Source organism: Streptococcus sp. 27098_8_99, assembly GCF_041431935.1.
Classification (GTDB): domain Bacteria; phylum Bacillota; class Bacilli; order Lactobacillales; family Streptococcaceae; genus Streptococcus; species Streptococcus parasanguinis_D.
On sequence record NZ_JAPVYQ010000011.1, the window covers coordinates 1 to 57,671 of the forward strand.

Below are 57,671 nucleotides of genomic sequence, written 5' to 3' on the forward strand. Positions count from 1 at the left end.
TCCGTTATAGTGCCCTGCACATTGGTTCGTCTTGTTCAGTTTTCAAAGGTCTTTGTCGCTCTCTCGCGACAACTATATTAGTATATCATGACCTACCCTTACTGTCAACACTTTTTTAAAATTTTTTTTATTTTTTTAAAAGTTTTTTCTTAAAGTAAGAAAATAGAGAGGGAAAACCTCTCTATTTATATTCTTGTCTGTATTTGTTTTCCTCAGCTTTATTAGCCCAAACATAATGACCTGGTTTAATTTCAACCATTTGTGGTTTATCTTCAGAGTAATCATGTTGTTCTGGATCGTAGATTTTAAGAACTTTTTTACGTTCTAGAATTGGATCTGGAATTGGGACTGCTGAAAGAAGTGATTGCGTGTATGGATGAATTGGGTGGTTAAATAGCTCTTCAGTTTCTGCTACTTCTACAATAACCCCTTTATAGATAACTGCTATACGGTCAGAAATGAAGCGCACAACTGACAAGTCATGGGCGATAAAGAGGTAGGTCAAACCTAATTCTCTTTGGAATTTTTTCAAAAGGTTCAAGACCTGCGCACGTACTGAAACGTCCAGAGCTGAGATTGGTTCATCCGCAATGACAAATTCTGGTTCCATAACAAGTGCACGGGCAATACCGATCCGTTGACGTTGTCCACCTGAGAATTCGTGAGGGTAACGTGTCAAATGTTCTGCAAGAAGCCCAACTTCATGCATAATATTTTTCACTTTTTCCTGACGTTCTTCTTCACTGTTAAACAAATGGTGATTGATCAAACCTTCAGAGATAATATAATCAACTGTTGCACGTTCATTCAAACTTGCTGCTGGGTCTTGGAAGATCATTTGAATTTTTCGGATCAACTCTGATTTTTCACTGTGAGAGTTTCTTCCGTTGATCTTGCGACCGTCATAAATAATTTCTCCAGCACTTGTATCATTCAAACCGATGATAGCACGTCCAATTGTCGTCTTCCCACTTCCTGATTCACCAACAAGAGAGAAAGTTTCTCCCTTATTAATGAAGAAGTTGGCGTTCTTTACAGCAACAAATTTTTTACTTCCTTCACCGAAGGAAATTTCTAAATCTTTAATTTCAACTAATTTTTCAGTCATTTCCTTCCTCCTATTCTGTTATGTGAGTAAAGCCCATTTTTGAGCCAATCTTTTCGTGAAGGTTTTCGATTACTTCTGGTTTATGAACTGTCGGTGCATCTGGATGGAGCAACCATGTCTTAGCCCAGTGAGTATCGGTTACTTTGAAAGCAGGTGCCTCTTCTTCAAAATCAATCTGCATCGCATAGTCTGAACGAAGTGCGAAAGCATCTCCTTTAATCGGAGCATACAATGAAGGCGGAGTTCCTGGAATAGAGTAAAGATCACCATCTGAGGTTGACAATTGAGGCAAGCTTGAAAGCAAGCTCCATGTGTATGGATGTTTTGGATCGTAGAAAATTTCTTCTACTTTACCAAACTCAACAATTTCTCCAGCATACATAACGGCTACTTTATCTGCAATACTTGCAACCACACCTAAATCGTGGGTGATAAAGATAACTGTAAATTGGTATTCTTTTTGAAGGGATTTCAACAAATCAATGATTTGCGCTTGAATGGTTACGTCAAGGGCTGTTGTTGGTTCGTCACAGATTAAGATATCTGGACGGCAGGCCAAGGCGATGGCAATAACGATCCGTTGACGCATCCCACCTGAATATTGGAATGGATACTCATCAAAACGACGTTCAGCATCTGGAATTCCAACTTTCTCCATATAGTCCAAAGCCATTTCTTTGGCTTCTTTAGCTGTTTTCCCTTGGTGTTTGATAATGACTTCTGTAATTTGTGAACCAATTGTGTTGATTGGGTCCAAACTTGTCATTGGGTCTTGGAAAATTGTAGCGATCTTAGATCCACGAATATTTTCCCAATCTTTATTCGATTTCAAATCTGTCAATTCTTGACCACGGTATTTAATCGAACCTTGGGCAATACGGCCATTATCTTCTAACATTCCGGTGAACGTTTTTGTCAAAACTGATTTCCCTGAACCTGACTCACCAACTAAGGCAAGAACTTCACCTTCTTCTAGCTCAAGCGATACGCCACGAATAGCTGTCAATACGCGATCGCGCACGTCAAATTCCACTACGATATCTTGAGCAGATAAAATAATATTGTTATTTGATGTCATATCTACTCCTCCTATCTATGTGTACGTGGGTCGCTGGCATCGGCCAAGTTTTGTCCGACGATAAAGAATGACAAGGATACTAAAATCAAAACAGTAAGCGGAATCCAGAATAGGTAGGCATTTGTAGTTACGTTTTGAGAATAGTCAGAAATCAAACGTCCCAAACTTGGAACTGTGATTGGAAGACCAAGTCCGAAGAAGGAAAGGAAAGCTTCATAAGAAATAAAGCTTGGAAGTAACTGTGATGTTTGTGTCACGATAACAGATACCAATTGAGGCAAAATATTTTTCGTAACAATTTTCAAAGTTGGTGTTCCTAATGTTCGGCTGGCAAGGTTGTACTCCAAATCACGGTAACGCATGATTTGGACACGAATGGTATAGGCAATTCCGATCCATCCAGTTAAGGACATGGCAAGAATCAAGTTCCAGAAACCAGATCCCATTGAGTAAGTCAAGACGATAACGATCAACATAAACGGAATGTTTGAAATAACGTTATAAACTTCCATCATGATACGGTCGATGGATTTTGAGATCCCCCAAATTCCACCAACGATAACTCCGACAACCACGTTAATAACAGTGGCGATGAAGGAAATGATAATTGAATTCCGAGCACCAAACCAAACTCCATCAAAGAGGGATTTACCGTTATTATCTGTACCAAAGAAAGCTTTGGCACTTGGTGGATTCAAACGTGCTGAAAAGTCATTTACCTTACTTACGTCGTTGTAATCAAAATTTGAAAACATCGGGTAGACAAAACTCATCAAGAGAATCCCAATCAAAATAGCAAGCATAATGATAGTGGTTCTTTTTTTCAAGAATTGTCTGAATACAGATTTCCAGTATGAATACGCTGGAGCATCGATTACTTCAGAGGCAAAGTCATCGCGTTTTACAAACTGAAATTTATTTTTATCGATTGTAGCCATTATTTGCCTCCTTTCGTATTCGTTAATTTAATCCGTGGATCAAGCACTGTCATCAAGATATCACCTAACATGGCAGCAAAGATACCAAGTGATGTGAAGATGAAGACAAGTCCGATGACCATGGTGTTGTTTGATGCTTTAATAGAGTCAATCAACATTTTACCCATACCTGGGAAAGCGAAGACTGTTTCAGTCAACGTCGCACCTGAGATAACTCCAATGATAGCCCCTGGAATTCCAGAAACTAGTGGAACCATCGCATTTTTGAAGATGTGTTTTCTTGAGATCTCACGTTCTGACAATCCTTTTGAACGAGCAAAACGGACGAAATCCTGAGAGTGAATATCGATCATATAACGACGAATCCAAACGGCGATAAATGGCGCACTCAATAAACCAAGAATCAGAGACGGCAATACATATGAACGCCAGTCCTGTGCTCCAAGTACTGGGAATGAGTCTGGAAATCCAAAGAATGAACCTGCTAGACGCACGATATAGACAAGGGCAATGGTTGGGAGAGACATCATAAATGTCAAGGCCGCAGTAGAGATGCTATCAAACCATGAGTCCTTGAAAAGAGCCATATAAGATCCTAGTGGGATCGCAATCAAGTAGGCAATCGCAATACCAATCAAACCAATGATTGAAGAAGATGCAATCATGGATGGATTCTCATAGTTGCTCAACGTTGCTGTATAGGCATCCCCTTTACCAAATCGACTGATATCTTGTGAGTCTGCCTTACTTGGTGATTTGTAGGTACGTGAGTAGATATCGATGGAAGATGTCTTTTTACCTGTTGGGAAGTTCACTTCACTCTTCTTAGTCGTTCCTTGTCCTTGGGTAATAACTTGAAGAACAGGGGTATTTGAATAAGTTGGATATGAATTTCCAAGGTTTAAGGTCACAAAGTTTTGGTGTACATATGGGAACTGACCATTAAAGTACAAGAGGTATTTGTGTTTCGTACCAGAACCCACTACAGACCATCCAATAGATGGATCATTTTCAATACGGATATAGCGTTTAAGATTTGGATTCGAGGCATCTTTCACCCAACCTGGATGATCAAATTGAATCAAATTCGCATAGAAGCTAATAACACGTTCAAATACCGGAATTTCACGCACCGCATAGAAAGACTTACTTTCTGGGAAACGTTTCAACTGCCAACCATGACCTAATTTTTCAATATATTTTTTGTAGATCTTTTCATTGGCATTTGTCGCATCAACCGTTACGGAAGAATCTTCTTTACTTGCTTTTTGTTGCAAGCTCTTTGAATCCATGTATTCCAAATAACCCATGCGATCATAGACTGTATTTTCGTAGTTGATCTTCGAATCTTTTGTCTTCGCTACTTTATTGTAGTTGGGGTCATTCTTAAAGATGAGATTTCTCGGTGTTAGCGTATAGATAATCATGTAGGTTAATGTCGTGACGAGAAAGATCGACACTAACGAACGCAAAATACGCATAAAAACATATTTTTTCATATTTCATTCCTTTAATGTCCAAAAGAACTTTCTCCCCTAGAAGAGAAAGTTCTAATGAAAAGCAATAATTTAATTATTTAACGTGTTTTTCAAGATCTTGTTGAGCTTTTTTGTTTGACTCAACTTTTTCTTTTTGCCATTTCTTAAGAGCTTCATCGTATTGTTTCTTAGTAACAGGTTCATCTTGAACTTCTACATATTTGAAGTATGCTGATCCTTTGTTACCAGCTTGAGCTGAAGCACCAGAGAATGGTACCACTTTAGAGATAACAGTTGCTGCTCCTGATGATGACATTGTAGGTACTACAATTGCGCTATCTGTCAACCAAGCTTGAGCTGCTGCATATTTTTCATAACGTTTCACAACATCTTGTGTTTCGTTGTTTGCATCGTCAAGAAGTTTTGCAAACTCATCCAAACCTACAGCTTTAGCTGATGGGTTATCTACACCACCTGCAAAACCAAGGTAAACTTTTGTTTGGTCTTCAGAAGATGGTTGAAGCGTATCAAGGTAAGTTGATGGATCTTGATAGTCTGGGTTCCAACCGACCATACCTTGAAGATCCCAATCTGCATCTGCAGCTGATGGAACATTCAATGTGATGTTCAACACTTCGTCTTGGTCCATCATTTGAAGGTCAACAACTACGTTGTCTTTACCAAGAGTTTCTTCTACCGTTTGTTTCAATGATTGCATACGTGTAACTATACTTGTTGCATTTTGAATAACAGGAACGTCAATATGAATTGGGAATTGAACGCCGTCTTTTTGAAGTTCAGCTTTGGCTTTTTCAAGTTGTGCTTTCGCTTTATCTTTGTTGTAAAGACCATCTTGACCATCTTCAAGGTTGATACCCTTCCATTGGTCTCCATAAGTAGTCAACTTATCTGCAACTACATTTCCGAAGTCTTTTCCGTCTACTTGTACGAATGCAGGTGCAACATATGTATTACGGATAGCTGGTTTAGCAAATTCTTTACCATTGACTTGTGCTGAGTAGTTTTCACGGTTCAAGGCAAAAGTGATGGCTTGACGGAAATCTTTGTTCAAGATTGCTTTCTTAGTAGAAGATTTTTCAGCATCTGATTTCTTTGCAGTGTGTTTGTAAGATTGACGATCGATGTTGAAACCAAGGATTGCTACACCTGAACCAGCTGGTGTGTTATAGATGTTGTCCTTGTATTTTTTCTCTACTGTTGCAAAGTTTGAGCTTGATGGGAAAAGACGAGCAGCTGTATAAGCTCCATCAGAGAAACCACGTGCCAATGAATCTTGGTCTGATCCATCGTAATAAGTAAGTTTTACTTCCTTGACGTGAACGTTTTTCTTATCCCAGTAGTTGTCATTCTTTTCAAATACAACAGATGATTTTGATGTAATAGATTTAAGAAGGAAAGGTCCGTTTGCAAGTACTGATTTCACATCGTTTGGTTGACCAAAATCATCTCCCTTACTCTTCAAGAAATCTGTGCTAATTGGGAACAAGATTCCGTTTGTTGTTTTAGAGTTCCAGAAGGTTTCAGGTTTGTTCAATGTATATTGAAGTGTGTAATCATCAACCGCTTTGACACCAACTTGGCTGAAGTCTGTAGTTTTTCCTTGCACATAATCATCCAAGCCTTTGATTGAGCCTTGAACTAGTGGAAGTTCTTCTGATTTTTTATCAGCAGCGTGTTTCAAACCAGTCACGAAGTCTTTGGCAGTCACTTCACCGCGTTCTTCACCATCTGCATCGTACCATTTAACACCCTTACGAATCTTGTAGGTATAAGTCAAACCGTCTTTTGAAACAGACCAATCTTCCGCAAGTGATGGCACAAGATTTCCATACTTGTCATTTTCCATCAAACCGTCTACGATGTTTGTAGTGAGATCTTGAGTGGCAGATTTAGAAGACACAGTATAGTCCAAAGTTGTTGGGTCAGTAGTGTAGACATAACCATAGTTTTTGTCTTCGCCTGAGCTTGCTTTGCTAGTATTTGAACTAGAACATGCAGCTAACAATCCAGCTGCAAGGAGTGTTACTCCGGCAACTGCGAATACTTTACCTTTTTTCATAGGAATTCTCCAATAGTTTTTTTAGATTTGTTTAAGATTATATCACAAGTAGAAAAAAAAGTAAACTAAATTTTCTGAATATTTGCTTCAATCCCATCCAAAAACCTTGCTATGATTGACTTTTTAGCCTAATTGATGATTTTACGATTTTCCATTAATCATTTGTATGATACAATAGAGAGGACTAAGCAACGAGGAAACAACTGTGAAAAAATTCTTTCTTTCTTTTTTAACCTTCATGCTGCTGTTATGCAGTTTACCTTATCAAGTCGTTCTGGCAGATGAGCTAGAACTTCCTGCTCAAAGTGCTATTGCTGTTGAAGCTGATACAGGTAAAATTTTATATGAAAAGGATTCAGAGAAAAAACGAGATGTGGGGGGACTATCTACACTCTTGACCACTTATCTGATTTTCGAAGCTATTCATGAAAAAAAACTTTCTCTAAAAGATCCTATCAAATTGTCTGAGAAAGCTCTGGCCTTAAATGATATCGAAGGTGCTGGTACTCTTCCTATGGAAGCGAACCAATATACGGTTGAACAGTTATTGACTGCTCTTTTAGTTGGAAATTCTAGTACTGCTGCCTTGGCCTTAGCTGAGAAAGTGGGGGGCTCTGAGAAAAGCTTCGTTGAAAAAATGAAGCAGAAACTTGCTGAATGGGGCATTCAATCTCCTCATTTAATTAATGCTACCGGATTAAATACTCAAACCATCAGCGGAGATCCTGACGGGAAAGGAGACGAAAATCAATTGAGTGCTTATGATATTGCTGTCATTGCCAAGCACTTACTCCAGGATTTTCCTGAAGTGACCAAATATACTTCAAAAACCACTGCTCTTTTTTCAAACACGAAGATTGAAAACCCCAACCTGATGCTAGAAGGCATGCCGAATTACCGGTCGGGAGTCGACGGCCTTCGGGTCAGCAACTCTACCAAAGGTGGTATCACATTTGCTGCATCAACGACGCAAAATGGCATCCACATGATCACGGTTGTCCTAGGAGTGGAGGCAGTTGACGGTGATCCATATGCACGCTTTGTGGCTACTTCTTCTCTGATGAACTACGTGGTACGGACCTTTGTTTCTTCCATTGTCGTCAAAGAAGGAGATCCCTACGGAAAAAGTAAGGCAACTGTCATGGACGGGAAGTCCGAGACTGTTTTAGCTGTTGCAAAAAAAGACTTCTATATCGTTGAAAAGCAAGGCAGTCAAGCGGAACCAAAAATTCAATTCAAGAGTAACCAAGAATCATTCCGAGCACCTGTCAAATCAGGCACAAATCTTGGAAAATTACACTACACTGATCCAGATAAAATCGGACGTGGCTACTTAGAAGATCAAGAGCCAACGGTCGATATGGTATCGGGAAGAACCATTGAGAAAAGCTTTTTCTTAAAGGTTTGGTGGAATGAATTTGTTCGTTATGTCAACGAAAAGCTATAAGCAAAAAAATCACAATGGAGTCAAATCCATTGTGATTTTATTTTGCTATTAAAACGAATTATCCTACAGATCCTTCCATTTCGTAGCTAATGAGTCGGTTTAACTCAACGGCATATTCCATTGGAAGTTCTTTTGTAAAGGGTTCTACAAATCCCATGACAATCATTTCTGTCGCTTCTGATTCAGACAGACCACGACTCATCAAATAATAAAGTTGCTCTTCTGAGATTTTTGAAACCTTAGCTTCGTGCTCCAAAGCAACTTGTGAGTTGTGGATTTCATTAAATGGAATGGTATCTGATGCAGATAAATCATCCATGATAATAGTGTCACACTCAATGTGAGAAACTGATTTCTTAGAGTTCTTGTTGAAGGTCACTTGTCCACGGTAGTCTACCTTTCCGCCACCCTTCGCGATGGATTTAGATACGATAGACGAGCTAGTGTGAGGGGCATTGTGGATCATCTTGGCACCTGTATCTTGGTGTTGGCCTGCATTCGCAAAGGCAATGGACAACATGGTCCCACGCGCTCCTTCTCCATCCAGATAAACAGATGGGTACTTCATGGTTGTCTTGGCTCCTAAGTTCCCGTCGATCCACTCAACTGTGGCATCTTTTTGAGCTTTGGCCCGCTTGGTGACCAAGTTGTAGACATTGTCAGACCAGTTTTGGATGGTCGTGTAACGCATATAAGCTCCATCCAAGGCAAAGATCTCAACAATTGCAGCATGCAAGCTATTGCTTGAATAGGTCGGTGCTGTACAGCCTTCTACGTAGTGAACGCTTGCTCCCTCATCCACGATAATCAAGGTACGCTCAAACTGACCTGTATTTTCATTGTTGATACGGAAGTAAGTTTGAAGGGGAACATCTACTTTTACGCCTTTTGGTACATAAATGAAGGTTCCACCAGACCAGACTGCTGAGTTGAGGGCAGCCAATTTGTTATCCGTTGGTGGTACTAACTTCGCAAAATACTGTTTGAAAAGGTCTGGGTATTCTTTTAGGGCAGAATCCGTATCGGTAAAGATAATCCCCAACTTTTCAAACTCTTCTTTCATATTGTGGTAAACCACTTCTGATTCATACTGAGCAGAAGCCCCCGCTAAGTAAGCACGTTCCGCTTCAGGAATCCCGATACGCTCAAAGGTTTCCTTGATTTTCTCTGGAACTTCGTCCCATGAACGGGCAGGTTTATCCGAAGGTTTTTGATAATAGATCAAATCATCAAAGTCAATTTCTGATAGATCGGCTCCCCAGGTTTGCATGGGCATCTTTTTGAAGGTTTCAAAAGATTTCAAACGGAATTCGAGCATCCATTCTGGTTCATTTTTTGCTGCAGACAATTCACGAATAACCGCTTCATTCAATCCCTTCCCGGTAGAGAGAATGGGTTGAACGTCATCGTGAAATCCAAATTTATATTCACCGAGATCAATTGGTTTCGGTTCGACTCTTTCTTCAGCCATAATTTCCTTTCTTTCTCTGTTTCTTCTTTTAATTATTTGCTACGTTCGATCGCTTTTTTGAGAGCATTCCAGGAGAGGGTCGCACATTTAATCCGCTGTGGGAATTTTGAGACTCCAGATAAGAAGGCTGCATCTCCCAACTCCTCTTGCCGAGGATCTGATTGGCCTTGGACCATTTCTGAAAAGACCTGTGCCAATTCTTCAACTTCCTCTTTTGTTTTTCCCATTACAGCATCCGTCATCATACTAGCTGAAGCGGTTGAGATCGTACAGCCTGAATTCACAAAGGCAATATCTTCCACCCTGTCATTCTCATCAAATTTCACACTTAACTGGATCACATCTCCACAAGTTGGATTGTTGAGTTGGATCTGATCAACATCTTCAATCTGTCCTTGGTGGTGGGGGTGTTTTGAATGGTCAGCTACGACCGCCATGTACAGCGAATCTAATTTAGAAAGTGCCATTGAAAAACTCCTTTGCTTTGATCAATGCCTCAATTAATTTATCACAGTCCGCTTTGGTGTTGTAGATATAAAAACTTGCTCTCGTTGTCGCTGGGACTTGTAGGTATTGAAGGAGCGGTTGTGCACAGTGGTGACCTGCACGAACAGCAATCCCTTCATAATCTAATGCTGTTGCTAAGTCATGCGGATGGAGATCTCCTAGATTGAAGGAAATGACGCCAGAACGTTGGGCTAAGTCTTGGGAACCATAGATGGTCAAGCCTTCGATAGCCTGTAATTTTGGAAACACATAGGCAATCAATTCTTGCTCATGCGCTTCTACCTGGTCCATCCCCAGCTCTTCTAAGTAATCGATCGCTGCACCAAGACCAATTGCGCCCGCCATATTAGGTGTTCCAGCTTCAAATTTCCAAGGCAATTCCTTCCAAGAGGCAGATTGCTCGTAAACAAAGTCAATCATCTCGCCCCCAAACTCGATCGGAGACATTTGCTCTAAGATTTCTTCTTTCCCATAGAGGACACCAATCCCTGTTGGTGCAGCCATCTTGTGGCCAGAAAAAGCAAAGAAATCCGCATCTAAGTCTTGTACATCAATGGCCATATGAGGGGTTGATTGAGCCCCGTCTACAACCATGATCGCTCCAACTTCATGAGCTAATCGAGCAATTTCCTTGATCGGATTGACCACCCCTAAGACATTCGAAGCATGGGTGATGGAGACAAATTTTGTCTTCTCACTAAGCTTGCTCTTTAAGTCCTGCATATCCAGTAAGCCATCTTTTAGATAGACATAGACCAGTTTCGCTCCCGTCTTCTTGCAGGCTTGCTGCCAAGGAATGATGTTGGAGTGATGTTCCATGATGGAAATTAGGACTTCATCCCCTTCCTTTAGGACTTCTTCTGCATAGCGGGCTACCCAGTTGAGTCCAGTCGTTGTCCCTCTTGTAAAGAGCACTTCCTTGGTTGATGAAGCATTGATAAATTTTCTGACTTTCTCACGCGCTGCCTCATAGGCTGCTGTCGCTCGTTCAGCCAAAGTATGGACTCCACGATGAACATTGGCGTTATCTTGCAAATAATAGTGATTAACTGCTTCAAGAACACGTTTAGGTTTTTGCGTCGTCGCTGCATTATCTAGATAAACCAAAGGCTCATCGTGAACTAGTTGATCGAGAATGGGAAAATCTTGAGCAATCGTATTTTTATCTAGCATTGTTTCTCCTTAGCGTTGAGATAACTTTTCTTCAATGGTGGCAATCATTTCATCACGTACTTCTTTAACTGGGATTTCAACAATAACAGATCCCAAGAAACCACGCACCACTAATCGTTCCGCTGTGTGTTGATCCAGACCACGACTCATGAGGTAATACATGTCTTCTGGGTCCACTTGACCGATCGATGCAGCATGGCCTGCTGTGACATCATTTTCATCAATCAAAAGGATTGGATTGGCATCTGAACGCGCTTGATCCGATAACATCAAGACACGGCTTTCTTGCTGAGCATCTGCTCCTTTAGCCCCCTTGATAATATGACCAATTCCGTTGAAGGTCAAGGTTCCTTTTTCAAGAATAACCCCGTGTTGCAAGATATTTCCGATCGAGTTGCAACCAAAGTTGGTCACGCGGGTGTCAATTCCTTGAACCTGACGACCGCTTGATAAAGCAACGACTTTCAAATCTGCATGACTTCCGTTTCCAACCAAGTCACTGTCAAAGTCTGCAACCACGTTACCTTCGTTCATAACACCGATAGCCCAATCAATGCTGGCATCCTGACCTAGTTTCCCACGTCGACTGATGTAGGCTGTGACATTTTCACCCAGACGGTCAATCGCCGCAAATTTCACTTGGGCACCTGAGCGGGCAATCACCTCAACCGTCACATTAGCAGTTGCTGTTGCTGAGCCATCACCTTTTGATTCTAGGCGTTCCAAATAGCTGAACTTGCTGTTTTTGCCTGCAATAATCAAAATGTGTTTATTGAAAGGTACATCACTGTCGCTATCCTGGTAGAAAATGCCTTCGATTGGTTCTGAAATTTCGACGTTATCTGGAATATAGAGGACAGCCCCACTATTAAAATAAGCTGTGTGGTATGCTGCTAGTTTATCATCATCGTATTTAACCGAAGACATAAAGTAGTCTTCTACCACCTGCGGAATTTCTTCTAGGGCAGAATGGAAATCTGTAAAAAGGACTCCTTGGTCTGCCAAGGCTTGTGGCACCTGTTCAAAAACAGTCTGAGTTCCAACTTGGACCAATTTTAAGTTTGAATCGAGGGCTGTAAAATCGGGAACATTGGCAGAAGCCTCACTTTCTGTGATCGTCCCATCCCCAAGATTCCAGCGGTGGAATTTGACGCGTTCAATGGCTGGCAATTCCAACTGATCGATCTTGTCAAAAGCTTTTTTTCGTAAATCTTGCAGCCAGCTTGGCTCAGCATGCAGTTCCGAAAAGAGGGTAATATTTTCAATACTCATTTTTTTCTCCTAATAAAGATACTATCTGTTTGATTTTATGACAACATTAGATCACTTGTCATCAGGTTATAGTTCTTCTTTATAGTCGTAACCGAGTTCTTCTGCGAGTTGGGCATAGCCTTCACGTTCCAAGCGTGCAGCCAATTCTGGTCCACCTGAAAGCACAACACGACCTTCCATCATCACATGAACGACGTCAGGAGTAATATAGTTCAACAAACGTTGGTAGTGGGTGATGATCATCGCTCCAAAACCTTCACCCCGCATTGCATTAACCCCTTTAGATACGACCTTAAGAGCATCGATATCCAAACCAGAGTCAATTTCATCCAAAAGGGCAAATGTTGGTTCCAACATCAATAATTGAAGGATTTCATTGCGTTTTTTCTCACCACCTGAGAACCCTTCGTTCAAATAGCGTTCTGCCATTTCTTCTTTCATGTTGAGCAATTCCATCTTTTCATCCAATTTGTTAATGAAATCACGAATGGAAATCTTCTCGTCCTCTTCTTTACCAGCATTCATGGCTGCACGTAAAAATTCTGCATTGGTAATTCCTGGGATTTCTGAAGGGTATTGCATAGCAAGGAACAAGCCCATCCGTGCCCGTTCGTCTACTTCCAATTCCAAGATGTTGACACCATCAAACAGAATCTCCCCTTTGGTCACTTCATAATTTGGGTTTCCCATAATCGCTGCTGACAAAGTAGATTTCCCTGTTCCATTTGGTCCCATGATGGCTGCGATCTCACCAGTTTTGAGGGTTAGGTTTACACCTTTTAAAATTTCTTTGCCTTCAATTTCAACGTGAAGGTCTTTGATTTCTAATGTCGACATTGCATTCCCTTTCTTTTTACTTTGAAGCATAGAAGGTTCTCAAAGTAAAGATTCCTTCATCACAAAGTATTTTTTTACCTTTCAAGTATATCAAAAAAAAGCCTAAATGGCTTTTCTTTTGATTAGAACTATTCTTATTTAGTTTTTTCTTTTCGTTTTTGACGAACTTCCTCCCGGTAGGAAGAATTCCCTATATAGCGCAGAACATTTAACAAAGGACTATGACTTGGCCCCAGAACCCCAATCAATTCTGCTAACAGCTCTACTCCAAACAAGAGCCCGATCACAAGTAAGACGCCCCCGATGCGAGTAGAGATATTAAGCAGCAAAGAGATCATCGAAAAGATCATCGAAATTCCATAGATTACCAATACGGTTCCTCGATGGGTTAACCCCAAGGAGAGCAGACGATGATGCAAGTGATTGCGATCCGGCTTGTAAAATTTTTGACCAGAAAGGGTCCGACGGATAATCGCCAAAAAGGTATCTGTAATCGGCACTCCAAGGATAATCATAGGGGTGACTACTGCAACTGCCGTCGCATTTTTTAAACCTTGCAAGGATAAAACAGAAATCATAAATCCTATAAACAGAGCACCGGTGTCTCCCAGATAGAGAATGGCCGGATGGTAATTAAAAGGAAAGAATCCAGCGATGGCTGCAACCAAGACAAAGATGGTCATGGTCAAAAAGAGATTGGGTACTGGTAGAAAGAAATAGGACACAATCCCCATTGTCACTAGAGAAATAATAGAGACCCCACTCACCAAGCCATCCAATCCATCAATCAGATTGACTGCATTGGTAATGGCAACAATCCAAATCACTGTCAAAAGATAAGAAAGCCACGGTTCAAAATGAAGTAAGGGACCACCAAATGGAATCTTGAAATCATTCAGCCGAAAATCTGTCAAAAACCAGACTAGACTCGCTGCAAGCAGGATACCGATCATCTTTTTCTTGGCTGACAACTCTTTGACATCATCAATCAAGCCTGTGAGAGCAATAATCCATCCCGCTCCTACGACCGGCAAGGTATAGGATAGGTAACTTTTGATTGGGGCAGTGGTGGATGTCAGCATAGGAATAAAGATGAGAGTCGCAATTGAAAAAGCGATCACAATAGACAGTCCACCCGCGCTTGGCATGGGCTTGGTATTGATCCGACGCGCATTCGGATAATCCACTGCATCAATCTTAAAGGAGAATAAGCGAACCAAGGGCGTCAATACCAAGGCAATCATAAAAGTCCCAATCAGCACCAGAACAAATTGCAAGGAAAAGGACATCATAAGCTAGCAACTTTCTTCAAATTCTCAATCGCACCAGACACCATTAGTAAGTGGCCATGTTCCTGCAGAACGGCTCGTGTCACTTCTGAATCGTCTGCATACTCCCGAATGATGGCCAGTAACCAGGTCGGATATTGAGTTGGTTGATCCTCTGTATCGATCAAGACGGTTAAATAATAATCGGATCCCATTTTGTATAATTCAGAGGTATCCACTGGAAAACTGACCATTTTTGAAAAGGCAACTGCTTGCTGGATATTTGAAAAACGCAAAATGTAATAAATATACTGACTTACTGGTGCTTCAGATGTAGGATCTTGTTCTTGATTGTCACGTAACTCTTCTTGTTCCAAATGGTGAATAGCTTCTGCATCCCCTTTTGTCTTATCAGAGATTGTTTTTTCCAAGGTTTTGATAAATTCATCTGGCGTCATGCGCGACAACTCTTCCATATCAGGAAGATCTGACAAATCCTCAAAATCCAATTGTTGATCAATTTTTGATTTGGTAACAAAAACATCCAATTTATCCGGTTTTGGTGTCACACGAAAGCTCAGCATCCCGCTATCCAGGAAGCTTTCTGGCATTTCGAGTTCATCCAAAATGGCATAGAAAAATTCTTCTGTTTTTTCTTGTGGGACAAGGAAATCAGCAATTTCCATTCCACGTTCTTCTAAGTCTTCTAGTTGGATCGTGATCTTAATTGTTGAATCACTAATTTGCTTCATCTTCATAGCATAACCTCATACTTCTAGTCTTACTATTATACTAAAAAAATGGATAGAATTCAAAAAAAGGATGCATAGAAAAGAGGTCGGGACAAAAGTCTCCAACCTCAATAAACAATTTGATCGAGTTCAACCGTTCTCTTAGAAAATTACACGGAAGAGACCATACAATAACAAGATGGAACCAAGAACAATACGGTATTTCCCAAAGACGGTGAAATCATGGTTTTTCACATAATCTGTCAAGAAGCGGATGGCGTACATGCTGACTACGAAGGCCACTCCCATCGCTACCAGTAGAATAAAGAGTTGCCCTAGTGCAAGTGAATGCCCGCCAAAAGCGAATTTCCCAACCTTTAAGAGACTAGCCCCAAACATAGCCGGGATACCCAGATAAAAGGTAAACTCTGTCACCACTGGACGGCTAACACCATTGATCAAGCCTCCTACAATCGTAGCACCTGAACGGCTTGTACCTGGAAATAGCGATAAGACTTGGAAAAGTCCGATATAAAGAGCGGTTCGATAAGGTAGCTTATGCAATTCCGTCACTGCAGGTTCGACTTGTTCCCGTCTTTCCAAATAGATAAAGGCAATCCCGTAGGTGATCAACATAATTGCAACGGAAATCGAATTGTGAAAATGCGCCTCAAACCAATCATCTAATTTAAAAACAAATACAAGAGGGAGGGTTGCAACTGCAACTTTTGCCCATAATTGCCAGGTCCGACGTACTTCTAGTGGAGATTTACCAGGTTTGAAGGGGTATAATTTATCAAAATAAATTACCACAACCGCTAGGATCGCACCCAATTGAATTACAACATTGAACATCTCCATAAAGGCTGGATCTTGGTTTTTAAACTGCACAAAATCCTGTAGTAGAATCAAGTGACCTGTACTTGAGATCGGTAGCCATTCTGTAATCCCCTCGACAATTCCAAAAAGGATCGCCTTGATTAATTCGATCAGAAACATCTTTTTCTCCTAAACTTACATTTGCTCTATTATATCATAAATCTATGGACTGGACCAGGCCTTCCAAACTAGAAGGGAAAGAGAGACTAAGACCATTCTTAGTACTGCTTAGAAGGCACCAAAGCCTCCTCCGCCTCCTCCGCCAGAGAAGCCTCCTCCACTACCAGAAGAAACTGTGAAATGACTAGCTGTCGATGCTGTCGATCCATAAGTAGACATGGCATGACTTGAGTGGGTCACATCATGATAGAATGGGGTGTAAACGAAGGCGTTTAAGGCTTGATTTTCTAACTGAATATTCCGAAGTTTCATGACCTTTGTGACCTGATCGGCTACACCATACAAGGCCGCATAGACCAATAATCGGTTCCATAGGACAAGAGACTGCAACTCTGCATCGTTGAGGTGAGCAATCTCTTTTAACATCCGACCAAAACTATCCCAGTAATAGCGTTGCTCCGCACCCGCAAGATTGACAACCCCATCTCGTAAGCATGCTTTAAAGACACCATTGAAGCGCACTGGCATAAACCAAAGTATGAGGATCCCTATCAAACAAGGAACCGAGAACCAACCCATCCCAAAGATGGCAAAGATTTCTGCTCCAAGGGCGATAAACCAAGCAGCCCAACCAAAGAAGAGGCTTCGTCTAGCTTGCGCTTCTTCATTTGCCTCTAAAGGGCGATAGTAGCTTGGCAAATGGAGATCTTCCACCTTGCGATGAACATCTTTGGCTACCTGGTTGACAGCAGCATCAAAGCGACCCTGAGCCCTACTTCCTAGCGAACGAATAGCATCTTGATCTGCTTTTTTGGCATGTTTGTATACGTCATCACTAAATTCATAATTCTTAAAGAGATCTTTAACGGTACAGGAAACCTGATCCCCAAAAGCCATATTCATAAAAGAGCGTTCAAAATCATCCACATGTCCATGAGACTTCCTGGTCAAAACGACTTCATTTCCTTGTTGCTCGTAGACAATCACTCCACGATCCATCAAATCCAGCAAAGTGGCTTGAAGCATTTTTTCAAATGTAAATACCGGAGGAGTCGCCTTCTCTTTATTGGTAGGGGAAGCCTCATCTAGTTCAGCTGAATAAACAACCGAACTCATAATCAGAGGTGCAATGTCCTGTGGAATCTCATAAAGACGAGTATCGGTTGGGTAGGTAACACCAGGCCAGATCATTTTTTTGAACCGATTGCGACCCAAGAGAGAAAGAAGCCAGAGTGCAATAATTAAGGCTGGCAAGATCCATTTCCAAAACATGCGTGTCCAGTATTTTTCTTGTTCAATTTTGGCTTGGTTCTTATGAAATTCATCCAATTTGGTCAATCCTGTATTTCGACCAGAATCATACAAAGTAGATAAGTCTGACTTCAACCAGTATCCATACAACTCCACCGCTTTTCCCTTGCCTAAGTTATAGAAAGTAGCAGAATAGATTCCATCTTCTTTTTTTACAGTCACATCTGGTCCCATAAAGGCTGTATGGATATACAGTTCCGATTGGGCATTGGCTGGTGCGAACTTAGGAATGACACGAAATTGAACTTCATCCACCTTCTGATCGCCATCTGTGATTGGTTTCCAGTTTAACTGCAAGATATCCTTGTGTGAATAAAGAAGATTTTTTAATTTCCATGTGACTTTAACCTTGACTGTATCTGTCGCTACCCCACCGTTATAAATTTTCACTCGGTAGCCATCACCTAGATTCGTAATCTCGGGTTCTCTTTGAAGATCACGGCCTTCCACCTCAACCTTTGGTGGCATCTCAATTGCGAAGCCTTGTGGCATATTCCCCGCCGTTCCTAGACTAACATACTGCCCTCTGTAAGAATCTTTGAAATAATAGACCAACTCCTCCTCATAGGTGGCGTCGTCCCAGTTGTCCAAGGTCAAGGTTCCACCATAGTACAATACATCATAAGAGGGGCTAGATGCATGGACGTTCTGACTGACAAAAAGGCAGGCCAGAAAGGCGAAAAAAACATACAAATACTTTTTCATTTGATCACGCTCCTTTGTATTATTATAGCATTTTTTAAATAAAAAGAGGAGCATGCTTGAAATGCAACCTATTTTACCGTACAATAGGAGGAGTTAAAATAAGGAAGAGGAGAAAAAATGAAAAAAACATTATTCGCGCTCTTAACAGGGCTTTTCATTTGCCTAGGCATCACACAGGTTGCTCATGCAGATGACTATTTACGAATCGGAATGGAAGCGGCCTACGCTCCTTTCAACTGGACCCAGGAAGATGATTCAAATGGAGCCGTGAAGATTGATGGTACCAACCAATATGCCAATGGGTACGATGTCCAAATCGCCAAAAAAGTTGCTGAGGATTTAGGTAAAAAACCTTTGATCGTGAAAACATCTTGGAACGGTTTAATTCCAGCACTCACATCTGGTAAAATTGATATGATTATCGCCGGGATGAGTCCCACTGCTGAACGTAAAAAAGAGGTCGCCTTCTCTAATAGCTACTATACCAGCGAGCCGGTCATGCTGGTCCGCAGAGACGGAAACTATGCGAATGCTACTAGTCTAGATGACTTTAAAGATGCAAAGGTTACCTCTCAACAAGGGGTCTACCTCTACTCGCTCATTTCTCAACTCAAAGGGGCAAAACAAGAAACCGCCATGGGAGACTTTGCTCAAATGCGTCAAGCGCTTGAATCCGGCGTCATCGATGCTTATGTTTCCGAACGACCAGAAGCCCTAACCGCTGAGTCCGCTAATTCAAAATTTAAGATGATCCAATTCAAAAAAGGATTTGAAGTTGGAGAAGAAGATGCGACCATCGCTATCGGGATGAAGAAGGGTGATACTAGACTTGACCAAGTCAATGCCGCACTAGCTAAGATTTCGTCTGAAGACCAAGTCAAACTCATGGATGATATGATTAAGAAGCAACCAGCTTCCAGTGATGCTAGTGATGATAAGCAGACATTCTTTAGCCAAATGATGAAGATTTTAAAGGATAATGGCCCACAGTTCTTACGGGGAACTGGAATGACCCTCTTAATCTCTATGACTGGAACTATCGCTGGGTTGATTATCGGTTTGTTAATCGGTGTCTTCCGAACAGCTCCGAAGGCTAAAAATAAATTCCTTGCTGGATGTCAAACTGCCTTTGGTTGGTTCCTCAATGTCTACATTGAAATCTTCCGTGGAACTCCGATGATCGTTCAATCCATGGTCATTTTCTATGGTTCCGCTCAAGCCTTCAACATTTCCTTGGATCGTACCTGGGCCGCCATCTTTATCGTATCAATCAATACCGGAGCTTATATGAGTGAGATTGTTCGTGGTGGGATCTTAGCAGTGGATCCAGGTCAGTTTGAAGCAGCGACTGCTCTAGGAATGACCCATGGACAAACCATGCGCAAGGTCGTCCTTCCACAGGTTGTTCGCAATATCTTGCCAGCAACAGGGAATGAATTTGTTATTAACATCAAGGATACATCTGTTTTAAATGTTATCTCTGTAGTTGAACTGTACTTTACAGGAAATACGGTCGCAACTCAAAACTACCAATACTTCCCAACCTTTACGATCATCGCTGTGATTTACTTCGTTCTCACCTTTACCATCACACGAATTCTTCGCTACATCGAACGTCGCTTAGATTCTGATACTTATACTACAGGTGCCAATCAAATGCAAGTCAATGAGGTGAAATAATGGCAGAAAAAATTCTTGAAATCCAACATTTAAAAAAATCTTATGGTCAAAATGAGGTTTTGAAAGATATTTCCCTTACGGTTGAAAAAGGAGAGGTGATCTCCATCATCGGGAGCTCTGGTAGCGGAAAATCAACCTTCCTTCGCTCCATCAATCTTCTAGAAACTCCTACAGCTGGAGAGATTCTCTATCGTGGACAAAATGTTCTTGATCCTGAGTATGATCTTACCCACTACCGCGAGAAATTAGGAATGGTGTTCCAAAGCTTTAATCTCTTTGAAAATTTAAATGTCTTAGAAAATACGATCGTTGCACAAACGACCGTCCTCAAGCGTGATCGTGAAACCGCAGAAAAAGTTGCCAAAGAAAATCTTGAAAAAGTCGGTATGGGATCTCAATATTGGGCTGCTCGTCCGAAACAACTTTCAGGAGGCCAAAAACAACGGGTTGCTATCGCGCGTGCCCTTTCCATGGATCCTGATGCTATCCTCTTTGATGAACCAACTTCCGCCCTGGATCCTGAAATGGTTGGGGAAGTTTTGAAGATCATGCAGGACCTCGCTAAAGAAGGTTTGACCATGATCGTCGTAACCCACGAAATGGAATTTGCCCGCGATGTCTCTAGCCGTGTCATCTTCATGGACAAGGGGGTCATTGCTGAGCAGGGAGATCCAAAAGAAATCTTTAGTAATCCCAAAGAAGAACGGACCAAGGAATTCCTTCAACGCTTCTTACACTAATCTCTTAAAACAGTTTGCTTACCAGTATGGAAGCAAGCTGTTTTTTGTACCTCCTCTTCTTTTAAGGCATAGAAAAAAACCAGAGAGGAAACTCTCTGGTTTTCAATTGGAACAACAAATTAATCTTCGAATTTTTGATGATTTTTGTCATAAAAATCAATCAATCCGAGTGCAGTTTCAAACGAGATGTTTTTCACTTTTGCACGTCCTTGAGCCAAGGCAATGATAGACATTTCACGGGCATTTGTTTCTTTACTGATACGATATCCCGTAATTTTCTTATCGCGTACCCATCCAACAACTGATTCTACTTTTTCAAAGTTCGATTTAGCCATGATCTTTCTCCTATATTATTATTTCCAATACTAATATAAATTGTTTTGCACATTTTGTCAACTAAAATCGCTGAAAATACGAACCTTTTTTAAAAAATGAGAAAAAGTTTACTTTGCTTTCAGGGCTGATAATATTTGTGTACGAATGTTTTCGACGCCATCTGGGTTAGCTGGTAGGAAAATCGTATTATTCCCTTCCTTATCTGCAAAATTATTTAAGGTATCTAAGTACTGATTGGTTAACAGAATAGACATGATTTGCTCTTCGGTCAAGTCTACATTGGCTCCTTTTAACTCTTTAATAGAGTCTGCCAATCCATCGACAATAGCCTTCCGTTGCTCGGCAATACCGACCCCGTGCAAGCGGTCTTTTTCCGCCTCAGCTTCGGCAGCAGTAACGATCTTGATCTTGTCTGCTTCTGCCAATTCCTGAGCTGCCACGCGTTTTCTTTGCGCCGCATTGATCTCGTTCATGGATTGTTTCACTTCGGCATCTGGCTCAACTTTAGTGATCAGGGTTTTTACAATAATATATCCATAAGTTGACATTTCTTCTGCCACTTGTTTTTGAACTTCAAGGGCGATTTCATCTTTTTTCTCAAATAATTCATCCAAGGTCAACTTGGGAACAGAAGAACGCAAAGCATCTTCAATGTATGATTTAATCTGTGATTCTGGACGCATCAACTTGTAGTAGGCATCCTTTACGTTGCTTTCGTTCACTCGGTATTGCGTCGCCACATTCATGGTAACGAATACGTTATCCTGAGTTTTTGTTTCAACCACGATCTCACTCTGCAAGACGCGCAATTGAACTCGTGCTGCAATTTTATCGATACCAAAAGGCGCTCGCATATGAATGCCACTATCGCTAATTTTTTGATAACGTCCGAAGCGCTCGATGATGGCAACGGATTGTTGCTTGACCACATATAGTGAGCTAATCACAATTAATCCTGCAACCAGTAGCAAGAATAAAACAAAGATAATAAATCCAGGCATAAAAAGTTCCTCCTTTTAATTTACGCATATCATATCACAAGTGTTGATAAAAAAGCAATATATTCCTTAAAAATATATTGCTTAAATGGTCGATTGTTTCTGTATGATACTCAGACGAGCATATTATAGAGTGTTTCATTGCCGTTCAAGTTAATGAAAGACGGATCAAAACGCTCGATACGGTTGACCAAGCCTGCATAGTCATGTTTATTGGCTAAAGCAACCCCAATCAAGACAGGGCCTGTTCCCTTACTAGCGCGCTTGATGTATTCAAAACGTGTGATATCATCATTTGGCCCTAAGATATCATTTACAAACTCGCGAAGGGCTCCTGGACGTTGTGGGAAGTTTACGATAAAGTAGTGTTTCACTCCATCGTAGATCAAGGCACGTTCTTCCATTTCAGGCATGCGGTTAATATCATTATTCCCACCTGAGATAATACAACAGATCGTTTTTCCCTTGATGTATTCGCGCAAGATCTCTAGAGATGCCACACTAGCAGCTCCCGCTGGTTCAGCTACGATCCCCTGCTTAGAATAAAGATCAATCAAAGTCTCTGAAATCAAACCTTCATCGACCCCAACCAGAGTTTCCACATGCTGGCGGGTTACTTCATAGGTTAATTGTCCTACTTTTTGCACGGCAATCCCATCTGCAAATTTATCAATTTCTGGTAATTTGACTGGGCCCCCTGCTTCAAAAGCAGCCTTCATGGAGCGCGCCCCTTCGGCCTCTACCCCAATAACCTCAATCCTAGGCTCTGTTTCTTTGATATAGGTTGAGACACCTGAAATGAGGCCTCCTCCACCAACAGGAACGAGGACTGCATCAAAAGCAATCGATTCTTTTCGAGCTTCCTCAAGGATTTCATAGGCTACTGTCCCTTGACCTGCCTGTACATGTGGATCGTCAAATGGGTCAATAAAGGTTCGTTTTTCTGCAAGCGTAAATTCTTGTGCTGCCTTAGCTGAAGCATCGAAAGTATCCCCGACCAACTTGATCGTTACATAGTCCCCACCAAAGAAGCGGACTTGTCCAATCTTTTGTTGCGGTGTTGTAATCGGCATGAAGATAGTCGCAGGAATCTTCATTTCATTACAAGTATAGGCAACCCCTTGGGCATGGTTTCCCGCTGAAGCACAGACAACCCCACGCTCACGCTCCTCTTTTGATAGTTGAGAAATTGCAAAATACGCTCCACGAATCTTGAAAGAACGAACGCGTTGGGCGTTTTCTTTTTTCAAATAAATTTTTGCCCCATATTTTTCTGATAAATAGTGGTCATATTCAAGGGGCGTATTAACAACGACCCCTCTTAATATTTTATGGGCCTTAGTCACATCTTTTGCTGTTATCATTTCATACCTCTGTTGCTGTGTTTTGATGAAAAAAGCAAGCCAGGGTGTCCCAACTTGCTTAGTCTTCTACAGACAATTAGTTGTAGATTTTGAAGGCGTCATCGTCGTTTTGACCAACGAATGGCATTGCTTTACGCAATTCAGCACCAACTTTTTCAATTTCAAGTTCTTCAGCTTGTTTGCGGAAGGCTTTCAAACGTGGGAAACCAGCATCGTGGTCTTCAACGAATTCACGTGCAAATTTACCTGATTGGATATCAGCAAGGGCAGCTTTCATGTTTTCTTTTACTTCTGGACCGATAACACGAGGACCAGTTACAAAATCACCAAATTCTGCAGTATTTGAACATGATTGACGCATTTTCTTGAAGCCACCTTCGTAGATCAAGTCAACGATCAATTTCATTTCATGAAGGACTTCGAAGTAAGCCAATTCAGGTGCATAACCAGCTTCTGTCAAAACTTCAAATCCAGCTTCGATCAAGCTTGTCAAACCACCCATAAGAACAGCTTGTTCACCAAACAAATCTTCTTCTGTTTCTTCTTTGAAGGTTGTTGAAAGGAGACCAACACGTGCTGAACCAACACCTTTTGCCCAGTCCATTGCGATGTCTTTCGCGTTACCAGTAGCATCTTGGTAGACAGCGTAAAGTGCTGGTACACCAAATCCTTCAGTGTAAGTACGACGTACCAAGTGACCTGGTCCTTTTGGTGCAACCATGAAGACATCTACGTCTTCAGGAGCTTTGATGTAACCAAAGTGGATATTGAAACCATGGGCAAAACCAAGAGCTTTACCAGCGCTCAAGTTTGGAGCGATTTCATCTTTGTAGATATCTTTTTGGATTTCGTCTGGTGCCAAGATCATGATGATATCAGCCAATTTAGTTGCTTCTGCAACTGGGTAAGCTTCAAATCCATCTTCTTTTGCTTTATCGAATGATTTACCAGGACGCACACCGATGATGACATCGTGACCTGAATCACGCAAGTTTTGTGCGTGAGCATGACCTTGTGAACCATAACCGATTACGGCGATTTTTTTACCATCAAGTGCTGGTACTTTAACGTCTTTTTCGTATTCCATTTGAACTGCCATAAGTAAAATCTCTTTTCTATTTTATTATTTGCCTTTTTAAGGCGGGGTTAACAATGTTAAGGCGAGAATTAATCTCGAGTAAATCCGGTTGCACCGGTGCGGGCGATGTTTTTAATCCCATAAGGTCGAATAACACGAATGAGGGCTTCGCTCTTTTCTGCATTTCCCGTCATTTGAACGGTGATAGAGCTTGGAGCTACATCGACCACAGTCGCACGGAAAGGTTGAATAATGGCCAAGATTTCCGCCCGCTTCTCAGCAGGTGCAGAAACTTTCACCAGAATCACTTCGCGCTCCAAGTGTGGTTTATCTGTGATATCACGAATGCGAATCACATCAATCTGGCGGTTGAGCTGTTTGATGATTTGCTCTACTTCATCGTGCGAAGCAACATCAATGATAATGGTAATCCGCGATACATTAGGGTTTTCAGTTGCGCCAACAGAGATACTTTCGATATTGACTTGACGTCTCGACAAGACTCCAGTAAAGCGGTTCAGAACACCTGAGCGGTTTTGAAGTTTGGCTGTTAACATTCTACGCATTAAACTTCACCCCCAACATCTCATGATTACTCTTACCAGCTGGTACCATCGGTAAGACATGCTCTTTCCGAGAAATGTCTACTTCGATGAACATTGGTACATCTTCTGTGATGACTTCCAAATCCTTCTCTAGGGTTTCAGGATTATCAAATTTATAATTCTTGATCCCGTAAGCTTGCGCCATCAATTGGAAATCCGGAAGACTATCAAAGACTGACTCTGACGTCCGACCATCATAGAAGGCTTCTTGCCATTGACGGACCATTCCAAGCGAGTGGTTGTTGAGCATAACGACCTTGATCGGAACCTTATAAATATTTAAGATCGCCAATTCTTGGTTGGTCATTTGGAAACCACCATCTCCGACAAAGAGAACAACTTCTTTATCTGGATTGGCAATTTTCGCTCCGATAGCTGCAGGAACACCAAATCCCATCGTTCCTAGACCACCAGATGTTACCAATTGGCGCTCATTTTGGTAAGGATAGTATTGAGCTGCCCACATTTGGTGTTGTCCAACGTCTGTGACGACAATAGCGTCCCCCTTGGTCAACTCTCCAATGCGTTCAATCACAGCTTGTGGTTGCACAACCCGTTCCTTCTTATCGTAAGAACGAACCCGGTTCTTATCTTGGGTCACCTTTTCGATCCACTTTTCAGTGTTGTTATGAACCGTTGGCTCTGCTAGCAACTGTTGCAAGGCTTTCTTTGCATCGCCAACCACAGGAATGTCGATAGCAATGATCTTCCCAATCTCTGCAGGATCAATGTCGATATGGGCAACCTTAGCATTTTTAGCGAAAGTCTTTGGATTCCCTGTCAAACGGTCGTCAAATCGACAACCAACACTGATCATGAAATCCGTCTCTGTCATAGCGATATTGGCCGCGAAGGATCCATGCATTCCTCCCATCCCTAGGAAAAGAGGATGACTGGTTGCAATCGTTCCTTGACCTAACAGACTGGTCACTACTGGAATCTGATAGCTCTCTGCTAGAGCAATCAACTCTTTTGCGGCTCCAGCGTAACTCACTCCACCACCAGCAAGAAGAACTGGTTTTTTAGCCTTACTCAATTGCTTCAAAATCTTTTTGATCTGCAATTCATTGGGTTCAATAGTAGGCTGGTAGCTTGGAAGCTTCACACTTGGTTCATAGATAAAATCTGTCTCTAAAGCAGACACATCCTTTGGAAGGTCAATTACCACCGGACCAGGGCGTCCAGTCGTCGCAATATGGACAGCTTCGGTGATAATTCGCGGAATATCTGCCGTCTCACGTACTTGATAGTTGTACTTGGTGATGGGCATGGTAATTCCCACAATATCTGCTTCTTGGAAGGCGTCTTTCCCGATCCCAGCACGATTGACTTGACCAGTGAAGACTAATAGGGGAACGCTATCGCTCATGGCATCTGCAATCCCTGTAATGGCATTTGTAGCCCCCGGTCCACTAGTGACGACTGCGACACCCAGCTTTCCAGTTGATTTAGCGTAGCCTTCAGCCTCATGCAAGCATCCTTGTTCATGACGACCCAAGATATGCTGGATACCCTCAAAGCTATAGATGGCATCGTATAAAGGCAAAACCGCTCCACCAGGATAACCAAAAATCGTGTCAATACCCAAATCACGCAGGGTTTCAAGAACGAGCTCTGAACCGGTTTTTGCAGTTTCTAAGGTAATTTTCTCCATGTCTCTCCTTTCCAGTACTTTGTATATCAAATTAGCATGCTACTATCATACCATTTTTAGAAAATATTTCAAGGAAAAATAGTAAATTTTCTGAATTTTCTATCCAAATCCGAATAAGAAGAGTTTCTCTAGAATTGCTATGTCTATCACAAAAAAGAGGCTGGGACAAAAGTCCTAGCCTCTTTTTTGTTTTTGGATTGTCGAGCAAGACGCAGTGGTTGAGTGGGCTCTACTACGCTGATTTCATCAGCTTTTACAGCCCTACTCAACTGTGCGGAGGTGGGACGACGAAATCGAATTCTAACGAATTACCGATTTCTGTCCCACTCTCTTTTCTTCCTTATAACCAACCCTTTTCTTGGGCAATTTTTGCTGCCTCGGTCCGGTTTTCCGCATCCAACTTGGTCAGAATGGCTGACATATAATTGCGGATGGTCCCGTTTGAGAGGAATAAGCGATCAGCAATTTCTTGGTTAGAAGCCCCTTTTGCGACTTCTTTTAAAACTGCCTTTTCTTGAGGGCTCAGAGGATTGGGATGGGTCAAGATCCCTTCCATTAATTCAGGCGAATATTCTTTTTGCCCTGCTAAAACTGCATGAAGAGTGGCCATCAAATCCGTAATGCGGCGTTCTTTTAAGACATAGGCATCGACTCCAGCCTTTAGGGCCCGCTCAAAATAGCCCGGTCGCTTAAAGGTGGTAACGATGACGACCTTGAGCTGGGGTTGTTGACTTTTAGCCCATTCCAACACTTCTAACCCTGTTTTGATGGGCATTTCGATATCTAAAATCGCAATATCGGCTGGATGTGTTTCGAGTAAACGAATGGCCTCTTGTCCATCGCCAGCCTGCAAGACATCTTCCACATCCTCTTGCAGGAGCAAGAGCTGGCAGAGAGCATCGCGCAACATACTTTGGTCTTCAGCAACTAATAAGCGCATCTTATTTCCTTTCTTGATAGGGGATCCGTATTTCTATCCTGGTCGGCTTGTGTTGATGACTGATCTCCAGCTCTCCTCCCAACAAGGCAATCCGTTCGCGAATCGAGTGCAGGTCTTTATCGGAGACTGTGGCAAAGCCGATGCCATTGTCTTCTGCGACCATTTCCACTCCTGTCTCGGTAGAGCGATAAAAGAGAAGGGCCTGTGTCGCTTTGGCATGTTTGATCATATTGGTGGCTAATTCCAGAGACACCATGGCTAGAGCAGATTCTAGGATCGGCGAGATGCTGGCTGTATCAAGCTCGTTCTGAATCTCCACTTTGATTTGAGCTACTTCCAGCATTTGCTTGACGGTTTCTAGCTCTCTTGCCAGGGTTCGCTGCTTCAAATTCTCCACAATCTCACGGACTTGGTGCATGGACTCTTGACTGATGGCTTGAATCTCTTGCACCTGCTCCTGGGCCTTCTCAACCTGACCCAATGCCAAGAATTGATCAGCTAGGTCCGCCTTGACACTGAGCATGGCAAAGGTGTGTCCTAGACTGTCATGCAGATCACGGCCAATCCGATGGCGCTCGTTTTCTGCCAGCAAGAGATTGATCTGGGCGTTTTGCTTGGCATGGTCAACTTTCAACTCTTCCATCATCTCCATCCGAACCATACTAAAGGTCATAACCGCGATAAACAAAGAGACGATCAGGACAAAAAGCCAATCATTTTCTCTCATCTCCCTATTAAATAATAGAGCTCCAAAAAGGATCAGTAGTGATCCAACAGCCGTCCAAAGAAAGGGCGAGCGAAAATCGCGAATCCCAAAACGATAGATCAAAATATTGCTCACATAATAGTAAAACCAACAAAAGCTAGTTCCAACAAAAAAGGTATTTCCTGCAATATACAGCAGAAGATAAATCCAAAAAAGCCAGGTCAGTTTCTTATTTTCAGTAATGAGGATTCCTAGATAGCTTATCATAAAGAAGATGGCTAAAAAGAAATGCCACCAGGGAATCTGTCCTAAGAAAATAGAAGCAAAGGGAAAGGCCATAAAGATTAAGCCTACGTAAAACATATGGTGAATATGTTTGAGTTTTTCAATCATGAACGAACCTCAGAATGACGACGATAGATGATAACAAGGGCAAACAAGACCAGGGTAAACAAGGTTAAATAGACACTCGCAAAGACATTGACCTGTCCCTTGTTTAAAAAGGTCTTAATCAGTTCCATCAATTGATAGGTTGGTAAGCATTTGCCAATGGCTTGCATCCATTCTGGAAAGAGACTAATCGGCATCCATAGTCCTCCCATGACAGCCAGTCCCATGTAAAGGAGATTCCCCACAACAGACATCAATTGACTAGAAGGAAGCAGGGTCAATACCAGACCAATCGCTACAAAAGCTAGACTTCCTAAGATGAGAAGGAAGGCTGCTAAGACCCAATCCTGCAAGGACATATTCACATGCCGCACCACATGGCCCACGGTAAAGACAACTACAATCGATAGGAGAAAATCGACAAAGAGACCCACAACCTTTATTAGATAATATTCTACCATAGATACGGGGGTATGGCGCAAGACTTTTTGCCAATTATTGAGTCGATCGGTTTCAAGAACCGTTGGAAAAGAAAAGATAGCCGTAGACATCATGGAAAAAGCCGTCATGGAGAGGAGATAATCCCTCATAAAGTGAGCGGGGGCCCCTGGCGTGTCCTGGTACATCCCTGAAAAGAAGAGATAAAAGGCCGTGGGCATCCCAATTGATAACAAGTAATAAATAGCTTGGCGACTGGTCAAATGCCACTCAACCACGCCGAGAGCTTTCATGCGTTTCATCTTCTCTACCTACTTCCTTTGTATTTTCAAAAATAGAATCCAATAAACTTCGATTGGTTACTTCGATTTCTTGGATCGAACATCCTTCTTCTTGCAAGCGACTCCACAAACGATTGGCATCGTGTGTCACAACCTGAAGAGCATCGGGTTTAATGACCACTTCACCAACGCCTTCCATCTCTGCCACTAAAGCTTGATAGCGTAAGGGCAGGGTGAAATGTTTTTCTACCTCTTCGCTTCTCATAGCGAGAGGTGTCGTATCCCGAAGCAAATGCCCCTGATGCAAGACCAAAATTCGATCGGCCGTGTGCTCTACTTCCTCGATGTAATGTGAAGAATAGACAATGGTCACACCATCTTCCTTTAAATGCCCAACAATCTCCCAGAAGCGTTGGCGAGTGGACGTATCCATTCCCGCAGTTGGCTCATCTAAGAACAGTAAGCTAGGACGACCAATCAAGGTTAGAACAAAGGATAAGAGGCGCTTTTGACCACCAGACAACTTACTAGCCAATTGTTTCTTTTGTTCTGAGCTAAAACGTAATAAATCATCAATTTCTTCCCCTGTTAAGGGATTGGGATAAATGGAGCGAAAGAAGTTGATCAGTTCCTGAACAGTTAACTTTTGAACGACGGCATTCTCTTGAGGGAGATAAGAGACACTAGCCTTTAATCGAGGATGACCAGGAGCCTTCCCTTCTACTTCAATGATTCCCGCCGTCGCTTTCATATCTCCTAGGAGGCAATTCATCAAGGTCGTCTTCCCTGCTCCGTTAGGCCCAATCAAGGCCAGACAATCCCCCCGTTCAACCGCAAAAGAAAGATCTTCTAGAATCATCTTTCCTCTGATACTTTTGTTCAAGTTCTCTACTCTAATGACACTCATGATACTCTCCTTTCAACCAGGCTTGGCCAGCTGGAATAATGACAAAGACGACCAAGGTCACTCCCCAAACTGTTTGGAAAAACCAGCTAAGAAAATGGGCAGAAAACCAGCCCGTCATCATCTCAGTTGCCCAAAGGAGCAAACACAAAACAGCTACCAATCCAATTTCAAACTTCTTTTTCATTGCTCCATCTCCTTTTTAACAGCCTTGATCATTTTCAATCCTTCTTGAACCGCCCAGCTCATGATGCCAATCCCAGCAAATAATTCCCAAGGAAAATGGTAATAGAGACTATCATCCTTTGAAAAGATCAAATAGACGACCATCCCCACCACTGTTAACGTAAACACTTTATAGAACCATTGTTTCATTTTTCCTTACCTCTTACTTTCTGACTATATTATAGCGAAAGAAAATAACAGCCACTAGATAATTTTGTCACTCGCTCACATGACAAAAGTCACTAAAAAAAGCCAAGTGACTTCACTCGACTTTTTCTATTCTTCTTACTGACCTTCTTCTTTCATGCCATGCAGTTTCAAGGCCTTTACCAAGGCATCTGCCTTCATGTTTTTCAAATCATTGAGTCCAGCATCTTTGAAGTAAGAAATTTCTTCTAGAGACTTGGCGTCAATTTGGTTGAGGTCAATCACACTGGTTGAGAGCAATTTCTTTTCTGGGGTGACTGTGTATTCCAAACTAAAACCGGGAACGGTTTTTAGCTTCTTATAGTCTTCATTTTGCTCCAGCAAAGCTTGAATGGCTGCTGTGAGCTCTTCAGGTGACTTTTCTGCTGCGATGGTCCCAAGTTGTTGGGGCAGATCGGCCGTCACTTCGATGCGAAGGTTTTCTACCTTATCTCCCTTAGACTTGATGATATCCCGGTGTTTTGTTCCATTGATATCTCCTACTAAGGTTGTGGTTTTTTCTTCATTTTTTACTTCTTTTTTAACAGAGGAACTGCTAGATGAGCTAGCGGTTGTAGTTTTCTTTGTTTGGGATTGCGAACAACCAGTCAATACCAAAATGGCTAGCCCAAGGGTTACAAAAAATTTCTTCATTTTTATAACTCTCCTTTCACATACTGATACCAGTATAACATATCGCGTCTTTCTTGTCTAAAAACTCCACTGCTCAAACCATTTCCCCCTCATTTCAAGCTCTTCAATTTGAATAAAAAACTGATGAATGTGAGACTTTTTGCAGAAACTCCTTTTTCTCACGAATAAAGCCTCCGTGGAGGGTTCACTTCAGTCTCAATCCCTCTGAATCACGCTGCTTTAATAGGAATCTCCTCGTTTTTCTATATACAAAAAAGGTTCCGAAAGGAACCTTCTGTTCAATTATTCTACACTAAACAAGTATGGGTAGACAGGTTGGCCACCTTGGTGGATTTCTACTTCTACATCTTCGTATTTTTCAGCAAGGGCTTGGGCCAATTCATTTGCCAACTCCTCACTGCCGTCTTCACCGACATAGATGGTCACAATTTCACTGTCTTCATCCAACATATGAGCGAATGTTTCTTCCAAGGTTTCCATCATATCTGGATTTGAAACAACGATTTTGCCATCGACCATTCCAAGATTATCATTTTCATGGATTTCAAGCCCATCAATAGTGGTATCGCGAACCGCTGTTGTCACACTACCAGACGCAACATCATCCAATGAAGCGCTCATGCGTTCGTAGTTTTCTTCGATCGATTTGCTTTCATCAAAGGCAAGAAGACTAGTCAATCCTTGAGGGATAGTCTTGGTCTCAACAACTGCTGCAGGTTGATCAATCACTTCTGCTGCAGATTGAGCCGCCATCAAGATATTTTTGTTGTTTGGCAAGATAATGATGTTGCGCGCATTCAACTCTTCAACCGCTTTGACAAAGTCTTCTGTTGATGGGTTCATTGTTTGACCACCAGAGATGATGTAATCAACTCCTTGCGCTTTAAAGATATCAGCCAATCCGTCACCAGCAACTACTGCGATGATGGCATATTCTTTTTCTTCAACTGGTTTGGCTTGGCGCTCTTCTTTTTCAACTTGCGCTTCGTGTTGGTTGCGCATGTTGTCGACTTTTACCTTGACCAAGCTTCCGTACTTAAGACCTTCTTGCATGACAAGACCTGGATCTTCTGTATGGACGTGAACTTTGACAATCTCATCGTCATTCACCACCAATAGGGAATCCCCAAGGTTGTTCAAATAGTTACGGAATTCATCGTAATCGAAGTCTTTGACATAGGTTGGACCTTGTTTCAAAGCGACCATGATTTCTGTACAGTAACCAAACTTGATGTCTTCAGTAGCCACATGACCAGCAACTGACTTGTGGTGTTCTGCATTGATCATTTCTGACATGGTTGCAGGTGTTGCTTGGAACTCTTCAGAAGCGATAAATTCACCTGTCAAGGCTGACAAGAATCCTTCATAGATGAAGACCAACCCTTGACCACCAGAGTCTACCACGCCAACTTCTTTCAAGACTGGCAACATATCTGGAGTCTTCGCAAGAGCTGTTTTAGCTCCTTCAAGAGCGGCACGCATAACTTCTACTGCATCATTGGTAGATTCTGCTTTCTTCTTGGCCCCAATGGCTGCCCCACGAGAAACCGTCAAAATGGTTCCTTCAACCGGCTTCATAACGGCCTTATAAGCAACTTCTACCCCAGATTGGAAGGCTGCTGCAAGCGCTGCTCCATCCAATTCTTCTTTGTCTTTGACACTTTGAGAAAATCCGCGGAACAATTGAGAAGTGATGACTCCTGAGTTCCCACGCGCACCCATCAAGAGACCTTTGGCAAAGATTCCTGCTGCTTCTCCAACAGTTGAAGCAGAACGGTCAGATACTTCTTTGGCCCCATTTTCGATGGTCATTCCCATATTGGTTCCTGTGTCCCCGTCTGGTACAGGAAAGACGTTCAAAGAGTTTACATATTCCGCTTGTTTATTTAAGCGCGTAGCCCCCGCTTGAACCATTTCTTGAAATAAACTTGTAGTAATATTAGCCACGATTATTCTCCCACAATCTTGATATTTTGAATATAGACATTCACAGTATCCGTAGTGATTCCAAGTTGATTTTCCAAACTAAATTTCACACGTTCTTGAATATTTTTTGAGACTTCGCTAATCTTTGTTCCATAGCTCAAAACAGTGTAAACATCAACTGCGATAGTTCCTGCTTCCGTTGTTTTGACAACAACACCTTTAGAGAAGTTTTCTTTCCCTAGGAGGGCTTGGAAATTATCTTTGATCGCATTTTTGCTGGCCATTCCAACCACACCGAAGATCTCAGTAGCGGCACCGCCTACAACAGTTGCGATAACCTCATCAGTCAATTCAATTTGACCGTCCTTTGTATTGATTTTTACTGTCATAATTTCTACCTCAAAAGTATTTTATATTCTATTTTACCATAAAAGAGGTCAACTGTAAAAGGGTAGGGACTATTCTTCTCCCGCTGTGACAGCTGTCTCTGGAGAAAAAGAAAAGGGAGTGGGAAAGAACTCCGTAAAATAAAAAAAGTTGAAAAGGTTCCCCAAACCTTTTCAATTTTCCCACCCCCGCAAAGCAGTGCTTTGAGCAATCAACCACTGCGTCATGCTACTATTCCTATCAAAAGCGAAGGCTGGACACTTTATGCCCAGCCTTCTTTCTTTATTAAACGCGTTCTACTTTACCAGATTTCAATGCACGAGCTGAAGCCCAAACTTTTTTAGGTTTACCATCAATAAGGACAGTTACTTTTTGAAGATTTGGTTTTACGGCACGTTTTGTTTGGTTCATAGCGTGTGAACGGTTGTTACCTGATACAGTCTTACGACCTGTGAAATAACATACTTTAGCCATTTCTGTGTTTCCTCCTATTAGATCTAATATAACGGATGTGCTAGCACCACATACCGTACTATATTACCAAAAAAAATCTCTCTTGGCAAGCTTTTGGCCAAAGTTTTTCATTTCCGACTTAAGAAAACGAATTCGCTCCGACATAGATAATTTCCAGATTTCCTAAGGAAACATCGCCCGTAATGTAGAAATCCTTGCTTGTCAGAGCACTTGGATTTTCCTGATGTTGGATCGCTGAGAGGGAATTATCCACATTTACATGGACACGCCAATCACTTGGTACATAGAGGCTCAGACTCCCAAGGGAAACATCGACAACAAACTGGGCTGACGGACCTTCGATGCGGCAATTGTCAAAATAAACCGAAGCTTCTCCCATACTCACATCTGCACTTCCGTGAGTAAAGTGTTGGTCATTGAGATACTTTGTCACTGTTGAAAAAGTGACATCAATGTCATTGCCATCAGACTTACTCATGGACCCAGCAGAATAGGAAGCTAGGCGGGCTTTTGTTTTCTTAGAGGGTTTAAACAAAATATTGAGCCCAATCACAGCGAGAATTGAGGAAAGGATGACAACTGAATTGGACACCGGAAGGAAATGGTATTGCCCATTGAGACAAAAGAGGGCTAAAAGTCCATAGATGAAGCCCCAACCAAAATGGCGTTTTAAGAAACTAGAGAGGGACAGGACGGCAAGCAAGGTAACCCAAGCTAAGGTCCAGATGCTGATGTCCCATTTTACAAAATAGCCTTGTAAGAGGATTAAGGCTGCTAAAAGGATTAAGAATACTCCAATTAATTTTTTTCTCATGATATTACCTCATTTCATTTAGTCGTTCTTTTAAGAGTTGATAGTAGCGTCTGGATACGTGAACCTGCTTATGGGTCTGATAGAAATTGACCGTGCTAGTTCCTGAAAAAGACTTTTCTAGAGAATAGATCTGCTTTGCGTTGACAATGGTGGATTTGGATATCCGACAAAAGGCGATGGGAAGCAGCTCCTCCAACTCATAGAGCTTCTGCTTAACCTCATAGGCCTCGTCCTTGGTGTGCCCAAAAATCTTCTCCCCGTCCGTCTCAAAAAAGAGGATCGATGCCACATCCAGAAAATACTCACTTCGATCCTTGTAAAAGGCCAAAGGAGCGACCTTTTGTTCTAGGATTCTCTCTTGCAGCTGGGTCAACTCCGGGGTCAAGCGCGGGGCTCGAATCAAGATCTCAGGCTCGTCCATTGATGGATCCAATTCGATTCTAACTTTCATAAAACTCCTTTCCCAACGTTTTGATAGTACCATTATAACAGCTGTTGAAAACAAAACAAGGGCTTTTCAGTAAGTGGCACGTTTTGCCCATCAAGAGGTAGTTTTTGAGAAGTAAAGAGAGAGTGGGACAGAAATCGGTCATTCGTTAGAATTCGATTTCGTCGTCCCACCTCCGCACAGTTGAGTAGGGCTGTAAAAGCTGATGAAATCAGTGTAGTAGAGCCCACTCAACCACTGCGTCTTGCTCGACAATCCAAAAACAATTAAGAGGCTAGGACTTTTGTCCCAGCCTCCTTCCTTTATTTGTTGCTATTCTTATCCGGTAAAAGAAAACTAAGACCCACGCAAGCAAGGACACCCGCTGTGATCACTAAGCCATTTGAAACCGGCAAGAGATCGTAGATCGCGTTTGCAATCATCAGAGCAATTAAAGCACAGATGACACTTGCCTTGTAGTCCTGTTTCAACAGATTTTCAAGCGTAAAGAAAGCAAATAAGAGAACGGGGAATAAAGGCCAGATATTCACATCGATCTTTGGAAAGCCAACCATTCCCATTGTGACAACCGCAAGAGCTGCCAGAATAAATCCAAGTCCAAGTAATTTTTTCATCATCGTATACCTCGTTTTTATTAATTGGAAGTATTGCTTCCTTTGATGATTCTATGATAGCAAAGAGCCCCTATGGAGACAAGGACTTTTGACTAAGCGGTCAAAAATGGCGCCTATGCGGTCAAAAAAAGAGCGAGACAGAACGAATCGGTTATCACCATCATTCGTCGTCTCGCTCCTTCAAAGCCGTTTCTTCCTATGCCGATTGCAGGGATCGAACCTGTGACCTACGCGTTACGAGTGCGTTGCTCTACCAACTGAGCTAAATCGGCGATTACCTTCTTAGTATAGCACTCTGAGAATAGATGTCAAGAAATTTTCATCTCCATTAGAAAAAGCCTTTCCTGAGACAAGGCTTTGAGATTCTTCCTATTACGAACCCGCACTTTCGTAGGCATCTAAGCCCTTGTCCCATAGTTTCAAAGAAATAACAAAGAAGACAAGGGAAATTAGAATCAAACCACCAATGTTAAAGAGCCCATCCTTGTCCTGCAAGAAATAACTGGCAGGATAGTAAGCCGTAAAGGCAAATGGCACGATAAAACTGATCAACCAACGAAGGAGCGAATTGTAAATAGAAATAGGATACTTGGCAAAATCATTAAACATATAGAAAATGTAAATCATAGCACCTGACTGCTTGGTCCAAAAAGCGATGCTGGCTGTCGCGATTTTTAAAGAAGTGTAAATCAAGGTCGCAAAAGGAATACAAACTAGGAAAAGCAGGAATTTTGGAAGAGTCCAAGAGATGCTAGTTAGTGTTGTTCCTAATAGAATACCACCGACCAAAAGTTCACCCAAGGCATCAATCTGAAAGGTCTCAACGAGGATGTGAAAGAGAGGATTGATAGGACGAGTCAGATACTTGTCAAACTCCCCTTTTCGAACTAGTCGTTGACCTAAGGCCCAGAGATTGTCAAAAAAGAGATGATCTAGTCCCTTTGGAATTAAGGAAAATCCATAGATAAAGGCAATTTCTTGAAAAGTCCAACCTTCTAGGGAGGGAATGTGTTGAAAGATGACATTGAGAAACAAGAGGTTCAGGCCTTGAGTCAGAAAGACTCCCAATACACCAACCACAAAATCTACCTTGTATTCCATGATTTGCTTGATGTACTGTCTGATAAAAATCAGATGCATGCGTTGATATTTTTTCATACTAACCTCCCTGAATGGTGATAAATGACTGGACTCGTTTCCAAATCAACTGAGACAAGCCCACCATCACTATAAGCCAGAAAAGCTGAAGCAAAAGTGCTTGAAGAATCTGACTAGCATCGTATTTCCCAACAATAATCATGACCGGAGTGTAAATTAAAGATGAAAAAGGCAGGAAGGACAGAATATCTGAAATGACCTTTGGAAAGAAAGCCAAGGGAATCAAACTCCCAGACATAAAGGCCACTATGGAAGTCTTAAGTAGATTAGAACCCCATAAATTTTTAAATACAAAGGCTGAAAATCCAAAGCAGATATTAAAGAAAAAGTTAATCAGATAGGCCAGCGTTAAGCTAAAAAGATAAAGGGTAGTTAGCCCCAGCACTTCTACAATCCCTTGCCCAGATAAGATTTTCATCAAAACAATGACACTTAAAAATGGCAGTCCAACAGAGATAAAAATCAACCACTTGGAACCAAGCTCCGTAAAGAGGTAAGAAGCCGCAAAATGCACTGGTCGCAACAAGCGCATGATAATGGAACCATCCTTGACCTCATCACCAATCATAAAGGAAGAATCCGACCTAGTCAGAAGATTAGTCACAAAACTCATGATGATGTAGAGGGTGATATCCGCCATACTAAAGCCCTGAATCAAAGGCTCCTGGGAGGAATCAAAGACAGCCTTCCATAGATAAAAAGCCACAAAAGCACCCATGACATCGCCAATCCGATAAAGAATAAAGTTGACTCGATAGCTAATCAACTCCTGAATCCCTGCATTGATAAAGGGTTTATAACGTCTCCACAATTTGACCATCTTAGAGCTCCTTTCGATAGAAGCGACGGATAATATCTTCAATATCCGTATCTACCATCTTCAAATCACGGACCTCAAAATCAGATAAGGTTTGCTTGATAATATCGGCCGACTGGTAGCGGGAACTATCGAATTCAATATTGAGAGTATTTCCTTGTCTATCAATGGACATATCAGGCAAGCCTTCATAATGAGAGACGAGATGACTTTGACCTGGCGTCAGATCGAAGGAGAGAGTCTTCATCTTGCCAAAGGTCTCCTTGAGCTGGCTCACCGTCCCATCAAAAATCTCCTGCCCCTTATCAATCATAAAAATCCGATCACAGAGTTGCTCAATATCACTCAAATCATGAGTAGTCAAGAGAATAGTTGTCTCTTCCTCCTGATTAATCTGGGTAATGGCCCGACGAATGTTGTCCTTGACCGACACATCCAAACCAATAGTCGGTTCATCTAAAAAGAGAACTTTGGGATTGTGAAGCAAGGAAGCCGCAATATCCGCCCGCATCCGTTGACCCAATGAAAGAGTCCGCACAGGATCCTTGATAAATTCCTTCAAATCCAAGACTTCATTCAAAAAATCCATGCGCTTATGGAAGAGCGAGTCTGGCACATCATAAATTTCTTTTAAGACCGTGTAGGTCTCTTGCAGAGCCAAATCCCACCATAACTGGGTGCGTTGTCCGAAAACGACTCCAATATCCTTGACATAATCTTGGCGATTATCCTGGGGAATCTTGCCGTTAATCCGACAAAAGCCAGATGTGGGCTTCAAAATTCCTGTCAGCATTTTGATGGTGGTTGACTTCCCAGCACCATTTGCCCCGATGAATCCTAAAATCTGCCCTTTTGGAACTTCAAAAGTTAAATCCTTGACCGCTTCAAAGGTCTGCTTTTCAGGATGAATAAAGGAGCGCAAGGCTCCCTTTAACCCCGGCTCCTTAACTGTCTTCACAAAATTTTTCCGAAGATGTTGCACTTCTATCATTGCCATATCTATCTCCCTATCGTAAGAAGCAACATTGTATTTTTGACTACAAATATTCTAAATCCTTACTTTCTACACTTACTCAATATTATTACAGAAGGCTTTATACCAACCTATTATAATCCAATAAAAAAAGGAATGCAAGCGTTTGCTTATAGATTATGAAATTAGAGATTTCTCTCTTAAAATGAAACTTTTAATCAAAAATTCTGTTAAATAGTTTCCTTAAGACACCAAAAAACCTGCCCTTAGGGGCAGGCTTATTGTTAAGAAAAAGAATTTTTTTAATCGAGAAAAATAACGATTCTACTGTTAATCCTTCAGCATTTAATTATTATCATCAGTCTCAATGGATTTTTAAGCCCTCAATTATTCTCTAAAAATTCTTTAATACGAGAAACAATAGCATCGCTTTGATAATGATAGAGGTCGTGAGGCGCATCCATATAGTCGACTTGAACATTAGACTGGTCGCTTGCAAATCTCTCTGCATAACGTTGCCACTCTGATTGGCTAAAGGTCGTGCCTTCACCGTTAGAAACCAGGAGTAAGGCTGGAATTTTCGGATTAATGCTAGATGGAACTTTCTTGGCATTTTCCTTTGCCAAACGGGATTCATGAAGCATGGCTTGTGACATCAACTGCTTATATGCTAGTAATTTATATTGTTGTCGTTCAGTTTCAGTCAGAATTGGATTTTTTATATAAAAGGACTCAGGGAAATAGCGTAATAAGCCAATCTTACTGCTCCAATAAGCCACAGTAAGCAAGGCCTGATTATCCTTTAAATCTTCATAGCTCGCTGGTAAGGCCCAATCCAGGCCAATCAAAGCCTTCACTTCATTTGGATATTTCTCTTGCCAAGCAAGACTCTCTAAACTAGCCATTGAATGCGAAATAATCACATAAGGACCTGAAACATGAGCTTGCGCCAAAGCTTGACGGGTCTCAGAAAGGACCTCCATCACATCTCTTGAACGATCACTATCTTCGCTAAAACCATATCCGGCTCGCTCCACGACAACAACTTTGTATTTTTTGGATAGGGAATCTGATAGATTCTTAAAGTCTAAAATAGGAGAGGCGATACCAGCACCTGAAAGAAAAACGATTGTTTCAGGTCCTTCTCCTTTCACAGAGACATTCATTCGATGTCCATTGACTGTAACTTGTTTACCAATGGGTGTGAGAAGCTTACTTTCATTTCGTAAACTGAATTGATGAAAAACAAATGTAGCACCTAAAAAGAGCAGGAGAAAGCCACAAACGATCCAGCTCCACAGTTTGAATTTTTTCATAGCCATATTGTACAAAAATTAAATCCCGGAAGCAACCTTTCCCATACAAAAAAACAAGATCCACATGGGACCTTGCTTTCCTGTTTTTAATTAAGCTTTGCCTTCTGAACCGAATACGTCGATACGTTCTTCAACAGCTGCAGTAATTGCTTCGAAACCTGGTTTCAAGAATTTACGTGGGTCGAAGAGTTTCTTCTTGTCGTATTCTGCTTCGTTTGCATCGTATTCACGTACGAATTGACGAGTAGCATTTGCAAATGCGATTTGGCATTCAGTGTTCACGTTAACTTTTGCAACACCAAGTTTGATAGCTGCTTGGATTTGATCATCAGGGATACCTGATCCACCGTGCAATACGATTGGGAATCCTGGAACAGCTTCAGTCAATTTTTGCAAGTGGTCAAGGTGAAGACCTTTCCAGTTTGCTGGGTAAGGACCGTGGATGTTACCAATACCTGCAGCCAAGAAGTCGATTCCTGTAGCAACCATTGCTTTAGCGTCTTCGATTGGTGCCAATTCACCGTCACCGATGATACCGTCTTCTTCACCACCGATAGTACCAACTTCAGCTTCTACTGAGATACCTTTAGCATGAGCTTTTTCAACGACATCTTTCGCCAATTTAAGGTTTTCTTCAACTGGAAGGTGTGAACCGTCAAACATGATTGAAGTGTAACCAGCTTCGATACATTCAAGAGCATCGTCGTAGTGACCATGGTCAAGGTGAATAGCAACTGGTACAGTAATACCCATTGATTCTACAAGGTTTTCAATAAGGGCTTTACATACTTTGTAACCACCCATGTATTTAGCAGCACCCATAGAAGTTTGGATAAGTACTGGAGCTTTCTTAGCTTCTGCTGCACGCAAGATAGCTTGAGTCCACTCAAGGTTGTTTGTGTTAAATCCACCAACTGCATAACCATTGTCACGAGCTGCTTGGACAAATTTTTCTGCTGAAACGATTGCCATTTGTTATAGGCCTCCTATAAATTTTTGTGGGGTTAATCCCACTTACATTGTTTATTTTATCACTTTTTAGATGAAATTGCTAGCTTTTCCTGTAGCTTTAAGCGATTTCTTCCGATAAATAGGACGGAATCTCCTACCTCCTAAGACTCTCATCCTAGCAAATAAGGAAAAGAGAGTGGGACAAAAGTCCTAGCCTCTCAATTATTTTTGGATTGTCGAGCAAGACGCAGTGGTTGAGTGGGCTCTACTACGCTGATTTCATCAGCTTTTACAGCCCTACTCAACTGTGCGGAGGTGGGACGTCGAAATCGAATTCTAACGAATTACCGATTTCTGTCCCACTCTCAATTCTCTTCTTTAAAATTTTTTAGTGAAAGGAGAAAGGCGATCCCGCAAATCACATGGAGTACTGCTACAACCCATTGAGAATAGAAATAAGCAGCAAATAACTGACTGTCGGTAAATATTTTTCCAAGAAGTCCGTTTAGCACTCCCTCAAGAAAGGGAATATTCTCACACACTGCAAGGATTGACGCAAGAAAGAGTATACTGCCTGCTATCAGAAAAAGATGAAGAATCCATTTTTTGATTCTTTTTTCATCTCTGAGCAGATACTGAGACGCCATCGCAATTAGAAAAATGAAAACATTCCATATGTTTAAGGCGATAAAGTATCTAAAGGTATATTTGTATGCGCCCATCCCCATCGCTAAAATCAGGATAGGACCGAAAAAATTAATGGCACTTCCCAATAGTGCAAAGAGACCATCGACCAAAACCAGATACTTCTTCTTCATGTTCTCACCTCATCTCACACCTATTCTACCACAAAGAGATTTGAAAACAAAAAAAGATAGCCGAAGCTATCTTGATCTGATGCGGAGAGAGGGACTTGAACCCTCACGACCTAAAGCGGTCACAGGATCCTTAGTCCTGCGCGTCTGCCAATTCCGCCATCCCCGCGATTGAGTACCTTACTAGTATATCAATCAACGACTTTTTTGTCAAGATTTTTTTCAAACTTTTTTCAGAGTTTGTCATTTTTTCACAAAAGGGAGTGGGAAAGAACTCCGACTAATTAAAAAGTTGAAAAGGTTCCCCAAACCTTTTCAATCTTCCCACCCCCGCATAGCTTCAACAGTCTGGGAGACTGTTGAAGGTTGCGGATAAAGGAAACTTTGTTTCCCTCATTAGGTCATCTTTGGAGCTTGAAAAGCGAACAAAGATGCCAATCAACCACTGCGTCATGTAGTTATTACTATTATAGTCCAAAGGCTGGACACTTATTGCCCAGCCTTGATTTTTATTTACTATCGTGGTTTTCAACTGCCGCTGTGATAAAGGCTGTGTAAAGTCCTTCTGGTCGGTTTGGACGACTTGACAATTCTGGGTGGTATTGGCAAGCAACAAAGAATTTGTTTTCTGGGATTTCAACGATTTCGACCAAACGGTTGTCTGGTGAAACGCCTGAGAAGACAAATCCTGCTTCTTCGAACTGTTCACGGAAAGCATTGTTAAACTCATAACGGTGACGGTGGCGACGTTGCACCACTTCTTGATTGTCATAGGCAGCAGCTGCTTTTGATCCTCGTTTGAGTTTAGATGGGTAAAGACCGAGACGGAGCGTTCCTCCCATGTCTTCCACATCGATTTGGTCTCGCATGATATCGATAATTGGATACTTGGTTTCTGGATCCAATTCGGATGAATTGGCCCCTTCCAAGCCTAAAACGTGACGGGCAAATTCGATACAGGTTAACTGCATACCCAAGCAGACACCCAACATTGGGACGTCCTGTTCACGCGCATACTTGATGGCTTGAATTTTTCCTTCTGTTCCCCGTTGACCAAAACCACCTGGGACGATGATTCCATCCGCATCTCCAAGGAGTTCTGCCACGTTATCAGCAGTCACATCATTGGCATTGACCCAATTAATCTTGACTTCTGCATCGTTGGCGTACCCTGAGTGCTTCAAGGTCTCAACGACAGAAATGTAGGCATCTTGCAATTCTACGTATTTTCCAACCAAGGAAATCTTGACCTGCTTCTTGAGGTTCATGACCTTGTCGACCATCGCAGACCATTCTGTCATATCTGCTGCAGGAACATCCAATTTCAAATGGTCACAAACGATTTGGTCCATATTTTGTGCTTGCAAGTTCAATGGGATTTGGTACAAGTGCTCCACATCAAGTGACTCGATGACAGCTTCTGGTGCAACATCACAGAATTGAGCCAACTTGTTCTTAATTCCTTGACCAGCTGGCTTTTCTGTACGGATGACCAACATATTTGGTTGAATCCCAAGACCACGAAGTTCTTTCACAGAGTGTTGCGTCGGCTTGGTTTTCATTTCTCCCGCAGCTTTCAAGTAAGGAAGAAGGGTGGTGTGGATATACATAACATTTTCAGCACCGACATCTGCCTTCATTTGACGAAGAGCTTCAAGGAATGGAAGGGACTCAATATCTCCAACTGTTCCTCCGACTTCTGTGATGATGACATCTGAATCCGTCGTCGTCGCTGCTCGTTTGATCTTTTCTTTCAAGGCATCTGTAATATGAGGAATAACCTGTACAGTCGCGCCCAAGTATTCTCCGCGACGTTCCTTGCGAAGGACTTCGCTATAAATTTTCCCTGTCGTCACATTTGAGTACTTATTCAGATTGATATCAATGAAGCGTTCATAGTGACCAAGGTCCAAGTCTGTCTCTGCGCCATCGTCTGTGACAAATACTTCCCCGTGTTGGTATGGGCTCATCGTCCCTGGGTCAATATTGATATAAGGGTCAAATTTTTGGATCGTCACTTTCAATCCACGATTTTTGAGCAAGCGACCAAGACTTGCTGCGACAATCCCTTTTCCGATGGATGATACAACACCACCCGTGACAAAAATATATTTTGTTGACATGTGCTTTCCTCTTCTTCTAATGTTGTAGAGGCCATTCCTCTTTGCAGAAAAAACAAAAATAGCCCCCTAATCCTTAGGGAGCTCCGACCTCAAAATGAGGTGCCCGAACAATATCTTACCGCAAATGATCTACTTTGTCAAATTGAAAATTTCATGAAAATGATGTTCGCTATTTACACGACCTTTTCCACTCCATTTTGTGTGGCGAGAAATTTCTCAAATTGAAGCTGAGGCATGCAAAGAGCAAGGTCCTTGTGGATTCGTTCTAGCGCTTCTAAACGAATCTCGACTGACGTCTCGGTATTTCCTTGGATGACAAATAGGGCGTTTTGCGTAGTTTCCTCAAATTTGTAATGGTCACTATCGCGTACATCCAACCAAGCCAGAACTCCTTTTTGATCCCGGTAGACAGGATCTGTCGGTGCGACATGTTTTTCACTAGAAAGGATAGGGAGAAAGAGATCGTCTCTTTGACTCACTGTAAATTCAATCGGTCCCTCAATCTTATCTAGGTCATGTCCTCCGATCGCGAGAAAAGACTTCAGAGATTCGACATTATAGATATCGATGATGCTATTGATCTGAGGAAGAGCTCCTCGATGCTGGATATTTCGGATGAGAGCTAGGACCGTTGGGGGATTTTTCTTGATGCTACGCCCTACTTTTTGCAAGAGGTCTGTATACCCTTTGATGACAGGAGATGCCACTACTTCTTCTGTCTGACACTGAAGCGCCCATTGTTCAAGCTCTTTCTTCTTTTCAAGAAAAGAAGGGGGCAAAACTGCTTGAGGATCCACATTTCTAGCAATTCCGACCACAACTGTATCAATACCAAGAGCTACTAAACTTTGATCTAAACGAAAGTCCATCTGGAACACCTCCTACTTGGGAATCCTTACACGTTTATCATACGCCATTTCGCCACTTTTTTCAATGCAAAAAAAGAAACAAGGAACAAGTTGTTTTTTTCAGAAGATAGATAAACTATTTTTATTGACATATAAGTCAATAAATTACTTGCAAACCATCCTCTACTTTTAAAAAATCAAAGGATATTCTGAAACTTTCCGCCGTGAGAAAAGTGCCTGAAACGTTTTTGTTTCAGGCACTCGGGAGTTTTGAAAGCTTAGGTTCAAAACTAAGTCATGGAACTTCGTAGAAGTTCGCTGACGTCCGTACTCATCTAAGGAAAGTTTCTGGGAAAACTTCGTCTTCAATAAAAAAACAAGGAACAATTTCCTTGTTTCGTATGAATTATTCTTCTTCCTCGTCTTCAGAATCCTCTTCTTCGTCGTCTTCTTCGCTTAATTCAACTTCCTCACCCAAATCATCTGGTACGATTTCATTGATTTCAGCATCGTAAGCTTCGACTTCACTCTTTTCATCATCTGGATTTTCTTCATCATATGAAAGAGCTGGATCTGCTTCGTAAACTTCTTCGTCTTCTGGATCGTCGTCGTTGTAGTCGATCGCATCTTCGTCTCCATCCATGAAGGCATTGACACGTTTTTTCTTCCGTTTCTTAGGAGTTTCATCTTCGTCTGTTTCTTCAAGAGCGATGATTTCTTCGTCAACTTCATCGATGGCATACCATGAACGAAGACCCCATTTGTTATCTCCAAGTGGGATAAAGCTTCCATCTACATTCAATTCTGTATAGAACAATGGAAGAGCTTCACGGATCTCGCTGTTTGATTTTTCAAGGTAATTTTGAATTTCATTTACAAGATCGCTAAAGTACATTTCATGGTCACGTCCGCGTAATTCCAAAATCGCACGCGCCACTTCAATCATAGAAAGTTCACTTTTTTCTTGTCCAGCAAATACTTCTAATTCCAAGGGTAAATCTCCTTATGTTTCATTTCCTAAATGGAGAAGGATCCGGTCTTAAACCTCATCCTATCCTCAATGATAGATTGAAAACTTCTCGTCACTAAATCTATCACGCATTTTATCGTTACACTCTATTGTACGATAAATTTCCCCTTTCGTCAAAGGAAAATTCCAGGATTCTCCATGAAATCAAAAAAAGAAGAGCCTCACGGCTCTTCTTTTTTATCTCAATTATTTTACTTTTGCTGTGCTTGTGATCACGTTCACTGCTTTCTTCACTGTGATGTCATGTTTCAACATTTCTGGTGAAAGAAGGTTGCGAACTTGTTCAACTGGCATGTTGTAATCTGCTGCCAATTGTTCGATTTCAGCGTTGATTTCTTCTTCAGTTGCTTCGAAACCTTCTGCTTTGGCTACTGCTTCAACCACAAGGTTTGTCTTCGTACGGCTTTCAGCTTCTGCTTCGTATTGTTTGTGAAGATCTTCTTGAGTTGTTCCAGTGATTTGGAAGTACATTTCAGGTGAGATTCCTTGACGTTGCATGTTTCCAAGGAACTCGTTGATTGAACGGTGTACTTCTTCGTGGATCATTTCTTCTGGAAGGTCAACGATTTCAGCGTTTTCAACGGCAAGATCGATTGCTGCTGCTTCTACTGCATCGTTGTATGCTTCTTCTTTAGCTGCTGCCAATTCTTTGCGGTATTTTTCTTTCAATTCGTCAAGAGTTTCAACTTCTTCGTCGATGTCTTTTGCCAATTCATCGTCAAGAGCTGGTACTTCTTTTGCTTTTACTTCGTGGATAGTTGTCACGAATTTCGCTTCTTTACCTGCAAGGTCAGCTGCTTGGTAGTCTTCTGGGAATGTTACGATCACATCAACTGTTTCACCAGCAGAGTGTCCAACCAATTGGTCTTCGAAACCTGGGATGAATTGACCTGAACCAAGTCCAAGTGAGAAGTTATCACCTTTACCACCGTCGAATTCAACACCGTCGATAGAACCTACGAAGTCGATCACAACTGTGTCACCTTCTGCTGCAGCACCTTCTTTAACAACCAATTCAGCCAAGTTGTTGCGTTCGCGTTCGATACGAGCATCCACATCAGCGTCTGTTACTTCTTTAGAAACTTCTACTGATACTTCAAGGTCTTTGTAAGCACCCAATTTTACTTCAGGTTTTGTTACAACAGCTGCTGTCAATGTCCAGTCTTGACCTTTTTCCATAGATACAACATCGAAAGTTGGTTGTGCTACAACTTCGATTCCAGCTTCTTTAACAGCTGCTTCATATGCTGCTGGAAGAAGATCGTTCAAAGCATCTTGGTAAAGAGCTTCTTCACCAAAACGTTGGTTGAAGATTGGACGTGGAATATGACCTTTACGGAATCCAGGTACGTTCAAAGTTTTCTTAACTGACTCAAACACACGGTCCAAAGCAGGTTTGATTTGCTCTTGGCTGATTGTGAAAGTCAATACACCGTGGTTAGTTTCTTTGTTTTCAAATGATACAGACATTCTGTCTCTCCTTAAAATAATATAGTCATTCCTTATAATTTTACCACAAAACTTTGAAATTGCAAGTTTTAAAACGTTTTTGCCTCTCTTTTCATCCAAAAAAACTAGCCCTTAAAAGCTAGTTCTGATTATGATTTTCGGATGGGATCATCGAGGTAAAGAGCACGGGCGCCACCGATCAATTTTGGCCGACTGGCGAGGGCCGTGACATGGGCTCCACCTAGTTCACGCAAGATAGGGCGAATTGGAACTTGCACGTGTTTGACGTGCATACCCACCGAGGTATCTCCGATGTCTAACCCTGCTTGAGCTGTGATGAATTCCACTTCCACAGGATCCTTAAAATACTTGAAAGCTGCGAGTTGTCCGGCCCCTCCTGCATGGAGACTCGGAAGGACATTGACGATTTCTAACTCCTTTTTATCTGCCAATTCTCTTTCGACCACCAAGGCGCGATTGAGATGCTCACATCCTTGCACTGCCAGATAAATCCCTCTTGGATTCAACTCATCTAGCAAGATCTGGACAATAGCTTCGGCAATATCGATGTTGGAGGCTTTTCCAATTTGCCCTCCTGCAACTTCACTTGAAGACATCCCGAGGACTAGAATCTGTCCTTGGCGGAGACGGCTTTTTTCCAAGACATCTACCAGGATTTCTTTTGTATCCTTCTTCAGTTGCTCCAGATCCATGAATTAGCTTCCTTTCTTTTGAAATGCATAATAGACCACATAGCCTAAAGCCATTCCAACAAAATTCTGAGCGAGGTTATTCGGAATGTCCGAGATAGCAGCTCCCCAACCATTGCCTAAAAAGAGGGCAGAAGCTAGTGCGTAACCGCCTACCATCACGACTGTCGCAAGGAGCAAGCCTAAGTAACGAGCTTTGCCCTTGAAGCCAGCGAAATAGCCTTGTCCCCCGTGAAAGAGGAGGCTAAAGAACATCCACTGAGGATAGCCTGAAATCAGATCGAGTAGGAAGGCTCCGACACCACCTACAATAGCACCCTCCTTGCGCCCAAAATAGAAGGCTGTGAAATAGGCACCAAGATCTAGCAGGGTGACGATCCCTGTAGGAGTTGGAAGTTTTGTATAGTAGCCAAGTACAACTGTCAAGGCTGTCAAAATGGAAAGGCGGGCAATGAGTTGAGTTCGATTAGATGTCATATTGTACTACTCCATACTGGTCTGAATGTTGAATCGCTTGGAAAACAAAGTCTTTAGAGGCTTTAACAGCTTCAAGTGGAGATTTCCCTTGCACCAACTGGCTGGAAATGCTAGACGCAAAGGTACAACCAGCTCCTGTATTGTTCTTTTCTAAGACCGGCTCTTCAATGATGGTGAAGTCTGTCCCATCATAAAAGACATCGATGGCCTTTTCTTTATTGAGACGATTGCCTCCTTTGACCACGACATTCGCTGCTCCTAATTCGTGGAGCTTGCGCGCTGCTGCCTTCATATCGTCGAGCGATTGAATCTTGCTTTGGGTCAAGATCTCAGCTTCTGGCAAGTTCGGCGTGATGATCGTCACATAAGGGAAGAACTTAATCAATTCGTCTCGAAGAGCTGAAACTTCTACATCATGGCTTTCCTTGCAGACCAAGACAGGATCTAGTACCACAGGGATCTCCGCATGGGCTTTTACATAGTCCAAGGCCAAGTCTGCCACTTCAACATTTGGCAAAAGACCGAGTTTAATAGCAGAGAAAGGAACATCCTTGAGAGAGTTGAGCTGCTGCGCAAAGGTCGTCGGATCCACCGGAATCACTTCAAAACCGTGCTCCGTCATAGCGGTCAAACAAGTCACCGCTACAAAACCATGCTGTTTGTTGGTCGTATAGGTTGCAAGGTCTGCGTGAAGACCTCCCCCACTAAAAATATCATTTCCTGAAATAGCTAGAATCAATTCATTACTCATAACGGATCTCCTTTAAATATAAGCCATTTGGCGCTGCTGTAGGACCTGCTAGATTGCGGTCCTTCTTTTCTAAAATTAGATCGATCTGCTCGATCGGCATCCGATCATTTCCAATCTTCAACAAAGTTCCCACCATATTGCGGATTTGCTTGTAGAGAAAACCATTGCCCGAAAAGGTAAAGACAAGGCGATGATGCTCTGCATCCTCGACCAAGCGAGCCTCTGTAATCGTACGAACCTTGTCTTCCACACTGGTTCCCGAAGCTGTAAAGCCGGTGAAATCATGGGTTCCCTCCAACTTTTGGATGGCTGCTTGCATCTTTTCCACATCCAAAGAATAAGGATAGTGGGTGGCATAGTGGCGCATCATGGGGTTCTTGGGACGACCATAATCCACGATGAATTCATAGGTCTTGCTGTGCTTCTTGTAGCGTGAGTGAAAGTCATCTGCTACTTGCTCTACTCGGATGAAATCAATATCCTCTGGGGTTTGGGTATCGAGGGCAAAGCGAAGCTTTTCCTCGTCCCGCGCTTGAGGGAGATCAAAATGAATCACCTGCCCAAGAGCATGGACACCGGAATCCGTTCGCCCCGCTCCATGGATGGTCACAGGATTTCCTTGATTGAGACGCGTCAAGGTCTTCTCGATTTCCTCTTGCACACTACGGGCATGCGGTTGGCGTTGAAACCCTGCAAACAAGGTCCCGTCATATGAAATGGTTGCTTTGTATCGTGTCATGGTTTTATTTTAGCAAGATATAGAAGGGGTTACAAGAGTGAAAAAACCAAACTGTCCGGGTACAGTTTTGCAAGCACAAAAAGAGGCTGGGACAAAAGTCCTAGCCTCTCAATTATTTTTGGATTGTCGAGCAAGACGCAGTGGTTGAGTGGGCTCTACTACGCTGATTTCATCAGCTTTTACAGCCCTACTCAACTGTGCGGAGGTGGGACGACGAAATCGAATTCTAACGAATGACCGATTTCTGTCCCACTCTCCTAACTTCGACCTGTTACAAGTCAACTAGGTCTCAGTCTCTTTTTTTATTTTTCAAGTCCATTCCTGCTGCTCCTAAGATCGCTCCTAGTAAAGCGAGTCCAAGTGCAGATTCCACTCCTGTTTCTGGAAGTTGCTTGTTAGAAGATACTGTTTCTGAACGAACCTCTTTTTCCACAGCTGCTGGAATTGTCGTTGGGATATTTACTGGTGCTACTGGTTGATCCTTCGCGATCACTTGAGGCGTTGAAGGATCTGGAACCACTTTGTTTACAAGCACATCTGACTTCACTGGTGCTTCTACTGAAGGGCTTGTTGGGATCACGACTTCTTTGGTACCGACTTCAACAATTTCTGCAACAGGCTCTGTGGCAACTTCTGTAGCGATCACTTTTCGACTTTGATCAAGTGCCGAAACCTCTACATACTCAAGACCTTGCCCTTTAACCCCAGCCTGGATTACTCTGCGTTCTCCTTTAGCGAGATCTGGATTGGTCCGTTCCACAAGGTCAAAATCAAGTTCTTTTTCTACGATTTCAAGACTTGGTTTGTCTTCCACTAGGGCTTTGACGTCATTTTCAGCCAAGCTACCCACTTGTGTAATTGGCTTGAGCCCTGCAAGGGCTTGGGTCAGAGCAGCCACTTCTTGATCCACCTGATCTTGATGAGCACGACTCACATTCCAATTCAAGCTATCTAAGACTCTCGCAAGGGCTGCGCGAGATTCTGGTGTGTATATGTCTAGATCTGTTGGCACCGTAGCAACTGCTTTTCTAAGAGCAGTGAAGTCCGCCTTGAAATAGTCCTTGTTGTGGTTGGCAAAAGCTTCCATGAGATCAAAGACATTTTTTTCGATGTATTCTTCACTTGGGGTATCACACCAAACAGCTACCATGCTACCGACCATCGGCAAAGATGTTTCTGGATATGTTGTACTTGGGAGTTGTCTAAATGGGGTAGCAGCTGCATTGGCAATCGCTTTTTCAATATAACCACCACCCGTTTCAGGTGTTCTTCCCAAAACATAGTACCAGTCTCCGTTGGTATTGAGGAATTTATACCCCTTATCTGCCAAATACTGTGGAGATGCGAGGTTATAGCCCCACCATCCTTTAGACCAGTAGGAAATCAAGACGTCCTTGTCAAAGGCAACATCATCTTCATCTCCATAATAGAAGCCATCGTTAAAGGCCATTGGCTGCAAGCCTTTTTCACGCGCCATAGCTGCAAGACTATTGGAATACTCCGCAAATTTACCATAGAGGTCATACCACTTGAGGTAGTACCAGCCTTGCGCACTGGTAGCGTCATTGGCATATTCATCTGTTCCGTAGTTAAAGATCTTAGACTTGTCTTTGAAGTAGTCCATATACTTGCCAATCAAGGCTTTGGTAAAGTTGACTGCTGCTTCATTGGTCAAATCCATGGTTGTTTTTGAAACCGTATCAAAGCTTGCTTGTGGATTTTCAATGCCCAATTTTTCCATAGCCACCAACAAAGCATCCATGTGGCCAGGACTATTGACTGCAGCAATCAAGCCGATTCCTTTAGCAGTCGCATAAGCATGGAGTTCATCCATTTCTGCTTGGGTCAAAGCTTGACCATTTGGATCATCGTAATAGGCCTTGGTGCCTTCTAAAATGGCCTTTTTCACATCGTCACTGGCATAGGTTTTGCCATTGGCTTCCACCGTCATATCATCGAGTACGAAGCGCATACCATCGTTTCCGACAAGGAGGTGCAAGTCAGAATAACCCAGCTCACTGGCCTTATCTACGATCCGTTTCAACTGATCCAGTGAGAAGTATTTGCGGCCTGCATCGATCGAGATGACCTTCTTCATGGCGAGTTTTTCCGCTGCTTCTTTTGCTGCAACTTCTTTCGCGTAGCTTTCCGTATACACCAAAGCATCTTGAGCTGCTTTAAGATTGTCGATCAAGGTTTTGGCCTCTGCTCGAGTCGTGTCTGTTCCTGCCCCTTCTAATGCTTTTTTAGCTGCCGCAAAGGCTACTAGAGATTCCGGTGTATAGTGATCCAAATCAGTTGGAGCTTCTGAAAGAGCTTTTTCGACAACTTCAGGATCTGCTACAAAGTAGTCCGCATTCTTGTCCGCGAAGGCATGCATGAGCTTAAAGAGAAGGTCTTTTTTGTAGGTTGCGGATGGCGTATCTGCCCAGGCAGCTACCATGCCACCGATAAAGGGCACCTTAGCCCCATCATTTTTTTGAACCACATCAATCGCTGACTTGGAAATTCCTTCGAGACCTTGATCCAGGTTGTACCAACCAGATCCAGCCTTGTCCCGTCCAAGCACATAATACCAGGCATCATTGGTATTAAGAATCTGATGACCTAGTTCAGACAAGAGTTTTGAAGAAGCGACATCATAGCCGTTCCAGCCACCTGTCCAGTAGGACACAATGATATCCTTGTCAAAAGTGCCATAGGAAGTATCGCCATTGTAGTAGATTCCGTCATTAAAGGCCATTGGTTTCATCTTGTGTTTTTTCACAATGGCTGCTAGATCATTGGCGTATTGGATGAATTTTTCATAGCCTTTTTCTGGATAGCCTTCACCTGGCCAATGCTTGCTAGCTTGGAGAACCTGCCAACCATGGGCATCTGTAGCATCATTGGCATATTCGTCCAAGCCGATGTTAAAGATGTCTGTCTTGCCACTGAAATAAGCCGCATACTTGTCTACCAAAGCTTTGGTAAAGTCTAAGGCTTTTTGGTTGTCCAAATCAACTGTCCGAGCTGATTTTTTAGTGCCAAAGTAATTAAAGTGAGGATTTTCGATCCCCAATTGTTCCATGGCTGTCAGAATCGCATCCATGTGACCTGGACTATTAATGGTTGGGATGACACCTACTTTCTTCGATTTGGCGTAGGCCAAAATATCATCCATTTGAGCCTGGGTCAAAGCTGTCCCGTTCGGATCATCGTAATAAGCTTTCGTTCCTTTTTCAACCGCATCCGTCACGGCTTGGCTAGAATAAGAAGTATCTCCCACTTTCAAAGACATATCATCCAACACAAAGCGCAAGCCGTCATTTCCGACTAGAAGATGCAAGTCTGTATAGCCAGTTTTACTTGCTTCATCAATGATTTCCTTGATTTGGTCTGGTGAGAAGTACTTGCGACCGGCATCGATCGATACAATCTTTTTCTTGGCTAATTTTTCTTCTTGGGCAGGATCTTTAGCAGGCGTTTCCGTCGCTGCTGTCGCTGGTTGAGCTGCCATATCCGACTCTGCGACAGAGCTTGCTTCTTCGCGAATCAAACGGTCAAGATCTGATACCCGCAATTCTCGATCAGGCAGTGTCGGTTGACTTTGATCGACGATTGGGGCAGGAGCCGTTGGTTTTTCTACTGTTGGCTGAGAAGCTTCCTCATTGGGGGAGAGCGTCGCCTTGCCTTCGCTTGGCTGAGTTGGAACTGTCGTTGCAGGACTTTCAGTAGTCGTCGGCGTATCTGCAGCTACAACATGAGCACCAGCAAAAAATCCTATGAGCACCGAAGCCGCCCCTACTGCGTACTTGCGAATCGCATAACGTGGTTGATGTGATTTCATCAGGACCTCCTAAATTGTCTTTGTAATCGTTTTCTTCAATTTACCACGATATCTTAATAAATTCAATGAGGGTTCTCATTATTCTTTAATTAGGAGAGGAAGTTCTTGGATTCGATCCAAAATAAAACGAGCTCCTTACTCAAAAGGAAACTCGTTCATTCTTATAAATCATCTAAAGCATCTTTGACCTTGTCAAAGAACCCTTTTTTCTTTGGGTTAACCTTCAAATCACTTGCTTCCGCAAAGGCTTGAAGGGCTTCTTTTTGCTTGTCATTTAAACCAGTTGGGGTGACGACATTGACAGATACATATTGATCCCCCATAGCACCACCACGTAAGCTTGGAGCTCCTTTTCCACGGAGGCGGAATTTCTTACCGGTTTGGGTTCCTTCAGGAATGACCAAATCGACATCTCCGTGAACAGTTGGCACATGGACCGTATCTCCAAGAGCCGCTTGGACAAAGTTCAAGTCTAACTTGTAGTAGATGGTTGAGCCATCTCGTTCGAAGCGATCGCTCGGCTCAACATTGACAACAACATACAAGTCACCATAAGGTCCACCGTTAAAGCCAGCTTCCCCTTGACCAGCTAAGCGGATTTGTTGACCCGTTTCAACTCCGGCAGGAATCTTGACATTCACGCTATGAGCTTGTCTTTCATGACCTGTTCCACGACAAGTCGTACATGGATCTTTGATTTCTTGACCACGACCATGACAGACATCACAGGTCACTTGACGGCGCATCATCCCAAGAGGGGTCTGCGTATCCACATTGATGACTCCAGAACCATGACAGCGTCCACAGGTCACCGGACTAGTCCCTGGCTTAGCCCCAGAACCATGACAGGTATGACAACTAGCTTCCCGATGGTACTTGACTTCTTTTTCCGCACCAAAAATCGCTTCTTCAAACTTGAGATTGACGCGGTATTGGAGGTCATCCCCTTGACGAGGTGCATTTGGATTACGACTTGCACCACCACCAAAGAAGCTAGAGAAGATATCTTCAAAGCCACCAAAACCAGCACCATCAAAGCCACCAAAACCACCTGCTCCGCCACCGAAGCCACCATTGGCACCCGCAGCACCATATTGGTCATAAGCAGCCCGTTTTTGCTCGTCACTCAAAGTCTCATAAGCTTCTTGAACTTCCTTGTACTTTTCCTCAGCACCAGGCTCCTTGTTGATATCTGGGTGATATTTTTTAGATAATTTCCGATAGGCTTTCTTGATCTCATCTTGAGATGCATTCTTTGAAACGCCCAAACGGTCATAAAATTCAGTATTGTTCATACAAGATACTAAGAGCGAACAGAAAGCGACTGAAATTTAGGAAACCGACAAGAAATCCTGATTTCTTAGGCGGTTTATCCAATTTCCAAGCTTTCCGCTCGGGTTCAATTCCCCGAACACTCTTTGTTCCTTTCTATTGATGTTGTGAATCAAACCACGATTTAGGTCGGGTTCAATTCCTTTCTTTCATTTTGAGTAAGAATTTATGGAACCCGTGTTCAGTTACGAACACTCTTTGTTCCTTTCTATAATTTTCATGTACATCTTTAGAGGGTGTTTTCTATACTTCGCTTCACTTGATCAAACTCTTGGTCTGATAGAGTAAATATCAAATCCTCTTCTGAGTAGTCGTTTCGTTCTTTAAAATAGTTGTCCGTATTCTCTGCCAAGCCTAAACTTAGAATCACTTTTCTTGCAAACTCTTGATGGGCAAAACCGATAGCCGTAATGATCTGTTTATCTTGCACAACCACTTTCGGTTGGAAATTCTCACGTGGAAGAAATTCAAAATAATCAAAGAAGTTTTGCCAAATTCCACCTGTAAATTTCGTATCGTTCAGCAAACCTGCTTTCGCTAATAAAAGAGGCGCTGAAGAAATGGCTGCAATGAGGATATCTTGCTCACCAAGGTCCTTCAAGAACGAAATCAATTTCTCATCCTGTAAGGCAGGCCCTATATTGACCATTCCTGGCAAAATCACACAAGAATACTCTTCTATACAGATTTGATCCAGTGTTTTGGTCGGTTGACAGAGCAAGCCATCCTCAGAGACCACCATCGAATGATCTGAAGCGACATAATCAATCGTGACGTCAAAAGACAGAGCTAAAGTACTCGTTAAAGCAGTTATCTCATAAAGAGAAAAATTAGGATAAATCAAACAAAGTACTTTTTTCATAGGCAACATCCTCTATTTTACCGAAAAACAGAGGCTGGGTTGCAACCTCTGGATTTCTTTTTATCATTTAGTTGTTAAGCTGAATTGAGCACGCCCTAACCTCTTGGTGAAAAAGATAAATCTTCCTAGAAACTAAAGTTCCTGCGTCAGATTTCCTATTTTCACTGTGAGGTTTTAACGGGCTTTGCATCTTACTTTTCAGTAAACTCTCCGTCTACGACGTCATCGCCTGCGTTGCCTGATGCTTGTGCTCCTTCAGCTCCTGCTTGTGCTTGTTGTGCTGCTGCAGCTTGTTCGTAAAGTTTAACAGCCAATGCTTGTGCTTTTTCGTTCAAGGCTTCAAGTTTTGCTTTCATTTCTTCAAGGTTACCTGATTCTTGAGCTTTCTTAAGATCATCAAGTCCTGCTTGAGCTGCGTCACGTTCTGCATCGAAGCCTTTGCCTTCAGTTTCTTTGATGGTTTTTTCAGTCGCAAAGATAGCTTGGTCTACTTCGTTACGAAGGTCAACTTCTTCTTTACGTTTCTTATCTGCTTCAGCGTTAGCTTCTGCATCTTTCATCATGCGGTCGATTTCTTCATCTGTCAAACCTGAGTTTGATTGGATAACGATTGTTTGTTCTTTTTGAGTTCCAAGATCTTTCGCTTTAACAGATACGATACCGTTCTTGTCGATGTCAAATGTAACTTCGATTTGTGGGATACCACGAGGTGCAGCTGGGATATCAGTCAATTGGAAGCGTCCAAGAGTCTTGTTATCTGCTGCCATTGGGCGTTCCCCTTGAAGAACGTGGATATCAACGGCTGGTTGGTTATCTGCTGCAGTTGAGAAGACTTGTGATTTAGAAGTTGGAATTGTAGTGTTGCGGTCGATGAGTTTTGTGAAGACTCCACCCATTGTTTCGATACCAAGTGACAATGGAGTTACGTCAAGAAGGACAACGTCTTTGACGTCACCAGTGATCACACCACCTTGGATCGCAGCACCCATAGCCACAACTTCGTCAGGGTTCACTGATTTGTTTGGTTCTTTACCAGTTTCAGCTTTAACAGCTTCTACAACGGCAGGAATACGAGTTGAACCACCGACAAGGATGACTTCGTCGATATCTGACAAGCTCAAACCTGCATCTGAAAGGGCTTGACGAACTGGAGTTTTTGTACGTTCTACAAGATCACGAGTCAAATCGTCGAATTTCGCACGAGTCAAAGTCATTTCCAAGTGAAGAGGTCCAGCAGCTCCTGCAG

The 57,671-nt window shown here is 42.4% G+C and carries 54 protein-coding genes and 2 tRNA genes (1 of these 56 running past the window's edge); 3 read left to right on the forward strand and 53 right to left on the reverse strand.

All coding sequences use genetic code 11. The features are described from left to right. Nucleotides 1–181 precede the first annotated feature (181 nt). From O3605_RS07125 to O3605_RS07145, 5 genes are all read right to left on the reverse strand, one after another. A complete protein-coding gene (locus O3605_RS07125; RefSeq protein WP_021154496.1) occupies nucleotides 182–1,108 on the reverse strand; it encodes an ATP-binding cassette domain-containing protein in 927 nt (308 codons plus the stop codon). A 10-nt stretch (nucleotides 1,109–1,118) separates the two neighbouring features. After that, the gene (locus tag O3605_RS07130; protein ID WP_003010293.1) at nucleotides 1,119–2,186 is read right to left on the reverse strand and encodes an ABC transporter ATP-binding protein; all 1,068 of its coding nucleotides are present in this window, start codon (nucleotides 2,184–2,186) and stop codon (nucleotides 1,119–1,121) included. Between the two features lie 11 nt (nucleotides 2,187–2,197). After that, on the reverse strand, nucleotides 2,198–3,124 hold the full coding sequence (gene oppC / locus O3605_RS07135; RefSeq protein WP_003010290.1) for an oligopeptide ABC transporter permease OppC: 927 nt from the start codon (nucleotides 3,122–3,124) through the stop codon (nucleotides 2,198–2,200). Then, complete coding sequence (locus O3605_RS07140) at nucleotides 3,124–4,623, reverse strand: ABC transporter permease (RefSeq protein WP_371585701.1); 1,500 nt, start codon at nucleotides 4,621–4,623, stop codon at nucleotides 3,124–3,126. Before O3605_RS07140 ends, oppC begins: the two co-directional genes overlap by 1 nt. Nucleotides 4,624–4,696: 73 nt before the next feature. After that, a complete protein-coding gene (locus tag O3605_RS07145; protein ID WP_070595567.1) occupies nucleotides 4,697–6,682 on the reverse strand; it encodes a peptide ABC transporter substrate-binding protein in 1,986 nt (661 codons plus the stop codon). A 205-nt stretch (nucleotides 6,683–6,887) separates the two neighbouring features. On the opposite strand from O3605_RS07145, the gene O3605_RS07150 reads away from it, so the two are divergent. Then, complete coding sequence (locus O3605_RS07150; RefSeq protein ID WP_371585704.1) at nucleotides 6,888–8,129, forward strand: serine hydrolase; 1,242 nt, start codon at nucleotides 6,888–6,890, stop codon at nucleotides 8,127–8,129. A gap of 58 nt (nucleotides 8,130–8,187) precedes the next feature. Here the strand turns inward: O3605_RS07150 and sufB are convergent, their stop codons facing one another. From sufB to O3605_RS07195, 9 genes are all read right to left on the reverse strand, one after another. Next, on the reverse strand, nucleotides 8,188–9,600 hold the full coding sequence (gene sufB, locus O3605_RS07155) for a Fe-S cluster assembly protein SufB (RefSeq protein ID WP_003010279.1): 1,413 nt from the start codon (nucleotides 9,598–9,600) through the stop codon (nucleotides 8,188–8,190). A gap of 32 nt (nucleotides 9,601–9,632) precedes the next feature. Next, nucleotides 9,633–10,067: a Fe-S cluster assembly sulfur transfer protein SufU gene (gene sufU, locus O3605_RS07160; RefSeq protein WP_003010276.1), complete on the reverse strand. Its 435-nt coding sequence runs from the start codon at nucleotides 10,065–10,067 to the stop codon at nucleotides 9,633–9,635. Beyond that, on the reverse strand, nucleotides 10,054–11,280 hold the full coding sequence (locus O3605_RS07165; protein WP_049485795.1) for a cysteine desulfurase: 1,227 nt from the start codon (nucleotides 11,278–11,280) through the stop codon (nucleotides 10,054–10,056). The genes sufU and O3605_RS07165 overlap by 14 nt, the downstream gene beginning before the upstream one ends. A gap of 9 nt (nucleotides 11,281–11,289) precedes the next feature. Then, nucleotides 11,290–12,552 carry a Fe-S cluster assembly protein SufD gene (gene sufD, locus O3605_RS07170; RefSeq protein WP_049485794.1) on the reverse strand — a complete coding sequence of 421 codons (1,263 nt, stop codon included), beginning with the start codon at nucleotides 12,550–12,552 and terminating at the stop codon, nucleotides 11,290–11,292. 66 nt (nucleotides 12,553–12,618) lie between these two features. Continuing rightward, entirely contained in the window at nucleotides 12,619–13,389 is a 771-nt protein-coding gene (sufC, locus tag O3605_RS07175; protein WP_049497693.1) for a Fe-S cluster assembly ATPase SufC, read from the reverse strand. A gap of 134 nt (nucleotides 13,390–13,523) precedes the next feature. Further along, nucleotides 13,524–14,681, reverse strand: coding sequence for a glycosyltransferase family 4 protein (locus O3605_RS07180; protein ID WP_049497676.1), 1,158 nt, complete (start codon nucleotides 14,679–14,681; stop codon nucleotides 13,524–13,526). After that, on the reverse strand, nucleotides 14,678–15,415 hold the full coding sequence (gene mecA / locus O3605_RS07185) for an adaptor protein MecA (protein ID WP_049473266.1): 738 nt from the start codon (nucleotides 15,413–15,415) through the stop codon (nucleotides 14,678–14,680). Before mecA ends, O3605_RS07180 begins: the two co-directional genes overlap by 4 nt. A gap of 135 nt (nucleotides 15,416–15,550) precedes the next feature. Beyond that, nucleotides 15,551–16,387 (reverse strand): undecaprenyl-diphosphate phosphatase, encoded by an 837-nt coding sequence (locus tag O3605_RS07190; protein WP_049497674.1) that lies wholly within the window; start codon nucleotides 16,385–16,387, stop codon nucleotides 15,551–15,553. A 108-nt stretch (nucleotides 16,388–16,495) separates the two neighbouring features. Beyond that, nucleotides 16,496–18,403, reverse strand: a complete 1,908-nt coding sequence (locus O3605_RS07195) for a DUF2207 domain-containing protein (RefSeq protein WP_049497672.1) — start codon at nucleotides 18,401–18,403, stop codon at nucleotides 16,496–16,498. 117 nt (nucleotides 18,404–18,520) lie between these two features. Between O3605_RS07195 and O3605_RS07200 the strand changes: the two genes are divergently transcribed. After that, entirely contained in the window at nucleotides 18,521–20,083 is a 1,563-nt protein-coding gene (locus tag O3605_RS07200; protein ID WP_049497670.1) for an ABC transporter substrate-binding protein/permease, read from the forward strand. After that, nucleotides 20,083–20,823, forward strand: coding sequence for an amino acid ABC transporter ATP-binding protein (locus O3605_RS07205; protein WP_003010256.1), 741 nt, complete (start codon nucleotides 20,083–20,085; stop codon nucleotides 20,821–20,823). The genes O3605_RS07200 and O3605_RS07205 overlap by 1 nt, the downstream gene beginning before the upstream one ends. A 119-nt stretch (nucleotides 20,824–20,942) precedes the next feature. On the opposite strand, the gene O3605_RS07210 is transcribed toward O3605_RS07205, so the two are convergent. The 39 genes from O3605_RS07210 to dnaK form a co-directional block, all read right to left on the reverse strand. After that, nucleotides 20,943–21,158 carry a capsule biosynthesis transcriptional regulator gene (locus O3605_RS07210; RefSeq protein WP_003004771.1) on the reverse strand — a complete coding sequence of 72 codons (216 nt, stop codon included), beginning with the start codon at nucleotides 21,156–21,158 and terminating at the stop codon, nucleotides 20,943–20,945. A gap of 108 nt (nucleotides 21,159–21,266) precedes the next feature. Continuing rightward, complete coding sequence (locus tag O3605_RS07215; protein ID WP_049490463.1) at nucleotides 21,267–22,160, reverse strand: SPFH domain-containing protein; 894 nt, start codon at nucleotides 22,158–22,160, stop codon at nucleotides 21,267–21,269. Between the two features lie 110 nt (nucleotides 22,161–22,270). Continuing rightward, nucleotides 22,271–23,521 (reverse strand): threonine ammonia-lyase IlvA, encoded by a 1,251-nt coding sequence (gene ilvA, locus O3605_RS07220; protein ID WP_049497667.1) that lies wholly within the window; start codon nucleotides 23,519–23,521, stop codon nucleotides 22,271–22,273. A gap of 76 nt (nucleotides 23,522–23,597) precedes the next feature. Then, nucleotides 23,598–24,620: a ketol-acid reductoisomerase gene (gene ilvC, locus O3605_RS07225; protein WP_003004157.1), complete on the reverse strand. Its 1,023-nt coding sequence runs from the start codon at nucleotides 24,618–24,620 to the stop codon at nucleotides 23,598–23,600. Nucleotides 24,621–24,688: 68 nt separating this feature from the next. Then, a complete protein-coding gene (gene ilvN, locus O3605_RS07230) occupies nucleotides 24,689–25,165 on the reverse strand; it encodes an acetolactate synthase small subunit (RefSeq protein WP_023919316.1) in 477 nt (158 codons plus the stop codon). After that, nucleotides 25,158–26,858 carry an acetolactate synthase large subunit gene (locus O3605_RS07235; protein ID WP_049497666.1) on the reverse strand — a complete coding sequence of 567 codons (1,701 nt, stop codon included), beginning with the start codon at nucleotides 26,856–26,858 and terminating at the stop codon, nucleotides 25,158–25,160. Before O3605_RS07235 ends, ilvN begins: the two co-directional genes overlap by 8 nt. A 340-nt stretch (nucleotides 26,859–27,198) precedes the next feature. Continuing rightward, a complete protein-coding gene (locus O3605_RS07240) occupies nucleotides 27,199–27,798 on the reverse strand; it encodes a response regulator transcription factor (RefSeq protein ID WP_049483533.1) in 600 nt (199 codons plus the stop codon). Nucleotide 27,799: 1 nt separating this feature from the next. Next, complete coding sequence (locus O3605_RS07245) at nucleotides 27,800–28,897, reverse strand: sensor histidine kinase (protein WP_049475098.1); 1,098 nt, start codon at nucleotides 28,895–28,897, stop codon at nucleotides 27,800–27,802. Further along, entirely contained in the window at nucleotides 28,894–29,634 is a 741-nt protein-coding gene (locus tag O3605_RS07250) for an ABC transporter permease (RefSeq protein WP_371585710.1), read from the reverse strand. Before O3605_RS07250 ends, O3605_RS07245 begins: the two co-directional genes overlap by 4 nt. After that, nucleotides 29,603–30,520 (reverse strand): ABC transporter ATP-binding protein, encoded by a 918-nt coding sequence (locus O3605_RS07255; protein ID WP_371585712.1) that lies wholly within the window; start codon nucleotides 30,518–30,520, stop codon nucleotides 29,603–29,605. The genes O3605_RS07250 and O3605_RS07255 overlap by 32 nt, the downstream gene beginning before the upstream one ends. Further along, nucleotides 30,507–30,704, reverse strand: a complete 198-nt coding sequence (locus O3605_RS07260; protein WP_371585714.1) for a hypothetical protein — start codon at nucleotides 30,702–30,704, stop codon at nucleotides 30,507–30,509. Before O3605_RS07260 ends, O3605_RS07255 begins: the two co-directional genes overlap by 14 nt. Then, the gene (locus O3605_RS07265) at nucleotides 30,701–30,892 is read right to left on the reverse strand and encodes a hypothetical protein (RefSeq protein ID WP_014712940.1); all 192 of its coding nucleotides are present in this window, start codon (nucleotides 30,890–30,892) and stop codon (nucleotides 30,701–30,703) included. Before O3605_RS07265 ends, O3605_RS07260 begins: the two co-directional genes overlap by 4 nt. 135 nt (nucleotides 30,893–31,027) lie before the next feature. After that, nucleotides 31,028–31,582, reverse strand: coding sequence for an SP0191 family lipoprotein (locus O3605_RS07270; protein ID WP_023919327.1), 555 nt, complete (start codon nucleotides 31,580–31,582; stop codon nucleotides 31,028–31,030). A gap of 282 nt (nucleotides 31,583–31,864) precedes the next feature. Further along, nucleotides 31,865–33,529 carry a fatty acid kinase ATP-binding subunit FakA gene (gene fakA, locus O3605_RS07275; protein ID WP_371585717.1) on the reverse strand — a complete coding sequence of 555 codons (1,665 nt, stop codon included), beginning with the start codon at nucleotides 33,527–33,529 and terminating at the stop codon, nucleotides 31,865–31,867. 2 nt (nucleotides 33,530–33,531) lie between these two features. After that, the gene (locus O3605_RS07280; protein ID WP_003004393.1) at nucleotides 33,532–33,897 is read right to left on the reverse strand and encodes an Asp23/Gls24 family envelope stress response protein; all 366 of its coding nucleotides are present in this window, start codon (nucleotides 33,895–33,897) and stop codon (nucleotides 33,532–33,534) included. A 283-nt stretch (nucleotides 33,898–34,180) separates the two neighbouring features. Continuing rightward, nucleotides 34,181–34,369, reverse strand: a complete 189-nt coding sequence (gene rpmB / locus O3605_RS07285) for a 50S ribosomal protein L28 (protein WP_001140948.1) — start codon at nucleotides 34,367–34,369, stop codon at nucleotides 34,181–34,183. 118 nt (nucleotides 34,370–34,487) lie between these two features. Further along, nucleotides 34,488–35,183, reverse strand: a complete 696-nt coding sequence (locus O3605_RS07290) for a LiaF transmembrane domain-containing protein (protein WP_014712935.1) — start codon at nucleotides 35,181–35,183, stop codon at nucleotides 34,488–34,490. A gap of 4 nt (nucleotides 35,184–35,187) precedes the next feature. Then, nucleotides 35,188–35,634 carry a LytTR family DNA-binding domain-containing protein gene (locus O3605_RS07295; protein ID WP_003004160.1) on the reverse strand — a complete coding sequence of 149 codons (447 nt, stop codon included), beginning with the start codon at nucleotides 35,632–35,634 and terminating at the stop codon, nucleotides 35,188–35,190. 299 nt (nucleotides 35,635–35,933) lie between these two features. Then, complete coding sequence (locus O3605_RS07300; RefSeq protein ID WP_049506410.1) at nucleotides 35,934–36,245, reverse strand: LiaF transmembrane domain-containing protein; 312 nt, start codon at nucleotides 36,243–36,245, stop codon at nucleotides 35,934–35,936. A 199-nt stretch (nucleotides 36,246–36,444) separates the two neighbouring features. After that, nucleotides 36,445–36,517: transfer RNA gene (locus O3605_RS07305), tRNA-Thr, on the reverse strand. A gap of 100 nt (nucleotides 36,518–36,617) precedes the next feature. Next, nucleotides 36,618–37,403: an ABC transporter permease gene (locus tag O3605_RS07310; protein WP_371585719.1), complete on the reverse strand. Its 786-nt coding sequence runs from the start codon at nucleotides 37,401–37,403 to the stop codon at nucleotides 36,618–36,620. A 1-nt stretch (nucleotide 37,404) separates the two neighbouring features. Continuing rightward, nucleotides 37,405–38,223, reverse strand: coding sequence for an ABC transporter permease (locus tag O3605_RS07315; protein ID WP_003017344.1), 819 nt, complete (start codon nucleotides 38,221–38,223; stop codon nucleotides 37,405–37,407). A 1-nt stretch (nucleotide 38,224) separates the two neighbouring features. Then, nucleotides 38,225–39,217 carry an ABC transporter ATP-binding protein gene (locus tag O3605_RS07320; RefSeq protein ID WP_287316321.1) on the reverse strand — a complete coding sequence of 331 codons (993 nt, stop codon included), beginning with the start codon at nucleotides 39,215–39,217 and terminating at the stop codon, nucleotides 38,225–38,227. 359 nt (nucleotides 39,218–39,576) lie between these two features. Continuing rightward, complete coding sequence (locus tag O3605_RS07325) at nucleotides 39,577–40,515, reverse strand: alpha/beta fold hydrolase (RefSeq protein ID WP_371585721.1); 939 nt, start codon at nucleotides 40,513–40,515, stop codon at nucleotides 39,577–39,579. Nucleotides 40,516–40,599: 84 nt separating this feature from the next. Further along, the gene (locus O3605_RS07330; protein ID WP_003004573.1) at nucleotides 40,600–41,481 is read right to left on the reverse strand and encodes a class II fructose-bisphosphate aldolase; all 882 of its coding nucleotides are present in this window, start codon (nucleotides 41,479–41,481) and stop codon (nucleotides 40,600–40,602) included. Nucleotides 41,482–41,825: 344 nt separating this feature from the next. After that, entirely contained in the window at nucleotides 41,826–42,278 is a 453-nt protein-coding gene (locus O3605_RS07335) for a hypothetical protein (protein ID WP_061591291.1), read from the reverse strand. 80 nt (nucleotides 42,279–42,358) lie between these two features. Continuing rightward, a tRNA-Leu gene (locus O3605_RS07340) sits at nucleotides 42,359–42,444 on the reverse strand. A gap of 340 nt (nucleotides 42,445–42,784) precedes the next feature. Then, nucleotides 42,785–44,398, reverse strand: coding sequence for a CTP synthase (gene pyrG / locus O3605_RS07345; RefSeq protein WP_371585724.1), 1,614 nt, complete (start codon nucleotides 44,396–44,398; stop codon nucleotides 42,785–42,787). Between the two features lie 173 nt (nucleotides 44,399–44,571). Further along, the gene (locus O3605_RS07350) at nucleotides 44,572–45,267 is read right to left on the reverse strand and encodes a B3/B4 domain-containing protein (protein WP_061591292.1); all 696 of its coding nucleotides are present in this window, start codon (nucleotides 45,265–45,267) and stop codon (nucleotides 44,572–44,574) included. Between the two features lie 385 nt (nucleotides 45,268–45,652). Then, a complete protein-coding gene (gene rpoE / locus O3605_RS07355) occupies nucleotides 45,653–46,237 on the reverse strand; it encodes a DNA-directed RNA polymerase subunit delta (protein ID WP_003010182.1) in 585 nt (194 codons plus the stop codon). A gap of 225 nt (nucleotides 46,238–46,462) precedes the next feature. Then, the gene (tig, locus tag O3605_RS07360) at nucleotides 46,463–47,746 is read right to left on the reverse strand and encodes a trigger factor (RefSeq protein ID WP_003004508.1); all 1,284 of its coding nucleotides are present in this window, start codon (nucleotides 47,744–47,746) and stop codon (nucleotides 46,463–46,465) included. Between the two features lie 128 nt (nucleotides 47,747–47,874). Beyond that, nucleotides 47,875–48,438 (reverse strand): TIGR01440 family protein, encoded by a 564-nt coding sequence (locus O3605_RS07365; protein WP_061591447.1) that lies wholly within the window; start codon nucleotides 48,436–48,438, stop codon nucleotides 47,875–47,877. 3 nt (nucleotides 48,439–48,441) lie between these two features. Continuing rightward, entirely contained in the window at nucleotides 48,442–48,912 is a 471-nt protein-coding gene (locus O3605_RS07370) for an ECF transporter S component (protein WP_003017988.1), read from the reverse strand. Beyond that, entirely contained in the window at nucleotides 48,902–49,663 is a 762-nt protein-coding gene (locus tag O3605_RS07375; RefSeq protein WP_061591446.1) for a bifunctional hydroxymethylpyrimidine kinase/phosphomethylpyrimidine kinase, read from the reverse strand. The genes O3605_RS07370 and O3605_RS07375 overlap by 11 nt, the downstream gene beginning before the upstream one ends. Next, nucleotides 49,656–50,402, reverse strand: coding sequence for a tRNA pseudouridine(38-40) synthase TruA (truA, locus tag O3605_RS07380; RefSeq protein ID WP_061591445.1), 747 nt, complete (start codon nucleotides 50,400–50,402; stop codon nucleotides 49,656–49,658). Before truA ends, O3605_RS07375 begins: the two co-directional genes overlap by 8 nt. Nucleotides 50,403–50,691: 289 nt before the next feature. Continuing rightward, nucleotides 50,692–54,231, reverse strand: a complete 3,540-nt coding sequence (locus O3605_RS07385) for a family 20 glycosylhydrolase (RefSeq protein WP_371585729.1) — start codon at nucleotides 54,229–54,231, stop codon at nucleotides 50,692–50,694. 161 nt (nucleotides 54,232–54,392) lie between these two features. Next, a complete protein-coding gene (dnaJ, locus tag O3605_RS07390) occupies nucleotides 54,393–55,526 on the reverse strand; it encodes a molecular chaperone DnaJ (RefSeq protein WP_021154447.1) in 1,134 nt (377 codons plus the stop codon). A gap of 266 nt (nucleotides 55,527–55,792) precedes the next feature. Further along, nucleotides 55,793–56,425 (reverse strand): DJ-1/PfpI family protein, encoded by a 633-nt coding sequence (locus O3605_RS07395; RefSeq protein WP_021154446.1) that lies wholly within the window; start codon nucleotides 56,423–56,425, stop codon nucleotides 55,793–55,795. A gap of 191 nt (nucleotides 56,426–56,616) precedes the next feature. Further along, a protein-coding gene (dnaK, locus tag O3605_RS07400) for a molecular chaperone DnaK (protein WP_021154445.1) crosses the window boundary here: on the reverse strand, nucleotides 56,617–57,671 show its 3' portion. The gene runs 769 nt beyond the window's last position; the window shows 1,055 of its 1,824 coding nt (coding positions 770–1,824); the start codon falls outside the window, past its right edge; it ends in the stop codon at nucleotides 56,617–56,619.

Excerpts from the sequence above, each read along its gene's own strand:
- O3605_RS07210 (WP_003004771.1), bottom strand. The coding sequence starts at position 21,158 with ATGGCTAAATCGAACTTTGAAAAAGTAGAATCAGTTGTTGGATGGGTA.
- O3605_RS07145 (WP_070595567.1), bottom strand. The coding sequence starts at position 6,682 with ATGAAAAAAGGTAAAGTATTCGCAGTTGCCGGAGTAACACTCCTTGCA.
- sufC (WP_049497693.1), bottom strand. The coding sequence starts at position 13,389 with ATGTCGACATTAGAAATCAAAGACCTTCACGTTGAAATTGAAGGCAAA.
- O3605_RS07215 (WP_049490463.1), bottom strand. The coding sequence starts at position 22,160 with ATGCCTGGATTTATTATCTTTGTTTTATTCTTGCTACTGGTTGCAGGA.
- O3605_RS07245 (WP_049475098.1), bottom strand. The coding sequence starts at position 28,897 with ATGATTGAAAAACTCAAACATATTCACCATATGTTTTACGTAGGCTTA.
- O3605_RS07200 (WP_049497670.1), top strand. The coding sequence starts at position 18,521 with ATGAAAAAAACATTATTCGCGCTCTTAACAGGGCTTTTCATTTGCCTA.
- mecA (WP_049473266.1), bottom strand. The coding sequence starts at position 15,415 with ATGAAGATGAAGCAAATTAGTGATTCAACAATTAAGATCACGATCCAA.
- O3605_RS07350 (WP_061591292.1), bottom strand. The coding sequence starts at position 45,267 with ATGGACTTTCGTTTAGATCAAAGTTTAGTAGCTCTTGGTATTGATACA.
- O3605_RS07330 (WP_003004573.1), bottom strand. The coding sequence starts at position 41,481 with ATGGCAATCGTTTCAGCAGAAAAATTTGTCCAAGCAGCTCGTGACAAT.
- O3605_RS07290 (WP_014712935.1), bottom strand. The coding sequence starts at position 35,183 with ATGAGAAAAAAATTAATTGGAGTATTCTTAATCCTTTTAGCAGCCTTA.
- O3605_RS07265 (WP_014712940.1), bottom strand. The coding sequence starts at position 30,892 with ATGAAACAATGGTTCTATAAAGTGTTTACGTTAACAGTGGTGGGGATG.
- ilvC (WP_003004157.1), bottom strand. The coding sequence starts at position 24,620 with ATGGCAGTTCAAATGGAATACGAAAAAGACGTTAAAGTACCAGCACTT.
- O3605_RS07190 (WP_049497674.1), bottom strand. The coding sequence starts at position 16,387 with ATGTTTCTGATCGAATTAATCAAGGCGATCCTTTTTGGAATTGTCGAG.
- O3605_RS07300 (WP_049506410.1), bottom strand. The coding sequence starts at position 36,245 with ATGAAAAAATTACTTGGACTTGGATTTATTCTGGCAGCTCTTGCGGTT.
- O3605_RS07140 (WP_371585701.1), bottom strand. The coding sequence starts at position 4,623 with ATGAAAAAATATGTTTTTATGCGTATTTTGCGTTCGTTAGTGTCGATC.
- O3605_RS07325 (WP_371585721.1), bottom strand. The coding sequence starts at position 40,515 with ATGGCTATGAAAAAATTCAAACTGTGGAGCTGGATCGTTTGTGGCTTT.
- rpmB (WP_001140948.1), bottom strand. The coding sequence starts at position 34,369 with ATGGCTAAAGTATGTTATTTCACAGGTCGTAAGACTGTATCAGGTAAC.
- oppC (WP_003010290.1), bottom strand. The coding sequence starts at position 3,124 with ATGGCTACAATCGATAAAAATAAATTTCAGTTTGTAAAACGCGATGAC.
- sufD (WP_049485794.1), bottom strand. The coding sequence starts at position 12,552 with ATGAGTATTGAAAATATTACCCTCTTTTCGGAACTGCATGCTGAGCCA.
- O3605_RS07365 (WP_061591447.1), bottom strand. The coding sequence starts at position 48,438 with ATGGATCTGGAGCAACTGAAGAAGGATACAAAAGAAATCCTGGTAGAT.
- truA (WP_061591445.1), bottom strand. The coding sequence starts at position 50,402 with ATGACACGATACAAAGCAACCATTTCATATGACGGGACCTTGTTTGCA.
- O3605_RS07255 (WP_371585712.1), bottom strand. The coding sequence starts at position 30,520 with ATGAGTGTCATTAGAGTAGAGAACTTGAACAAAAGTATCAGAGGAAAG.
- dnaJ (WP_021154447.1), bottom strand. The coding sequence starts at position 55,526 with ATGAACAATACTGAATTTTATGACCGTTTGGGCGTTTCAAAGAATGCA.
- O3605_RS07310 (WP_371585719.1), bottom strand. The coding sequence starts at position 37,403 with ATGAAAAAATATCAACGCATGCATCTGATTTTTATCAGACAGTACATC.
- O3605_RS07295 (WP_003004160.1), bottom strand. The coding sequence starts at position 35,634 with ATGAAAGTTAGAATCGAATTGGATCCATCAATGGACGAGCCTGAGATC.
- sufB (WP_003010279.1), bottom strand. The coding sequence starts at position 9,600 with ATGGCTGAAGAAAGAGTCGAACCGAAACCAATTGATCTCGGTGAATAT.
- O3605_RS07240 (WP_049483533.1), bottom strand. The coding sequence starts at position 27,798 with ATGCGCTTATTAGTTGCTGAAGACCAAAGTATGTTGCGCGATGCTCTC.
- O3605_RS07370 (WP_003017988.1), bottom strand. The coding sequence starts at position 48,912 with ATGACATCTAATCGAACTCAACTCATTGCCCGCCTTTCCATTTTGACA.
- O3605_RS07270 (WP_023919327.1), bottom strand. The coding sequence starts at position 31,582 with ATGAAGAAATTTTTTGTAACCCTTGGGCTAGCCATTTTGGTATTGACT.
- ilvA (WP_049497667.1), bottom strand. The coding sequence starts at position 23,521 with ATGATAACAGCAAAAGATGTGACTAAGGCCCATAAAATATTAAGAGGG.
- O3605_RS07375 (WP_061591446.1), bottom strand. The coding sequence starts at position 49,663 with ATGAGTAATGAATTGATTCTAGCTATTTCAGGAAATGATATTTTTAGT.
- O3605_RS07180 (WP_049497676.1), bottom strand. The coding sequence starts at position 14,681 with ATGATGTCCTTTTCCTTGCAATTTGTTCTGGTGCTGATTGGGACTTTT.
- sufU (WP_003010276.1), bottom strand. The coding sequence starts at position 10,067 with ATGGCACTTTCTAAATTAGATTCGCTGTACATGGCGGTCGTAGCTGAC.
- O3605_RS07335 (WP_061591291.1), bottom strand. The coding sequence starts at position 42,278 with ATGAAGAAGAAGTATCTGGTTTTGGTCGATGGTCTCTTTGCACTATTG.
- ilvN (WP_023919316.1), bottom strand. The coding sequence starts at position 25,165 with ATGCGTAGAATGTTAACAGCCAAACTTCAAAACCGCTCAGGTGTTCTG.
- O3605_RS07315 (WP_003017344.1), bottom strand. The coding sequence starts at position 38,223 with ATGGTCAAATTGTGGAGACGTTATAAACCCTTTATCAATGCAGGGATT.
- tig (WP_003004508.1), bottom strand. The coding sequence starts at position 47,746 with ATGTCTGTATCATTTGAAAACAAAGAAACTAACCACGGTGTATTGACT.
- pyrG (WP_371585724.1), bottom strand. The coding sequence starts at position 44,398 with ATGTCAACAAAATATATTTTTGTCACGGGTGGTGTTGTATCATCCATC.
- O3605_RS07195 (WP_049497672.1), bottom strand. The coding sequence starts at position 18,403 with ATGAAAAAGTATTTGTATGTTTTTTTCGCCTTTCTGGCCTGCCTTTTT.
- O3605_RS07395 (WP_021154446.1), bottom strand. The coding sequence starts at position 56,425 with ATGAAAAAAGTACTTTGTTTGATTTATCCTAATTTTTCTCTTTATGAG.
- O3605_RS07165 (WP_049485795.1), bottom strand. The coding sequence starts at position 11,280 with ATGCTAGATAAAAATACGATTGCTCAAGATTTTCCCATTCTCGATCAA.
- O3605_RS07250 (WP_371585710.1), bottom strand. The coding sequence starts at position 29,634 with ATGAAACGCATGAAAGCTCTCGGCGTGGTTGAGTGGCATTTGACCAGT.
- O3605_RS07125 (WP_021154496.1), bottom strand. The coding sequence starts at position 1,108 with ATGACTGAAAAATTAGTTGAAATTAAAGATTTAGAAATTTCCTTCGGT.
- O3605_RS07280 (WP_003004393.1), bottom strand. The coding sequence starts at position 33,897 with ATGACAGTAAAAATCAATACAAAGGACGGTCAAATTGAATTGACTGAT.
- O3605_RS07205 (WP_003010256.1), top strand. The coding sequence starts at position 20,083 with ATGGCAGAAAAAATTCTTGAAATCCAACATTTAAAAAAATCTTATGGT.
- O3605_RS07260 (WP_371585714.1), bottom strand. The coding sequence starts at position 30,704 with ATGAAAAAGAAGTTTGAAATTGGATTGGTAGCTGTTTTGTGTTTGCTC.
- O3605_RS07320 (WP_287316321.1), bottom strand. The coding sequence starts at position 39,217 with ATGGCAATGATAGAAGTGCAACATCTTCGGAAAAATTTTGTGAAGACA.
- O3605_RS07385 (WP_371585729.1), bottom strand. The coding sequence starts at position 54,231 with ATGAAATCACATCAACCACGTTATGCGATTCGCAAGTACGCAGTAGGG.
- O3605_RS07130 (WP_003010293.1), bottom strand. The coding sequence starts at position 2,186 with ATGACATCAAATAACAATATTATTTTATCTGCTCAAGATATCGTAGTG.
- O3605_RS07235 (WP_049497666.1), bottom strand. The coding sequence starts at position 26,858 with ATGGAGAAAATTACCTTAGAAACTGCAAAAACCGGTTCAGAGCTCGTT.